Below are 57,671 nucleotides of genomic sequence, written 5' to 3'. Positions count from 1 at the left end.
GCAAGTACGCGCGCCGGGGCCCCTGCAAGGTCGCTGGCGCGGGCAACCTCTGCGCGCTCCCCGGTGACGAGAATGTCGGTGTCGGGAGCCGGGGCGGCCAGCGCTCCGGAATGGGGAAGAAAGAAAGCTGCCGAACCGGCGAGCAGGGTAACGTGTCGCATGGCGTCCCACCTGTTTCAAAAGGAAGCGCCTTCAAGGGATGTTATGTTATAACGTCAACTTTTAAGGGTGTTTTTTCCACGACTACCGTGGCTTGGGATGCCGCCATGCCCGGCGATGGCTCGGATATCGGCGGGTCAGGACGCCCTGGCGACCGGCTGGCGGACACTTCGATCTCCAGCGTCTCACAACTTCAGTCTCTCTCCATGCGGATGCTTGCGCGGCGAATAGTTCGTGTCACGAATTTTTCGCCGCAGTCCCGTCGACCGGACACGAAACCCTGAGCAGTCTCTTCACTGCCCCGGGCGAGCACATGGCGTGCCGCAAGAACGAAAACGGACGGGGCCCGGGTACGCCAATTCACGGTTCAACGGGCTGAGGACTTCGGAGCTTCACGAGGGCTCCGAAAGGCGCCGCATGTGCGTCCGGTTCCTGCATGAGGGCAGGGGCCGGTGCGCTGCGGGTTTGAAGAAAAGAAGCTCTTAGGGGGTAAAGCATGATGTTTAAGCACACGAGCCGGCTGCTCTTGTCGACAGTCGCATTCGCGCCGCTGGTTCTCGGGGGAGCCCAGGCGGCCCATGCCCAGGCTACGGCGCCTGCGGCCCAGCAGGGCCCTGCGCAGTCCGGTCTTGGCGACATTGTCGTGACCGCGCGCAAGCGCAAGGAAAGCGCGCTTGATGTTCCCATCGCGATCAGCGCGCTTTCGGGCGAGGACATCCAGTCGCTCAACGTCCAGACGGTCGAGGATCTGACCGCGGTGACGCCGGGCATGAACCTCAACAACTCGATCACCGGTTCGGGCCGTTCGGATCGCAGCCAGACCGCTCTCATCATCCGCGGCATGGCGCCTTCGCGCGGCAACCGCACCAGCTCGACCTTCATCAACGGTATCCAGGTCTCGGACGGCACCGTGACGGGTGTGTTCGATTTCGAACGCGTCGAGGTGCTGAAAGGCCCGCAGAGCGCCTACTTCGGCCGCCAGACCTTTGCCGGCGCGATCAACATGGTGACCGCCGAGCCGACCGACTACTTCACCGGCTATGTCAGCGGCCTTGCCGGCACGGACGACTACTATGACCTGCGCGGCGCGGTCGGTGGACCGATCATCCAGGACGTCCTGAGCTTCCGCGCCACGGGCCGCTACTTCACGCGGGACGGTTCGTGGAAGAACAACGCCGAGCCGGGCAAGACGCTGGGCGACCAGAGCACCCGCAGCGGCACGCTGCAGCTCAAGTTCACGCCGAGCCACAACTTCACCGTCAACCTGTTCGGCATGGTCGCCAACGACGATGACGGTCCGGGGGCCACCGGCGTGATCCTGGGCTCGCAGTCCAACTGCAACCTGGGCGCCGAAGACCTGCCCTACTTCTGCGGCAAGCTGCCGGGCCTGCTGCCGGGCCAGCCCAGCGCACGCACCGAGGTCAATGCGGGCGTCGCCAACATGCTCGAGAACTACTCGCCGATCATGAACCAGGACGAGCAGATCGACCACTTCGGCATGACGCGGGACAGCAACCACTTCAGCGGCGTTGCCGAATACGTCACCGATGGCGGTACCTCGATCACCAGTCTGACCGGCGTGAACCGCAATTCCTGGACGGTGCTCTATCCGCTCAACGCCTATGCCTCGCCCTACGAGAACACCTTCACCTCGGGCGAGTTCGCGCAGGAGTACACCGACTGGCCGCTGATGATCCAGCACGAGCAGAAGGACTTCTCACAGGAAGTGCGCATTGCCTCCAACCAGGACGGGCGCTTCCGCTGGATGTTCGGGGGCAGCTACCTGTGGGCCAAGGGCTACGAAGGCTACTCGGAGATCTACTACTTCACCGGGATCAACAGCGCCTTCTCGTCCACCAGCGAGAACAAGACCTGGGGCGGGTTCCTGGGGCTGTCCTATGACATCACCGACAAGCTGACCGTCGACTTCGACGCGCGCTACCAGTCGGACAAGGTCATCAGCCGCACCGGCGATACCGACGACATCGTCTACCAGCGCATCTACAACAGCTTCCTGCCGCGCGTCAGCCTGCGCTACAAGCCCGACCTCGACACCATGGTCTACGCCACCTACTCGCGCGGCGTGAACCCGGGGCTGGGCCTCGACCCGCTGGAATCGGCCGATCCTGCCTTTGTCGACGATCTGATCGCGATGGGCGTGACCCGCGGCGTCAGCCCGGAATACCTCGACAACTTCGAAGTCGGCTTCAAGGGACGTTTCTTCAACGACCGGCTGATCGTCTCGGGCGATGTCTACTACGACATCTGGACCGACAAGATCACCGAGCAGACCCTGATCATTCCCAACAACAGCGGCGGCATGCCCGAAATCTCGTGGTTCTTCACGAACATGGGCAAGGTGACGCTGAAGGGTATCGAGCTTGACCTGACGGCACGTCCGATCGACGCCCTCACGCTGACCGCACGCGGGGCGATCAACGACACCAACATCGATGAAGGCCTGTGCTCGACCTGCGCGCAGCTGACGGGTTCGGACGACGTCTCGGGTCAGAGCCTGCCGTTCGTCTCGAAGTACTCGGCACAGGTGAACGCGGAATTCGCGCAGGCCTTCGCGCCGATGCCGGACTACGAATGGTACCTGCGCTCGGAGCTGTCCTACAAGTCGGGCGTCTACGAAAGCGAAGGCAACTTCGCCAAGACCGACGCCTCGACCAAGGTCAACTTCCGCGTGGGCCTGCGTTCGGACAACGTGTGGATCGAGGGCTTTGTCACCAACGCCTTCAACGACAAGACCTACACCAGCGTCCAGCCCAACTGGGACCTGTCGAACCCGAACGCGACCTTCCAGGAAAAGGACGTGATGTACGTGGGCCTTCCGCAGCTGCGGACCTGGGGCGCGCGTATCCGCTACGACTTCTGATACCGATCCGATCTGCAGGGGCCTTCCACCGGTCCCTGCCATCGGTTCCTGCAAATGCCCGGCGTGCCTCGTGCACGCCGGGCATTTCGCGTTGGGCAAAGCGTAGAGTTCGGTGGCGGTGCGAAGATACGAAAACGCCCGCCCTCCCAGGACCGGGAGGGCGGGCGCGGGTATCGTCTGAAATGGGGCGCGGTAAGGCTTAGCGGCCGAGCGAGCGTTGCGTCAGCGTCAGCTCGACCGGGGCGCTGAGGTCCTGCGCGGAATGGCCCACAGCGAACGTGTAGCGCCCAGCGGCCTGGACAAAGGCCCCGTCCTGCCAGTTCGCGAGCAGGCGCGGGTCGAGGGTGATCTCCACCTTGCGGGCTTCGCCCGGCGCCAGGTCCACGCGCTGGAAGCCGACGAGGCGGCGTGTCGCCCCCTTCGGGCCAGAGGTGAGATAGAGCTGGACCACGTCCGCGCCGGCCTTTGCTCCGGTGTTGCGCACCGAGACGGAGGCCGTGGGCGCGCTGCCGGGAGCCGCGTTCACGCGCAGGTCCTCATGGGCAAAGCGGGTGTAGCTCAGGCCATGTCCGAAGGGGAACAGCGGGCTCAGGTCCTTCGCGGCGTACCAGCGGTACCCGACATCCGCGCCTTCGGTGTACTCGACGACAAGGCGCGTGCCTTCGGGTTCGCCAAGGCCCGGGATTTCCGGGCGGACCAGCTGGCTCTCATCGCGCGGGAAGGTGACGGGCAGGTGGCCCGAGGGATTGGCCTTGCCGGTCAGGATGTCGGCGATGGCGGCTCCGCCTTCCTGCCCCGGATACCAGGCCTCGATCACGCCCTTCACCTTGTCCAGCCAGGGCATCTTGATCGGGTTGCCCGACTGGATCACGACCACGGTGTTGGGATTGGCCGCGGCAACCGCCTCGATCAGCGCGTCCTGGCCTTCGGGCAGGGTCAGGCTGCCGTCGAGCGCCTCGCCCGACCAGGCCGTGACGAAGACGATCGCGATCTCCTTGCGCGCCGCGAAGCTGGCGGCGGATTGGTGGTAGTAGCCGCTGTCGAACTCCACCTGCGTGTCGGGCAGGGCCTCTTTCAGGGCCTTGAGCGGGGAGGAGGGGAAGTAGACGGCCTTGGCCCAGCCGCCCCAGCTCTCGCGCCCGCCGATGGGCAGGGTCGCGACCTCGCCTTCAGGGGTGACCTGGCTCGATCCGCCGCCGGTCATGACGCCCATGTCGGCATGGCCGCCGATCACCGCGATCGACTTTGCACTGGCGGCAAGAGGCAGGATATCCTCGGCGTTCTTGAGGAGGACGATGCCCGCAGTCCCGGCCTCGCGCGCGACCTTGGCATGGGCCGCGTAGTCGATGGGAGCGGGCTCGCTGGTGAACGGGGCGTCCGCGCCAACCGCATAGACCGAGCGCAGGATGCGGCGCACAGCCTCGGACACGCGTGCCTCGGGGATGCGTCCTTCGGCGACGGCCTTGCGCAGGGGCGCGCCGACGTAGACATCGGGGTCGAGCTGCGAGCCGGACTGCTGGTCCATCCCGTTGACCACCGACTGGAGGCTATGCACCGCGCCCCAGTCGGACATGACCCAACCCTTGTAGCCCCAGTCCTCCTTGAGCACCGTGTTGAGCAGGAACTCGTTCTCACAGTCGTACTGGCCGTTGACGAGGTTGTAGCCGCACATCACCGCGCCCGGCGCGCTCTGTTCGATGGCGATCTGGAAGGCGAGGAGGTCGCTCTCGCGAAGCGCAGGCTCGGCAATGTGGGCATCGAGCGTCATGCGCAGCGTCTCCTGCGCGTTGAGAGCCATGTGCTTGATCGTGGAGACGACCTTCTGGCTCTGGATGCCGCGGATCGATCCGGCGGCCATGAGCCCTGTAAGCAGCGGGTCTTCGCTCAGATACTCGAAATTGCGGCCATTGCGCGGTTCGCGGATGAGGTTGCTGCCCCCGCCGAGCACGATGTTGAAACCCTTGGCGCGGGCTTCCTGGCCGACCACGGCGCCGCCGCGCTCGGCCAGCTCGGGCGAGAAGGTCGATGCCAGCGAAATGCTGGCGGGCAGAGCCGTCGACCAGTCGCCCTTGCGGACCTCGGAAGGGTTGGTGACGCCAAGGCTGGCGTCGGTCTCGTAGAGGGCGGGCAGGCCAAGGCGCGGGATTGGCGGGACATAGCCAACCGCCGGATGCGCGCCCTCAGGGACCTGCGCAAGGCCGGGGAGGTCCAGCGCCATGGGGCTGTCGAGGTAGCGGTAGCGCTCCTCCTCGGTCATGGCCTTCTCGGTTGCCCGGGCCCGCGCATCGGGATTGTTCGTGCCCGCCGAGGCCGGGCCGGAGATATCCTGCGCGCGCTGGGCCTGTGCTAGCGCGGTCGAGGAGAGGCTTGCGGACAGGAGAAGAAGTGCGGCGTTGAGGCCGGACCGGGGTGTCATGGGGCAGATGGATCCTTGCTCGATTGGGGGGCGACGCGACGATGCGCGCTATCGAGCACCAGCCTCCCCCGGCAGGACGCAGCAAGGCAAATGGCGGCTCGCCTCTGTCCATGAAGCGAACATTGCGCCGCGTTCAAGGCGCTTGCGGGCTGTCCTTTTCCATCAGGCGCCGGGCGGGGTGCCGGCGTCCTGGTCCTGGGGAAGGTCGATGGGGGTGGCCTGGCAGATCGTGCGCAGCGCGTTCTTGAGACCTTCCTCGATGGTGGGGTGGTAGAAGGGGAGGGAGAGAAGCTCGCTTGCCGTGCGGCCCTCCTGGATCGCCCAGGCCAGCATGTGCGCGAGGTGCTCGCCTGCGGGTGCGACCATGTCGGCGCCGATCAGCCGCCCGTCAGGCGCTGCGGCGTGGAGGGTGAGCAGCCCTGCGTTGCGGCCCTCGACACGGGCGCGCCCCTGGTCGTCGAAGTTGGCGGTGCCGGTGACGGCGCCTTCGTCCTCAGGCGCGCCGATGGTCGCGACCGTGGGCTCTGTAAAGATCATGCTGAAGGGGACATGGCGCTCGGCCGCTACCGGGGCCGGGTAGGCGGCCGCATTGCGCCCGGCGATGGCACCATCATGCGAGGCTTCGTGCAGGAGGGGGAGGTCGGAGGCGACGTCTCCTGCGAGGAACACCGCGCTGTCGCCGCAGCGCATGGTGCGCCGGTCGTGAAAGGGGACGCCCTTGTCATCGCAGGCTATCCCGGCTGCCTCGAGATCAAGGTCGTCCAGCTGCGGGGAGCGGCCCATCGCGGCAAGCACGAGATCGTACTGCGCTTCGCCGGCGTCGCCTTCACCATGGGACCATTCGATCCGCGCGCCGTTGTCCTCGGCGTGGGGTGTCACCTCGACGCCGAGCTTGAGGTTGAGATCGGCGGCGATGATCGCGTGCAGGCGTTCGTGAACCCGCGCGCAGCGCAGGCCGCCCATGCGCGTCGCGCGGTCGAACAGTGTAGTCTCGACGCCCAGGTGCGCGAAGGCCTGCGCGAGTTCCAGACCAATGGCGCCCGATCCGACAACCGCCAAGCGGCGCGGCAGATCGCGCATCTCGAAGATGCCATCGCTGGTGAGCACCCTGTCCCCCAGTGTCGCGAAGGCGGGGGGCAGGACCGGGGCGGAGCCGGTGGCGATGACGACCCGGTCCGCCGCGACACAGCGCCCGTCGTCAAGCGCCAGACGCCCCGGCGCGGTGAAGCGGGCGCGGGCCTTGACCGCGATACCGGCGGGCAGGTCCTCGAAGGACTGGCGGGTCAGGCGGGCAAAGCGGTCGCGCTCGGCACGCACCCGCTGCAGGACGGCGGGGCCGTCGATCGCGATATCGCCAACCTCGATACCGAAGGGCCCTGCCGTCCTCACCGCGCGGGCCCTGTGGGCCGCGGCGATGAGGAGCTTGGAGGGCATGCAGCCGACGGTCGCGCAGGTCGTCCCGTTGAAGGCCGGATCGATCAGCAGGGTCGAGGCGCCATTGGCGCGCGCGGCGCGTTCGGCTGCGAGGCCGGCGGTACCGGCCCCGATCACCGCGACGTCGCAATGGAGCGTCTCGCCCATATCAGCGGGCGATCTTGATCGACTTGATGTTGACGAACTCCTTGAGGCCCTCGGGCCCATGCTCGCGGCCATAGCCCGAGCTCTTCACCCCGCCGAAGGGCAGGTTGGGCGTGGCGATATCGAAGGTGTTGATGAACACCATGCCGGTGTCGAAGTGGGTCTTGGCCAACTCGCGCGCGCGCTCGACATCGCGGCTGAAGATACCCCCGCCAAGGCCGTAGCGGCTGGAATTGGCGATGCGCATGGCCTCGCCATCGTCCTTGGCCTTGATGATCGCGGCGGCCGGGCCGAACAGTTCGTCCTCATAGGCGGGCTGGCCCGGGGCGACATCGGCGAGCACGGTGGCAGGGTAGAACCAGCCCTTGCGCTCGGGCACTTCGCCGCCGACGACAAGGCGCGCCCCCTTTTCGACACTCTTGCTGACCTGCTCGTGCAACTGGTCGCGCTGGCTGCGGCTTACAAGCGGGCCGAGCTGCGTGTTCTCGTCGGTCGGATCGCCCAGCACGATGGCGCCGAACTTCTGGGCGTAACGCTGCACGAAGGCGTCGTAGTTCTTCTCGGTGACAATGAAGCGCTTGGCGTTCACACAGGTCTGGCCGTTGTTGTAGAGTCGGCCCTGCACGCAGGTGTCAACCGCCAGATCAAGGTCGGCATCGTCGAGCACGAGATAGGCATCGTTCGAGCCCAGTTCGAGCACGGTCTTCTTGACCTGCTCGCCCGCCTTGGCCGCGATATGGCGCCCGGCCTTGTCGCTGCCGGTCATCGTCACGCCGCGCACCAGGTCGTTCTCGATGATCGCGTCGGACTGCTCGTGCGTGATGCACAGGACCCCGAAGAGCCCTTCAGGAAGGCCCGCCTGCTCGTAGATCTCGCGCAGCAGGAGCCCGCTGCCGGTGCAGTTTTCGGCGTGCTTGAGGAGAACACCATTGCCCGCCATCAGGCTGGCGATCGAATAGCGCACGGCCTGATAGGCCGGGAAGTTCCAGGGCTGGATCCCATAGACGACACCGATGGGCGCATGGGTGACGATGGCCGTGGCACCATCGACCTCGCGCTCTTCATCGGCAAGCGCCCTTGGGCCTTCGTCCGCGCTGTAGTCGCAGATTGCCGCGCACAGATCTACCTCGTCGCGGCTGTCGCCGATCAGCTTGCCGGTCTCGCGCGTCATCAGCGTGGCCAGCTCATCCTTGCGTTCGCGCAGGGCCGTGCCGATGGCGCGGATCACCTCGGCGCGCGCCTCCAGGCTCTGCAGGCGCCAGTCGAGGAAGGCCTGATGGCAGTCTTCGACGACCTTGGTCGCCTGCGCGTCGCTCATGTAGGCGTAAGTATCCAGCACCTCTTCGGTGAGGGGATTGACGGTCTTGATGCGTTGTTCGCTCATGGCGTTTCTCTCGTATCTTGAGGGATGGGCACCCGCGGAAGGTCATCCGTGGCGGGCGCGGTGCTTGGCGAGGGTCTTCTCGGCGGCCTCGAGGGCGTGGAGCACCTCTTCATGCCAACCTGTCTCCGGGAGTCCGCGCACCGCCGAATGGGCCGCGCACACATAGGGTGTGCCCGACCATTCCCCGGCGATCTGCCGTGCCCAGCGGGCGAAGGCATCCGCCGCGCCCGCCCGGTGCTGCAGGGCTTTGCCCAGCATCGGGTGGAAGCGCAGCCGCCCCTGCGGCAGGACCTTGCCCAGCACGCCCGGCGCCTCGAGGACACTGAGCGTGTCGTCGACGTGGACGATGCCGCTGCGCAAATGGCGCACCAGCACCGAGCCGGCGTGGACCGACGAATCCGGCGTCACCAGGTCGACCCCCTCAGGCACCGAGAAGGCGAGGTCCTCGGCGAACTCGGCCTGCGTGGCGGCATCCTCGATCACCCCGTCCTGCCAGCGCAAGTGCGGGGCCTGTTCGCGGTGCCGCCGCGTCCCCACCAGCCGCGCCTCGGGAAACAGCTTGTGGACCGTCTCGCAGTGCAGGGTGTGGAAGGGATGGACGTTGAGAATTGCGTCGATCGCTGCACCATTGTCGGTGAGCGCCTGCAACTTCGCACGGTCCTCGGGCGTCAGGTCATAGGAGTCGAGGACAAGGAAACGGCCATTGGCCCTTTGAACCAGCGACATCTGCGTGCCGACATCGAGAACCCCTGCGATCTTGAAAGACCCGCGGAAGTTCCAGAACCCGTCGGACAGCTGACGCATGGCTTGCCTCCTTGCTGGCAGGATCGGCCCGGTGCCGACCCTCGCTCTTGGTGGGGGAACGGAAGAGGCGGCCTTCGAGTTCCATTTTGGCCTATTAAATTGTGCGCAATATAAATTGCGCAAACCTTTGAGCGGGCGGGGCCATGCGCTATCGTTGCGCGCGATGCGAACGTCCCTGAATGCCCCTGACCCGCGTGAGGACCCTTTGCGCCTCGATCACCAGCTATGCTTCCAGTTCTACGCGGCGAGCAACCTGATCGGGCGGCTCTACGCCCCGGTGCTCGCGCGGCTGAACCTTACCTACCCGCAATACCTTGTCATGCTGGTGCTGTGGGAAGAGGACGCACAGAGCGTAGGTGCCATCGGCAAGCGGCTGCATCTCGATACCGGCACGCTGACGCCGCTCCTTAAACGCATGGAAGCCCTGGGGCACCTTTCGCGCCAGCGCGACCGGGAGGACGAACGCCGCGTGCGCGTCTCGCTGACCGCAAGCGGGAAGGCGCTGCGCGAAGAGGCGCTCCACGTCCCGGAGATCATGACCCGGGGGCAGGACCTGGAGGAACTCGACGCCCTGCGCCGCACGCTTGCCGGTGTCGTCGAAGCGCTCTGTGGCGGGAAGGCTCAGGCCTGATCTTCGGCGCTGAGCGCCGAGTTCTCGAGCTTCAGAAACCGGCCTCGATGGCGATGCGGATGGCTTCGGCCACCGTGCGGACATCCAGCGCGCGCAGCACGGCGGCGCGGTGCATCTTGACCGTGCGTTCGGTCACGCCAAGCTCGAAGGCGATCTGCTTGTTGAGCTGCCCCTGCGCCAGTGCGCGCAGGATCTGGCGCTGGCGCCGGGACAGCCCCTCGATCCGGGTGCGGGCCTGTTGGTGGCGGCTGGCTTCGGTGTCATCGATGGCCATCTGCGAGCCGAGGAAGAACTGCACGTCGCCCTCCTCGTCGAACAGGGGCGCCACCATCACCGCGTTGCGAAAGGCGCTGCCGTCCTTGCGGTAGTTGATGAGCTCGACCATTGCGGGCCGGGTTTCGGCGACGGCCTCGCGCAGCATCGCGGCCTGTTCGGGTTCGGTGCCGCGCCCGCGCAGGAAACGGCAGTTGCGCCCTATGACCTCTTCGCGCGTGTAGCCCGTCAGCTCAAGAAAGGCCTCATTGCAGGCGACGATCGGATTGTCGGCCCGCCGCGGGTCGCTGACAACGGCCGCGACGCGGCTGCTCGCAATCAGGGAATCGGGATCCATCGGGCTCGGTACGGCTGCTTTCTTCACGTTTGGCCATATCGCAGAGCTTGGCGCGGACGCCTAGAACCTTTCCGGAAGAAAGCCACCTGCGCCGGGTCGGCGGCAAACCGGACGAGAGATATCATGAACATCATGGATGCAGCCTTCCTCGCGGATCATGCCTGTGACGAGGAGTTCGAAGACACCCGCGAGACGGTGCCCGATGACGTCCAGGACGCGGTGCGCACGCTGCTGCGTTGGGCGGGGGAGGACCCTGATCGCGAGGGGCTTCTCGACACGCCCGCGCGCGTTGGGCGGGCCTGGAAGGAATACGGCAAGGGATACGAGGAAGACCCGGCCGTCCATCTGGGGCGTACCTTCGACGAGGTGGGCGGCTATGACGAAGTCGTGCTTCTGCGCGACATTCCCTTCCATTCGCACTGCGAGCATCACCTTGCGCCGATCACGGGCACGGCCTCGATTGCCTATCTGCCGCGTAATCGCGTGGTCGGCATTTCCAAGCTGGCGCGCGTCCTGCACGGGTTTGCGCATCGCCTCCAGATCCAGGAGCGCCTGACCGCGCAGATCGCCGAATGCATCCGGGACAACCTGGACCCGCTGGGCGTGGCGGTCGTCATCAAGGCCAGCCATGGCTGCATGACGGGCCGCGGCGTGCGCACGCATGGCGTGGACATGGTGACGAGCAAGATGCTGGGCTGCTTCCGCGAGGATGCGGGCCGTCGCCGCGAAGTCCTGGCCCTCATCGGCGGGGGCAAGGGCTGACCATGCGCATTGCCATCGTGGGAGCGGGCATCGCCGGGCTCGCCTGCGCCGGGCGCTTGTCCGGGCTTGCCGAGATCGTCCTGTTCGACAAGGGCCGCCGTCCCGGAGGGCGCCTGACCTCGGTCGTGACGGACATTTCTTCGTGGGATCTGGGAGCGCCGTTCTTCACCGCGCATGACCCCGATTTCCAGGCCGAAGTGGCGCGCTGGCAGGAAGCCGGCTGCGCGGCGCGCTGGCCCGGCGGCCCGCGCGGGGCCATGGTCGGCGTCCCTTCCATGGCCACCCTTGTCGCCGAGCAGAGCAAACGCTTCGACGTGCGGTTCGGTGCGCGGGTCCAGGCTCTGGTTCAGGGCGAGGACGGCTGGAGGATCGAAGGGGAGGGCCTGGACGCAGAACCCTTCGACAGCGTCGTCGTCGCCGTCCCGGCCGAGCAGGCCGCGCCGCTCCTGTCCCTGCACGATCTCGATGCCGGGCTGGAGGCCGCCTCGGTGCGCTCCACGCCCTGCTGGTCGGTCATGGTCGCGTTTCCCTGGGATATCCCTGCGCCCCGTGCCTTCATGGAGGATCTGGGCATTTTCTCCGCGCTCGCGTGCAACGCCTCCAAGCCCGAGCGGGGGGCCTCGCAGGGGTGGGTGCTTCATGCCAACGCGGCGTGGTCGCGCGCGAACCTGGAATGCGAGGCTGAGGATGTGGCGGAGCGGATGCTCGCCGCGTTTGCGCAGGCGCTCGGCACGGAACTGCCCGCGCCGACCTTCCTGAAGGCGCACCGCTGGCGCTTTGCGCAGCCTTACGGGCAGTCGGGCCGGGTCCTGTGGAACCTGGACCAGCGCCTTGGCGCCTGTGGCGACTGGTGCCGCGCGCCCACGGTGGAAGGGGCCTGGCTTTCCGGTGTGCGGCTTGCCGATCAGATGCGCGCGAGCCTGCCGGAGCTGATCACCCAGGTGGCGGCCCTGCACGAGGCGGGTTAGCCATGGCCGCGATGCGCAAGAAAGCCGACCTGCCGAGCAAGATCTGCCTTGCGTGCGGGCGCCCTTTCACCTGGCGGCGCAAGTGGGCGCGCGTCTGGGATGAGGTGAAGTACTGCTCGGACCGCTGCCGCCAGAACCGCAAGGCGCCCTAGCCGCACGGCCGTCAGGAACGCCGCATCCCTCAGGAAATCCCGATGACAACACTTGTGCCCGTGCTGGGCGACCAGCTCTCTCTCGACCTGTCCTCGCTTGCGGGGATGGAGGCCAGGGACTTCGTGGTGCTGATGATGGAGGTCGCGGACGAGACGACCTACGTGCGCCACCACAAGAAGAAGATCGCCTATATCCTTTCGGCGATGCGCCATCACGCGCAGGCGCTGGTCGAGGCAGGCTATACAGTCGATTACGTACGCCTCGACGATCCCGAGGCCAGCGACAGCTTCACAGGCGAGATTGCCCGCGCCATTGCCCGCCATGACCCAGAGCGCATCGTCGTGACCGAGCCGGGCGAATGGCGCGTGGCGGCCATGATCGAAAGCTGGCAGACCCTGTTCGGCCTGCCCGTCGAGATCCGCGCGGATACGCGGTTCCTGTGCTCGCATCGCGAATTCGAGGACTGGGCGGCGGGCCGCCGCGCCCTGACGATGGAATTCTTCTACCGCGAGATGCGCCGCAAGACAGGGCTCCTGCTCGACGAGGGCAAGCCTGCGGGCGGGCAGTGGAATTTCGACAAGGACAACCGCCAACCGGCCGACGCCGACCTCTTCATGCCCCGGCCCCTGCGTTTCGAGCCCGATGCCATCACCCGCGAGGTGCTGGCCCTCGTTGCCGAGAGGTTTGCCGACCATCCCGGATCGCTCGAAGATTTCGACTACGCGGTCACGGCCGCCGATGCGGAGCGGCAGGCGGCGAGCTTCTTCGCCAACGCCCTGCCCGATTTTGGCCGTTACGAGGACGCCATGCTTCGGGGCCAGCCGTTCCTGTGGCACTCCATCCTCTCGCCCTACCTCAATTCGGGGTTGCTGGACCCGCTCGACCTGTGCCGCCGCGCGGAGGCCGAGTACCGCGCGGGCCGGGCGCCTATCAATTCGGTCGAAGGCTATATCCGGCAGATCCTGGGCTGGCGCGAATACGTCCGTGGGATTTACTGGCGTGAGGGGCCTGAGTACGTCGAGCGGAATTTCCTCGACCACCGTAGGGACTTGCCCGCCTGGTTCTGGACGGGCGAGACGGACATGCAGTGCCTGCGCGAGGCGATCGGCCAGACCCTCGCGACAGGGCACGCGCATCACATCCAGCGGCTCATGGTGATCGGCAATTTCGCGCTTCTCGCGGGCTGCGATCCCAAGCAGGTCCACGAATGGTACCTGCAGGTCTATGTCGATGCCTACGAATGGGTCGAACTGCCCAACACGCTGGGCATGAGCCAGTTCGGCGATGGTGGTCTGCTCGGTTCCAAACCCTATGTCGCCTCGGGGGCCTACATCAACCGCATGTCGGATTACTGCGGGACCTGCGCCTACAACGTGAAGGAACGGGTGGGCCCGGCGGCATGCCCCTTCAACGCGCTGTACTGGCATTTCCTCGACCGTCACCGCGACAAGCTGGGCGACAATCACCGCATGGCGCTGACCTACCGCAACTGGGACCGGCAGGACGAGGACATCCGGGAGGGTATCCTCGCGCAGGCACGCGCGTTCCTTGCGGGCTGCGCATGAGCGCCTGCGCTAGCCATGCCCGTATCGCCAGGCGATGAAGGCGATGATCGCGACGACCGTGGCGATGTAGAGGATCGAGCCCGCCTTCGCGAGCCGTGCGGCATCCTCCGGGCGATCCTTGATCATCAGCGCGTCGTGCGAGATGCCCACCAGCATCGCACCCAGGCAGACCGCGAAGAAGGCATAGAAGATATATTCGATGGCGACCGTGTAGCCCACGGCGGGCAACTGGCTGTTGAGCGAGAGCAGAAGCACCGCACTGGTCAGGATTGCGGTGATCGGTATGTTGATACGCTCTCGGAACAGGTTGGTGGGAAGGATCAGCGTGGCAAAGACCACCAGCACGAGCAGCAGTAGCGGCGTTAGCGTCTTGAGGATGTAGATGGCGTAGTCCCGTTCCAGGAGGATCGCGGCGTTGAACCCGGCGTAGGTGATCGCCGCGTTGTCCTGGAAGCGTAGGGGATTGCCGAGGGTGGAGGTGGTCGAGCGCGAATCCACGAAATAGCGCATCCCCTTCTGCGACCATTGCTCGAGGCCGCCATAGGGATCGAGCCGCGCCGGTGCGATGGTGTCGACCTTGGCAAGGCGCAGGCCCGCCGTGTCGATGACATAAGTGACGAGATCGCTGCGCTGGCGGTTGTTCTGGAACCGTATGAGTAGTTCCTGGCGGTCGAACGGGTAGTCGTGGAGATTGAAATCGAACCGGAAATCGCCCGAGATGCGGAACAGGCGATAGGTCAGCGTGTCCTCGGGCCCCACGCCCAGAGGCCGCGCAAATCCGGGTGGCAGCTTGTAGGCGCTCGTTTCCCTGGGGTCGGACGCGTCAAACAGATCGGGATCGGCCAGCGCGGGAAACTCGATCTGGGTCGGAGTATCGTCGCCGACGAAGCGCATCCACAGATTGAGATCGGCGGTGAACGTGCCGTTTCGGATATCCACGCGATCAATGGTGTTGAGATCGATCCCGGTATAGACGACTCGCTGGCGCCAGTAGTGGCGTGCTCCGATCCGCACGACATCGCCCCGCTCAATCAGGTCACCGATGTCGAGCAGGTCGGGCCGTTCGATCGGGATCATCTGCTGGGGTGAGGTGGCGAAGCGGCCGAAGACGAACGTGCCCATGCGCGTCGGACCGGGAATGTTGCGCTGGGGATCGAAATAGAGCGGGCGGGTCAGACCCTCGACGCCGGTTGCGGGGCTGATCATCTTGGCGAGTGCCTGGCGGACCCGTGCCCGGTCGGCCTGCAAGGTGTCGGTGCGGCTGGCGATCCCGGCCCGGCGGATCGCCTCGATCATCATCCTCGTCGCATCGTAGGAGCCCGCCGCCACCCAACTGGGTACGCGGCCTGTCTCCTCCCGATAGCGCCTCGAAAGCGCCTGCGCCTGTTCTCCGGCGCTGTCGAAGATCAGGGGCGAGGCGGCGGACAGATTGCGGCTGAAATAGCCCGGCTCGCGCCGCTCTTCGGGCTCATCCTTGAACCGTTCGAGAAACTCCGGACCTCCGGCCCCGCCTGCGGCGATCACCATGTTCGTGATGCCGTTGCGCCGCAGCGCCATCAGCATGTCGGCCATATGGTCGGCCCCGGTTCCGATCACGATCATCCCGGCATCGCCGCGGCGCGCGATCCGCTGTGCCAGGGCATGGCTTGAAGAGGCGCGCAGTCCCGGTATCGTGTCGAAGGTCCAGAGCCTGTAGTTCGCGGCCTCGTAGGCACCGGTAAAGCCCTGCTGGAAACTCTGGCCGAAACTGTCGCTGGACGTGACCAGCTCGACAGGGGCCCTGGCCTGGAAGACGGCGAGATACTCGGCGATGGATCGCCCTTGCCCGGAGGCCGTTGTCTGGGCGCGGAAATACCATGCGTTGTCCCTCGTCAGCTCATCGACGAACGAGGTCCCGGTAAGGGCCGGTATTCTTGCCGCGCGATAGCCAGGCCCCGCCGCGAGGGAGGCGGTGGAGAGATAGTGCCCCAGAACCCCCACGCAGTCGCTCGCGGCGATTTCGCGTACGACGCCGCGTGCGCCTTTTGCGGTGCTGGTATCGTCGAACAGCTTCAGTTCGATCCGGCGCCCTGCCACACCTCCGGCCGCATTGGCCTGCGCCAGGGCGATGCGTGCCGCCGAAAGGCTCTCCTGTCCGGCCGAAGACGAGGGACCCGTCAGCGAATTGGCAAGCGCGATGCAAACGGGCGCAGGCCGTCCGAACAGGAACGCGGCAATCCCTGCCACGCCCGTGAGAAGAAGCAGGACGAGGGCAAGCAAGATCGCCCGCTTCGTCTGGAGCCAATGTCGCACCATAGACATGCGCGGAGAGGAGGCTGGCCGCCTCCACCCACGGGGAGAGGAGCGCAGCCTACCACATCGGACCCGTTCGGTCACCGCACGCCGATCCCGTGAGGGTTTTATGGATATGCCTGGGCGGCTATTGCGGCTGAGGCATCAGACTCGTGGGTAGGTCTATGTAGCGATGGCCCCTGGCCATCAGGCGCCGGGGATAGCCCCGCCATCGACCGGGATCGCCACTCCGGAGATGGCCGAACTGCGATCTCCGGCCAGGAAAAGCACGGCGTCTGCGATGTCCTTTGCATGGGCGAGTTTGCCCAGGGCGCTGAAACTTTCCATGCGGGAAAGGAAGCCGTCCTTGTCGTCATCGCCGGTCATGTTGCCCATAAGCATGCTCGTCTCGACCGCTCCGGGCAGAACCGCGTTGATGCGGATGCCGTACTGGCCGGCGGCGCGGGCCGCGGTCCTGGTCGTCATCAGCACGGCGGCCTTCGAGCCGCAATAGGCCGCCCCCGTGGGGCTGGCCGAGATCGACATTCCCGAGCCGATGTTGACGACCGCGCCCTGGCAGCCGCGTGCCTTCATGCGGCGGATCGCATGCTTGCAGCCCAGAAACGTGCCGTCGGCGTTGACGGCGAAGTGCTCCCGCCAGGTTGCCAGTTCCATGTCCTCGAAGGGGATGTTCGGCCGGTAGATCCCCGCGTTGTTGACCAGCACATCGAGCCCGCCGAACTGCGCATCGACAATGTCCATGAGCGCGATCCAGGAGCGTTCGCAGCTGACGTCCAGTTGATGCCGCACGATGCGGCCTTTGCTGTCGCTGTCAGGCACCTCCCCGGCGGTCGCGGCGCTGTCCTTGAGATCGGCCGCGATCACCGTGGCACCGCCTTGGGCAAAGGCCTCGACGATGGCCGAGCCGATGCCCCCTGCGCTCCCCGTCACGATGACGGTGCGACCTGCGAAAACCTGCTCAGCCATGATGCTCCATCCTCCAGAAAACCGATCCAGCTCGTTGCCTGCCGCACGTGCCTTCAAAACCCGAGTACCGCCGAACGCCACCCACAAACTATCCGGTAGGCGAGAACATATTTACAAAACAATGACTTGCATGAGCAACTTCAAGAGCACTCCGCATCTGTCCGTGATGCACCGAGGGATGCAATCGATGTCCTGCGCATCCGTCCGGGCGTTTATAAAAATGCGAAAAAGGTTCAGGAAACTATGAAGGTATCTCTCGGCAAGCTGCTGCTTGCGGCCTCGGCGCTCACCGCTATCCCCCAGCTGGCCATCGCGCAGGAAAGCGAGCAGGAGGACGGCTTCAACGAGATCGTCGTGACGTCGCAGCGCACCGAGCAGCGCCTGCAGGACGTCCCCCTCAGTGTCACCGCGATTTCGCCCGAAGAGATCGCCACCCGGCAGATCCTGGCACCGACCGATGTTGCGCGCCTGGTGCCCAACCTCAAGCTTGATGGCGTGACGGGCGGCTCCGCCGGTCTCAAGGCCTATATCCGTGGCGGTGGCGGCACCGACGGTGGCTATGTGATGTCCGAGGCCGAAGTCGCGCTCTACGTCAACGATGTCTACAACGCACGTATGCAGGGCGCGCTGATGGACTTCGCCGAGATCGAGCGGATCGAGGTCCTGCGCGGCCCCCAGGGCGTGCTCTACGGCCGCAATGCGTCGGCGGGCGCCATCAACATCATCACCAAGCAGCCCGCCGACGTGCTGACCGGCACCGCGCAAGTGGGCTACGGCACCTGGAACGAGCGCCGCGTCAAGGGCTACCTGTCGGTTCCGCTCAGCGCGGACGGGGAATGGGCCGCGTCTGTCAACGGCATCGCGCGCAAGCGCGACGGGGGGCGTCAGTACAACCCGACGCTCGGCAGGAAGGTGGGCGCCGAAGACTTCCAGGGCGGCATGTTCGACCTTGCCTACAAGGGCAGCGACGTCACCGCGCGTCTGAACGTGTACTACATGGACCTTGATTCCGACGGCCAGTGGTCGGTCAACACGGTCACGGACGGCGAGGGCAACATCACCCCGCTCTCGGGCTCCTACCGCACCGTGCTCTCGCCTGTGGAATCCTATACCGCGGTGACCCAGAAGGGCGCCTCGCTCAAGCTGACGGCGAACTACCCCGGAGGCACGCTGACCTCGATCACCGCCTATTCCGAGCTTGACGATGCGTGGCGCCAGGACTTCTCGGGCGGCGTCTACCCTGCCATGCTCGGCATGGACGGGGATACCCCGCTTGCGCTCATGGACCGCGAGAGCATCTCGCAGCAGTGGCAGTTCAGCCAGGAAACCAACGCGACCGGCTCGCTGGCCGATGACCTCATCGACTACGTGATCGGCGTCTATTATTTCCACGAGAACGGCGACCAGGTGATCGACACCACGACGTTCTTCGTGCCCTCCACCACCAACTTCCATGCCAAGACGGACGCCTGGGCGGGCTATGGCCAGTTCACTCTCAACGTAAGCGACGAGCTCGCCTTCATTGCAGGTGGCCGCTACACGCTCGAAGACAAGGAGTTGAACGCCGACATCGACGGTCTTCCGGCGATCAGCCGCGATCACTACGAGAAGTTCACCCCGAAGCTGGGCGTCAATTTCACGCCGCTTCCCGACCTTCTGGTCTATGGCTCCTACTCGGTCGGCTTCAAGTCGGGCGGTTACAACGGCCTGGCCTCGACCGCGGCCCAGCTTGCCGCGGCCTTCCGTCCGCAGACGACCGACGCCTTCGAAGTGGGCCTCAAGACGGACCTTGGCCGGACGCTGCGCCTGGCCGTCTCGGGCTTCGTCAACAAGGTCCAGGATCGCCAGGAATCGGTCAGCCTGGGCGATGGCGGGTTCCTGATCGAGAACTACGATCTCACGATCAAGGGCATCGAGGCGGAGATTGCCTGGAAGCCGGTGCTGGGTCTGCAGATCTGGGGTAACGGCTCGCTCAACGACGGCAAGTACCGCAACGTACCCGAGGGCGCGTCGCTCACGGGCAATGTTCCGCCGTTCCTGCCCGACTATCAGGCGACGATCGGCTTCGATTACAACTTCGATCTGGGCGAGGGCACGGTGAAGTTCGGCGCGGACGCGAATTTCCGCGATGCCTACTTCTCGACCGCCGATAACCTGGGCATCGGGGCGGTCGATTCCACCCAGATCGTCAACGGTTATGTGGGGTACGATATCGGGCCCTGGAAATTCCAGGTGGCAGGCAAAAACCTGTTCAACCAGATCAACTGGCAGACCGGCTTCGGCTTCTCGGTCGTCAACCCGCGCTTCATGACCGATCCGCGCACGGTCCTTGGCACGGTCCGCTACAGCTTCTGACGCCCGCCGAGCACGGGCGCACGACAGTCGGGGTCGGCGATGGGGTGGACCATCGCCGGCCCTGCGATTGTGGGGCTTGGATGTCGGGCTTCCATTCTTGTCGTATCGGGTGCGATACGGAACGTCTTTCGAGCTTTGCAGTCCCTCATTGCGCTATGGCGGGCGATACAGGTACCTCGGCCTTGCCGTAGCCCTCGGCCAAGTCGGAAGGTGTCGGCCCGAGTAGCGCCTACAATGCCGACCTGGGACACGAGAATGACCGCCGTCAGACAGGGGGCAGGGAATCGTCAGACCCTTTTTTGGACAAATGAATAACCCTTGCCTCACAGGCGTGCTCATGGGCCCCTGTCGCTGCCACCGTACTCGTCTGGTTCCGATCAACAAATCCTGAGCCTAGGGAGAGCGGCGAAGTCATCAAGCCAGTCCTGCGCATGTAGCATGGTCATCGCCTGTGTCGGCGCAGCAGGCGTGTTCCTGGGCAATGGGGGAGGATTGCCGTCAAGGCGCAAAGCTCCTTTCCGGAAGGCGCCCAGGTTCCAGGCGATCTTCCGTCGAGGCTGTGCGATGTCTCAGACGCGCAGGGGCACCGGCTGCTTTTTGGCGGTCCGGCCGACATAGATGACAGCGGCGGCGCTCATCAGGGTCAGGCCTGCCAACGGCATCAGGGCAAGCATATAACTTCCCGTTGCCTCGTGGATGAAGCCGTAGGCATTGACCATCAGGCCCCCGCCGATGAGGTTGGACGTCGCATTGATGGCCGCAATGCCCGCGGCCGCGGTGCTGCCCGAAAGCCAGGTCGATGCCATGCTCCAGAACGGTCCCTTGAAGCAGTAGGCCCCGACCAGCACGAATGTGAGCAGCATCACTGTCGGGACGAGCCCTGTCACGACGAACGTGCCAACCGCCCCGAGTGTAATGAGCATGAGCGGCAGGGCGGTGTGCCAGCGCCGTTCGTTGGTGCGGTCCGAGTTGCGCCCCCACAGGATCATCGCAACCGAGGCGATGCCGTAAGGGATCGAATTGACGAGGCCGGTCTGCAGATCCGTCAGGCCAAAGGATTTCAGGAGCTGCGGCTGCCACACGCTCAGCATGCTACCGGCCGCAGAGGCGCCCGAACAGGCGATCACCATGGCCCAGAATGCCGGCGTCACGGCCAGACGCCAGGCCGAGCCATGAACCAGCGGCTTGCTCGAACCCGTCGCCGCGAGAGCCGAATTGAGCCAGGCTTTCTCTTCGTCGTCGAGCCAGGAGGCGTCGTCCGGCCGGTCGGTCAGCATCTTGAGGCAGGCCACGCCCAGCATGACGGTGGGCAAGCCCTCCAGAATGAACAGCCACTGCCAGCCGCGCAGACCTGCAATGCCATCCATTGCCAGAAGCAGGCCGGAGAGTGGTGAACCGATGAAGCTGGACACCGGAATGGCGAACGCGAAGAGGGCCAGCGTACGGCCGCGATAGCCCGGCGGCATCCAGTAAGTCAGATAGAGGATGATGCCGGGGAAGAAACCGGCTTCGGCAATACCCAGCGCGAAGCGCATGACGTAGAACGATTCCGCGTTCCAGACCAGCGACATCGCGGTGGACACCAGTCCCCAGGAAATCATGATCCGGGCAATCCAGTACCGTGCCCCGACCTTCTGCAGCATCAGGTTGCTGGGGACCTCCATCAGGAAGTAGGCCACGAAGAACAGACTTGCACCAAAGCCAAAGACCGTGCTGCTAAGTCCGATGTCCGCATTCATCTGCAAGGATGCCATGCCCACATTCGTTCGATCTATGAACGCCATGAGGTAACACAGCATCAGGAACGGCAGCAGCCGCCACATTACCTTGCGCATCACTTGCGCTTCGATTGCGCCCTCGGAACCCATGCATCTCTCCATCTTGATTATGTGGCGCCTGCAGGCGCTCTCATTCTCGAAGTCGCGAGGCCGATGACCTCGGCGCTTCCGGTTTTGCTTTGCCGATTAGGGCATGTTCATGGCAACCGCGTTCACGTGATTGCGGGGGGCTATGATGCCCTCCTCGAGGAAATCCGCGATCTGTGCGATGCAGCTCATCCCGACCCGCGTGCGTGCTTCCTGCGTGTTCGCACCGACATGCGGCGTCACCACAAGGTTGGGCAGCTCCCAGAGCGGGTCCGTGGCCGTGGTCGGCTCCTGCGCGAAGGTGTCGAGGCCTGCACCGAAGATCGCTCCGGTCTTCAGGGCCTCCAGCAGTGCGCTCTGGTCGACAAGCCCTCCGCGTGCGGTGTTGATGAGGATGGCCTCGCGCTTCATCATCGCGAAGGCATCGGCATCGAGGAATTGCCGGTTCTCGTCCGTCAGGGGGCAGTGCAGGCTGACAATGTCGCTTTGCCGCAGGAGTTCGGGAATGGAAGCGACGCGCTGGGCACCCTCGGGGACCTGATCCGGTAGCAGATAGGGGTCGTAGATCCGCGCGGTCATGTCAAAGGGGGCAAGCAGGCGCAGGAACTCCCGACCGATCGCGCCCAGTCCGATCAAGCCGATCGATCGGCCCGAGATTTCGATGCCTGCGTGGCGGGACTTGTCCCAATGCCCCTCGCGCACGCGGCGATCGAGCCAGGCCGTGGACCGCGCGACGCTCAGCAGCAGGGCAAGCGCATGCTCGGCCACGGATAACGAATTGGCGCCGCCTGCAACCACGACGATCACGCCGTTTTCGGCGGCCGCCACCGTATCGATGCTGTCATAGCCAACCCCGTGCTTTGCGATGACCTTGAGGGTCGGTATCCGCTCGATGGCCGAACGTGAGATCGAGCCCATGCGCAGCAGGAGCGCTTCTGCGGCAATCGCATTCGCGGCTTCAACGAGTTCGTCTTCGCTGGGATAGGGCTTGCACAGCGCCAGCGCGATTCGCCTCTCCACTGCATAGGCTGCCGCATTCGGCGCAATTTCCCCGCCGATAATGAGGGTGGCGTGCTGTGGCATGATGATCCTCGATCCTCAAAAATTCCTGCGGCCGAACCGCGTTGTTGGGGGGACCATAGCGCGCAAACATTAAAACGCAACGGCGTTTCATAATGATGTTGCAAATAGGCCTGTGGGCGCTACAGTCAAAGGCGATCTGCGCAAGCGCTGAATCCAGGGATAATGCGATGAAATGGGTAGAGGATTGGCCGCCAGGCAGGCGTGCGTTCGAGATGTCGGGCACGGCCTCCCTCGCGCCCTTACGCGGCAATCGATCCGCCCGAACCTTGTCTGGAATAACTGAAAAATTAGGGAGTGTGGCCATGTTTCGGCGCATTGCCGGACTGCGGGGGCGGGCCATGGCCGCAACGCGGCGAGGGGCGCGCTGGATCGGTGTAGTCGGCCCGTGCCCGCCATTGACGCGTGAGGGTGCAGATGGTCAACTTCGCCCGCCGTCAACCTGTCCAAATCACCTGGCAGTGCAATTATGCTGCACTGGCGTTCCAATATGTCAAAGTTATCCCCTCCAGGATCCGCGCCTGGCCTCAGGCAGATCCCATCGAACCCTGAACCCGATCCTGTTCCGGGTGCCGCACAGGGCACCTTCCAGAACTTCAGCGGTCTTCGCCTTTCGACAAGGCCTTGCCGCCTCCCTTTCCGACCTGATCCAAGGAGTACATCATGAGCATCGGCTTTCGAGTCCTACCCGTTGAGCGCCGCGTCCCTGCCGATGTGGTGCAGCGTTTCTCGCAGCTCCCCGTCGCCAATGTCAGCGATGCGATGGGGCGCATCTTTGCAGGCGGGGCGAGTTTGCGTCCGATGCATGCCGGCGGTGTCCTTGCGGGCCCGGCCGTCACGGTCAAGGCGCGCCCGGGCGACAACCTCATGCTGCACAAGGCGCTCGACATCGCGCAGCCAGGCGACGTCGTCGTGGTCGACGGTGCGGGGCACCTGACCAACGCCCTCATCGGTGAGATGATGACCGCCCACGCCGAATCGCGCGGCATTGCCGGCATCGTCATCTGGGGCGCGATCCGCGATGCTGCCGCGATCCGGGCAAGCTCCTTCCCGGTCTTTGCGGCAGGTGTGACCCATCGCGGCCCCTACAAGGATGGCCCTGGCGAAGTGAACGTGCCGATCGCGATCGACGGCATGGTCATCAATCCCGGTGACCTGCTGCTGGGCGACGATGACGGACTGATCTGCGTCGCGATGGACGATGCCGAAGACATCTACACCAAGGCCAGCGCCAAGCATGCCGCTGAGACCGCGCAACTGGAAAAGATCGCGCGCGGTGAAAACCCGCGCGCCTGGGTGGATGAAACACTCAAGCGCCTCGGCTGCGAAGGCGTCTGAGGCCCGCGCACAGGCGCCCGGCCAAGCCTTGCGCCATGGCCGGGCGCGTGTGCGCCCCTGCTCCCATCGCTGCGCAGGGTTGCTGCGTGTGGTGGGACACGCTCTGGATCTGGGGTTCGAGCAAGGCTTCAAGTCCTGCGTGGATTTGCCTGCCGTCCCCCATTCCACCTTGCCCGTGCTCCATGGGCGCATTCATCCACCACGCGAACCTGTACTGCCGCGTACGGTCTATACATTGTTCGCGACCGGCCCTACATCCTGAGTATGAATGCTGACAGCGACACCAAGCAGGCTCCGGGGCGTGCAAGCGCGGACCGTTTCCTCACTATCCTTTCCTGCTTCCAGCGTGGCGACGATGCCCTTTCCCTGGCCGAGATCGCGAAGCGCACGGGGCTTGTAAAGAGCACGGCCCTGCGGCTGTCGGCCTCGCTCATCGACCACAGCTACCTCGTGAAGGATGTCGCCGGCGATTACCGCCTCGGCCCCGAGATCGCGCGCCTCAATCTCATCTACAACGAATCCATGCATGTTGAGCATTACGTCATGCCCATCCTGCAGTCTCTCGTCGACATATCGGGGGAGACGGCTTCGATCTACATCCGGCACGGAAGCTACCGCCTCTGCCAGTACAGGGTGAATTCGCCCCATCAGCTTGGCGTGCACAAGCAACCTGGTGAGATCCGCGCCATGGATCAGGCATCGTCGGCCATCGTGTTGCGCACCTTCGCGGACACCGGTGCCGACCACCGCACACCCGCGCTGCCGATCTACACGACCGGCGCTTCGGACCCCTATGCCGCCTCGCTTGCCGTGCCGGTGTTTCAGAGCGGCGGTTCCTTGCTTGGCGCGCTTGTCCTGGCAGGGCCCTGCAACCGCTTCGATGCGGCGCGGGCGGAAAGCCTTGCCTCGGAAATGCTGTCCGCCGCGCAGGAGTTGAGCCGCCAGCTAGGTGGAGAACAGGCGTTCCTGCAGTCCGTCAAGAACGCGGGCGCATAACGCCTCCTTCGCGGCGAGATCGGGGCGCTATCGCTTCTGGGCAGGCCTGACCATTGCGAATGGTCCTGCGCCTGGTGCCCCTCCCGTCCGGCCTGTTCAAACAAGGTCCCGCGCGGAGGCCACTGCCAAGAAGGGTGGGGTTTGCGTTGGCGCTTGGTCATTAAAATAAAACGCCATTGCAAATTTGACATATTCCGCTCTGTCTGACATCTGTTTCAGCGCGATAGGTTCGAAAAAGTCGGAACGATATTTCGTTTAACCGATGGTGCCTTCGCACGAAAATGGGAGTGGAATAATCGTGATCAGGTTTTCAGCGCCGGTGCGGCCCGCACGTCGGCTTTGGAGAGCATTCGGGCTGGCCGCCCTTGCCGGGACCACATTGGGATCGATCTCTCCGCTGCCTCTGGCCGCGCAGGAGCGGGCGCTTTCCGATCGTGTGATCCCGCCTTCCCGCCAGGGCAAGGTCGACAGCTCCAAGGCCGACACCCCCAATGGCGGACGACCGGAAATCCATACGGTCGAGGACATGGCGCAGAGCGCGCTCTACACCGCGCCGGGTGCCAAGGCCTACGCCGCGCTGGCCGCACAGGCGAGCAACGGGATGTGGCCGGTCACGCTTGCCTACCGCTGCAAGTACCCGCGCGGGGGAACCTCGATCAAGGCGCCTGTCCCGCAGCCGATGGAAGTGTTCGACGGGGTCTATTCGATCGGCGATGATGCCAACAACATCTGGGCCATCGACACCGACGAGGGCATCATCCTGCTCGACGCGCTGACCAACGAGGAAGACGCGCGCAACATCATCGTGCGGCACATGGAGCAGGTGGGCCTCGACCCCAGGCGCATCCGCATCATCATCGTGAGCCACAACCATCTCGATCACTTCGGCGGGGCACCGTACCTGAAGTCGATCTCGGGCGCGCGCATCGGCGCCAGCACGGCGGACTGGGACGGCGATTCGATCTACGGCCGCATGCCGCCGCGCGGCGAAGGCGATTTCGACATTTCCGATGGGGAGCAGATCACGCTGGGCGGGCGCACGGTGACTGCCTATCTCACCCCCGGACACACCGCAGGCACGCTCTCGTTCGTCTTTCCGGTGAGCGACAAGGGCACGCCCCATGTTGCCGCGCTGTTCGGAGGGCAGGGCAAGCCGCGCAAGATGGAGGACTACGTGCAGTTTCTCGAGGGGCTGCAGCATTTCTCCGAAGAGACCGACCGCATGCAAGCCGACGTGATCCTGTCCAACCACACGGTGGGCGATGATGGGCTGACGCGGATCGCGCAGCTGGCGGAGCGCAAGGCCGGGGAGCCCAATCCCTATGTAGTGGGTCGCGAGGGCGTGATCCGCTACGATGCCCTGTTCCGCGCGTGCCTCAGCGCCGATATCGACCAGATGGTCTGGGACCAGACGCATCCCGCGCCAGCCAAGTAGTCACCAGGGCTTCCCCGTCCGATCCACCTGCCGCGCGCGCCGGAACAGCAATCTCCGCGCGCGAAGTCCTGAAGGAATTACCGCCATGCGCACCATCCTGGGTACAGCCCTCGTCGTCGCCCTTGCGAGCACAAGCGCCCTTTCGGCTGCGGCCTCCGCGCCGGCCAGCGCCCCTCCCGTCTCGCAAGAGCAGCTGGACACCTGGAAGGAGACGCTCTCCAACTGGGGCCGGTGGGGGGCTGAGGACGAGAAGGGCACGCTCAATCTCATCACCCCAGAAGTGCGCGTGGCGGCCGCGCGCGAGGTGCGCGAGGGCATTTCCGTCTCGCTGGAGCGCGAGATCGTGCCGGTTCATGTCGCCCCCGATGCGCAAGGCCCCGAACCGCGCGCTGCGGTTGTCCAGCGCATGCTGTCCGGCCCGCCCGCGCGCATGACCGGCGCGACCGACAGGCTTTCCATCGTTGCGCATGGCTACACCGAGACGCATTTCGATGCCTTCGGCCACCACTTCCACGACGGGAAGATGTACAACGGCTTCTCCGCGCTCGAGAACGTGAAGATGGACAGCGGCCTTGCGCGGGGAGACATCGCGGCCTTTGCGGACGGTGTCTTTACCCGCGGGGTTCTGATCGACATCCCTGCGCTCAAGGGCGTGGAATGGCTGGAACCGGGCACGCCGGTAACGGTCGCCGATCTCGAGGCCTGGGAGAAGCGCAGCGGGGTCACCATCCGCTCCGGGGACGCGGTGTTCGTGCGGACCGGACGCTGGGCGCGCGAGCGCGCAAAGGGGAAGTGGGACATCGCAAAGTCGGCGGCCGGGCTCGACGCCTCGGTCATTCCCTGGATGCATGATCGCAACATTGCCATGCTCGGCAGTGAATCCGCCTTGAGCGTCGTTCCGATCCCCGCAAGTTCCCAGATCACCAACCCCGACGATTACTTGCCCGCGCACAACTTCGCGCTGGTCACGCTCGGCATGCCGCTGCTCGACAACGCCGATCTCGACGCGCTGGCACAGACCGCCGAGCGCCTGAAGCGCACCACGTTCCTGTTCACGGTGGCCCCGATCCGCGTGAAGGCGGGAACCGGTGCGACCGTCAATCCTATCGCCACATTCTGAATGCCCCGAGCAGGTGGCCACCCCCTGTTGGCCTGACCCGGATGGCCTGAGGCAAGATCTTTCCCCTGAACCCACCCTGATGGCGGGACCCGAAGTTTCCCCTGCCGATTGGCAGGCGGCGCTTCGGGTCCCGCCATCCCTTTTAGGGCGAACCTGACGTCAGGATTCGCGGGGCGGGGCCCCGGCGTTCTGTTCGGCCACGACCTTGTCGAGATAGGCCTCGGTGCACAATCGCAGCATTTCCAGGTTTGCCGCGTTGCGGGCGGGCGAAAGCACGAAGCGGTTGGGCAGGCCGGGCGCGAGAATGGAATCGACAAGCCGCGAGATCGTCGCGTCGCCCCAGCCATGGGTGTTGAGGGGAACGTCCGCGCCCAGCCGCTCGGCTTCGGCCCGGAAGGCGTCCAGCGATGCCAGCATCGTGCGCAGATTCTCGGGCGAGGGCCGCATCCCCTTGCCGCCCCAGAATGCGGCCATGTGCGCCTGGCCCTCGGCATGGACCGGGGCAAAGAGCGACAGCGTGCCCGGTGTGTGCCCTGGCGTCGGGAGAAGGACCAACTGGCGCGTTCCGACCTGAAGCTCCTGGCGCGCGCTCACCGCGAGATCGGGCGTGCCCAGGCCATCGGGCATCTGCCCATTCGTCAGCATGGCTGCACTCACCGCGATGCGCGCGCCGGTTGCGGCGCGAAGGACCTGGGCTCCGGCGATGTGGTCGGCGTGTTCGTGGGTCAGGATGATCCAGCGCAGGTCCGAGGGCGCAAAGCCTGCCGAGGCCATCCAGTCGAGGATCCTCTGCCCCTGCGCGGCCGTGCCTCCGCCATCGACCAGCACCAGCCCTTCGGACGTCCGGATCGCATAGACCGCGAGGTTGAGATAGCCCAGGTAATAGACGTCATCGAGAACCGGCGTCCCGTACAGAAAGTCGGTCTCGTCCATCACCGAGGGGCGAAACGGCGCCGCGACGGGATCGACATAGTAGCAGTGGTAGTTGCGCAAGGCCCTGAGGAGGGGATCCGTGCCAGCGATCGCATCGACCTCGGCAAGCCGCGCACGCACGGTCTCGGGCAGGGTGCGGGGCGTCTCCTGAACCGCCTCAGCGCTGCCTTCGCTCGATCCCGCAAGCGCTAGTGCGAGCGCAAGCAGCGAGCCCGCGAGCCGCCTCGCCGCGCGGGGCGTGCGCGGCGCCATCCTGTTTTCCAACCTCATGTCCTGAGCCTTCCTCCTGTTGCCGTGGCCTCGCGCCTCCTGCCTCTGTCGGAAAATGGCTGGAGACGGTCAGCTGAAACCGTAGAGCTGCGCCGGATTGCCGACGAGAATGGCATCGCGCGTGCGTGCATCGCCCGCCCAGCCATCCAGCAGGTCGAGCAGGCGGGCATCGTCGGGCAGATCGTTCTCGTGGCCGCGATGGGGCCAGTCCGAACCCCACACGAGCCGGTCGGGTGCCAGGGCGACAAAGGCTTGGGCTATCGGGGCGAGATCCGCATAGGCGGGTGCACCTTCGCCGCTGGCGATATAGGCCCCGGAGAGCTTCACCCAGGTCCGCCCGTTACCCAGCAAACGCAGGACGGCACCATGGCCTTCGGGCGCCCCTGGCTCTTGCGGAGTGACAAAGCCCAGATGGTCGATCACCAGGGGTACGGGGAGCGCGGCAAGGTGCTGTTCCATCGCGGCGATCTGGCTGGCCCGCGCGAAGATCTGGATGTGCCAGCCCATCTCCTGCGCAAGGCGGGCCGTCGCGTGCAGACGGGCCGTGTCCGTGCGGCCCCAGACCTGCGGGGATACGAAGTTGACGCGCAGCCCGCAGATGCCGGCCTGTGCCATGGCCGCAAGCTCGGCGCGCGCAGGCGCAGCATCGCAGTCGATCACGGCGACCCCGCGCGCCTGACCGCCCATCTGGCGCAGGGCATCAAGCGTGGCGCGATTGTCGGTCCCGTACGTGGAGGGTGTGACGATAACGGTCCGACGCGTGCCGATCCGGTCCTGGAAGCGCCGGTAGGCGGCGACCGTCGCCTCGCCGACAGGCGAGCCCGGCCAGCCCGGCCGGGCGGGAAAACGCGGGTCGAGAATGTGAATATGGCTGTCGCAGGCATCGGCGGGGACGGCAAAGCGCGGCCCCCGCCGCGCCGACGAATAGGGAACGCGCCCGGCATCCTTGGCGCAGCCTGCGAGGAGGGGGCCAGATCCCAGGGCCGCGAGAGACGCGCCCGTGCACAGGCTGCGAAGAAAGCCGCGCCGTTCGCACGAGAGATCGCGCAGGGCGAACCGATCGGACAAGAGGGCGTCTCCCGCGCGTTGGTGAAGGACGAATGGCGGCCTGTGCCCCCAGTGGACTCACAGGCCGCAGGTGTGCCGGAGCGGTCCGCTGCGCGTGGCCTTGGCAGGCCTTGCGCGGCGGACCGCCGCCAGCTTTGCGGATCAGTAACGGACCCGCACGCCGAAGCGGAAGTTGCGGCCGACAAGATCGTAGACCGACGAATTGGTGGCCATCGCGATATTGGCGGCAGCCGGAGCGATCGGCGGATCCTTGTCGAGCAGGTTGCGCACGTCGAGGAACAGCTCCACCCCGCGGTCGAGGACCGGCAGCTTGTAGGAGATCTGGGTGTCCAGATAGAAGATCGGGTCGATCTTCGTCAGGCTGAGATCCGCCGAAGTGCGGGTGTTGTCGTAGGCTCCACCACCGATCAGGCGGCCCTGCATGAAGAAGCCCAGCGTTTCGCTGCTCAGGCGCATCTGCATGTTGCCACCCCAGTGCGGGGTGCCGTTCAGACCTACCTCGCCCGCGCGATCAATCGGTGGCGACCCGGGAACGACGTTCTCCAGCTTGTCGAGATAGCTCGCCAGCGTGCGCACCGAAAGCTGGGTGTCGGGACCGATGAGATCGCCGACGGAGGTGCGGTAGGAGACCTCGAAGTCGAGGCCCCGGGCCTGCTGCGAGGAGAGGTTGATCGGGGTGCCGAAGATCGTGGTGAGATTGCCGCCAGCGTCGCGTTCGGTCAGGTTGCAGGCAAAGTCATTGCCTCCAAAGCACTGGTCGACCACCTGCTGCGGCGTGATCGTCACAATCGCGTTGCGGATCTTGATGTTGTAGAAGTCCACCGACATCGAGAGCCCGGGCACCTGGATCGGCTGAATTACCGCGCCGAGCGTCAGGGTGTTGGCGATCTCGGGCCGCAGGTCGGGGTTGCCGCCCGCGATGTTGGGAATGCCGCGCACCAGCACGTTGTTGTTGAACGGATCGGTCACCGAAGCCGTGAACTGACGGCCGGCGCTGAACAGTTCATTCACGTTCGCGGCCCGGATGTCGCGCGAGCGGGTGCCGCGAATGCGCAGCCCCTCGAAGGGGACCCAGCTGAAACCGGCCTTCCACGACGCGATCGAGCCACTGGTCGAATAGTCGGTCACGCGAACCGCGCCGTTGATGTCGAGTTCCTGTGCGAACGCCACGTCGCGCAGCAGCGGAGCCTGCAGTTCGAGGAAGGCTTCCTTGACCGAATAGCCGCCGCTCCAGGGCTGCGGGTTGCCGAAGATCCAGGCGAAGTTCTGCGAATCGATGTCCGAGGTGACATTGGCTCGCTCCTTGCGGTACTCCGCACCGACGGCGGCCGAGATCGGGCCTGCCCAGCCTTCAAACAGCGTGCCCGAAGCGTTCAGGGCGAAGTTGTCCATCGTCAGCTTGGAGACCGAGTGGCTCGTGCCCAGGACATAGTCGAGCGCGGCTTCGGAAGGGGCGTTTGCGCCGAACGGATTGAACGGGACACAGCCATTCGCGGGATTTGCGAGAGAAGAACGGCACACGATCTGTCCGTTGCTCTCCACCGCGTCGACGGCCTGCAGGAAGCGCGGGACATTCTCCATGTTGAAGATGTCGTTGTCCTGCTTGCTCTGCCCGCGCTGGTAGTAGGCTTCCCAGTGCCATCCCGACACGTCGCCCTCGGCGCCCGCCACGATGCGATAGGTCGTCGCGTTGTTGCGCGTCGTCACCAGCCCGCGGTCGCGCGAATGGCGCAGGAACGTCAGCGAGGTGACGCCGGTATCCAGCATCTGGTCGCGGATCTCGTCCGGGAGGAAGGCGTTGTCGGCCTGGATGGTCAGGGGATTGCCGATCTGGTGGCGGTTGGCGCCGTTGGCATAGGTCGTGCGGCTGCGCCCGAAGAGACCTTCGGCGAAAAGCGTCACCTCCGGCGCAAGTTCGTACTGCGTACGGCCGTAGAAGTTCAGGCGCGACATCGGACGCGCCAGCGCCTGGTAAAGCTCGGTGTTCACACCATCGCCGCCGATCTGCTGGCTACCGGCGCGGTAGCTGCCGAAATCGTAGGGGGCCATCGAACCATCGGGCAGGAACTGGATGCCGCCCAGCGCCGCGTTGGCGTCTGCGGTTCCGCCGTTGCCGTTGAGGATCATGCCGCCCACGGTGCCCACCGAGAGAACGTCCGAAGAAATTATGCGGGTCGGTCCGCCTGCCGGGCCGTTGATGAAGGTGTTGCCCTGGCGTGACCACTTGCGGTCGATCGGCTCCACGCCCTTGGTGTCGTAGTACTCGCCCGCCACTTCGAAGTGCCCGCGCCCGTCGGCGAAGGACGTGCCGTAGGCGCCCGTGGCCTTGAATTCCTTGTTGTCGCCGTGTTCGGTGAGGCCGTAGTGCGCGTCGAGCTTGACCCCTTCGAAGCGCTTGTCGACCACGAAGTTCACCACGCCCGCGACGGCGTCCGAACCATAGGCGGCCGAAGCGCCGCCGGTCACGATGTCCACCCGCTGGATCAGGGCCGAGGGAATCAGGTTGGCATCGACACTGCCGGTCAGGGCGCTGGGCACCATGCGGCGACCGTCGAGCAGCGTCAGCGTCCGCTCACGGCCGAGCGAACGCAGGTTGAGGAAGCTCTGGCCCCCGTTGGTCGTGCCCGAATTGCTCTGGGGGCCCGAGGTGTTGGTGAGGGCTGGCAATGTGCGCAGCGCGTCCGCCATCGTCGAGGGGGCGGCCTCGATGAGCTGCTCCTGATCGAGCGCGGTGATCGGGGTGGGGGCGCTGAACCCGCTCGCCGCGATGCGCGAGCCGGTCACGATGATGGCCTCGCCAGCTGGTTCGTTGCCTACGGACTGGGGCAGGGTCTCATCCGGGGTCCCGCTCTGTGCGAACGCGGTGGAACTGATTGAAAGCGCGGCTGCGCCCAGCATGGCGCGCCGGAGCGTAATCCCCAGACGCGGGAATTTGCGGGTATCCATAGACATCCTCCTCAATTGGTATCGTCCACATTAAGTGGAACGCTTTTGCTGTTTTGTGGGAGCTGATTAGGACAAGGATGCGCGTTCAGCAAGACAAAATGCAACGTCGTTGCATATTTTGATGGGGGGCTGGAGTGGAGCGGAACAGGGGCGGCTCCGCACGCGCCCGGCCTTTGGGTCTGAAGCGCGATACTTCCATGCCTTCCCAAGGAGATGGCGCTGGATATCCCCGCCAGGAAGGCGGATGGGCAGGGCAGATCTACGGTTCGGGGACGCAGAGGGATCGCCTTTTGCGCCTGTCGAAGCGGGTTCCTCGTCTCGACGTAGCGCCGAATGAGGTACCCGCTTCGCTAGCCAGAATCAGCGGGCAAGTGCCTGCTTTTCATCGAGAATTTGCCCACCTCGGGGAGCCTGCACAAAGCCGCTGCTACCTGTGTGATGCCGTCAGGACCTAAGCCTGAGGGCGATCCTCACCAATGCACGCTGAGCCGGATTGGCCCCCGGAACGAGAGACTCGAGGGGTACGCGAATGTCTGCGAGGGATCGAGTTTCATGCCGGGCATGCGCGCGACCAGTTGTTCGAGGAACACCTTCAGTTCGAGCCGGGCCAGCCCTGCGCCCACGCACAGATGGACACCGTGGCCGAAGGCGAAGTGTCGGGACGCGTTGGCGCGGCACAGATCGACTTTCTCGGGCTCCGGAAATTGGGTGGGGTCGTGGTTCGCGGCCGCGATCATGAGAAGGATGCGAGCTCCTTCCGGGATCGTGTGTCCGTCCAGTTGCGTTTCGCGCGTTGCCACCCGTCGCCAGCTGATCACCGAGGGTCTGTAGCGCAGCATTTCCTCGACCGCCTGCGGAATGATCGACGGATCGGCGACAAGGCGCTCCCACAGGTGCCTGTCCTGCAGCAGGGTGAGCAAGGCGCTGGCCATCACGTTCGAGGTCGTTTCGTGCCCGGCCACGATCATCGTGAACAGCATGCTCTCGATCTCGTTGATTGTCAGGTCCTGCGGGTTGGCGCGGTGGCAGCTAACGAGATGGCCCAGAAAGCTGTCCTCGTCCTTCTCCATCATCGCCGCGACGTGGTCCTCGCAGAACTTCCACATCGCGATGAGACCTTCGACTTCGTCGAGCTGCTCCTCTTCGGTGCAGCGCCCCCAGGTCAAGCTCACGCGGTTCGCGGTCCAGGCCTTGACGTCGGGCACGCGATCATCCGGGATGCCGACAAAACGCATGCCGACGTGCGCGGGCAGATCGTAGGCGAACTCGCTGACCATGTCGGCGTGGCGATGCCCGTCCGGATCGACTGGCTTGGCCAGCAGCCTGTCGATGAAATCGTCCGCGAGGCGGCGTATCCAGGGCTCTGCAGCGGCGACACGCTTGGTGCTGAAGGCATTGGTCGCATGTTTGCGGATACGGGCGTGCTGCGGCGGATCGAGATTGGTGAGAACGGGATTCATGCGAAACCCGCTTTCGCGAAGCCGTTGCAGGACCTGCGGGGACATCGGGGTTACCGCGCTGAGCGTAATCGCGGCGCTCCATGTTGCCGGATCGCGGAATATGTCGCGCACATCCTCGTAACGCGTTACCACCCAGTAGTCGATTTCGGGGCTGTAGAAGACCGGCTCTTCCTTCTGCACACGCGCGAAGAAGGGGTAGGGGTCATCGATGAAGGGTCGGTCGAACGGGGTATATTCGGCGGCCGCTCCTGAAACCGGACATCCCGCCATGGCCGCTGCGCTGCGCTTGATGTCGAACTGCGCGGCGGCGCCATCCTCCAGAGCTGATGATCCAGCCATGTCTGCACTCTCCCATGTTGCCGCGTGGGAATCGACGTTCCCTTGTCGGCGTTACATACAGACCTGTATGTGTTCGAATGCAGACCATGTAAATGGATAAATTGCGATGCGGAAAAGGGGGGGCTGAGCCGCGCCATGCGACACGCGGGGAAGGCGTGCCGTGCGAGCTCGGATATCGGGCGGATGTGCAGCGAAAAGTGGCCTGTGCCCTCTAGGGTGTCGTAAGCGGACGCGTCAGGCAGGCCAGGGCGGCATCCAGGTCTTCGAGCCCGCGGCTGTCCGGAAAGGACGGGGCCACCCGCATGAAACTGTTGGCAAGAGCGGAACGGATACGTGCTTCTTCGGGGGAGAAATCCATCTCCTCGAACAACTTCGTAAAGTATCCCAGGCGCAGCCTGTCGACCTCTTCCAGCGCCTTGCGCGCCCTTGGATCGGTGCGCCCCCATTGCCGGATCGCGAGCTCGGTGGTCAGGGTGCGATCTTCCTCTGTGCGCTCGAACGCAATCCTCAGAAGCGCGCGCAGACGGACATGCGGTGACGAACCGGTCGTCTCGAGGCGGGCGATGATCGCCAGTGTCGAGGACGATCGCCAATCGTCGAGAAGACGCGCCAGCAGGGCGTCGCGACTGGGAAAATGCCAGTAGAAGCTGCCTCGGCTGATGCCCAGTTGCTTGGCGAGACGTTCGACGCGAACCGCCTCGATGCCCCGGCGTGCAAGCGCGTCACCGGCAACACGAACCCAGTCGTGATCGTCAACCTTGCTGCGCGCCGACAATTTGCCTCCAGGTCGTTCCTCGGCCAAACCCTTTGCCTTTTCCCGTTTACGAACGCAGGCTGCGCCCTTGGGTGAAGCCTAATGCCGAACATCTGCCGATGTCACAGCATTTGGCAAAACATATTGAACAACCTTTGAATGTTCGACCACTTCGGGGCTTTTCGCGCAAATCGTTTGATGATCCGCCGTCGACGATGGGAGGTGTCGGGTGGCGTACGGGGCACGGGAATTGGCTTGCCTTGCCCCTGCCCTGCGAGGAATGCTGCATCCATTCCCTGAGAAGGGCGAAGGCGTCCATCATCTGCCCGGCCACGGACAATTTCCGGGCGGGCCAGATCGTCGTCATGGAGCAAGGATACGCGGGCATGGCGAATGCGCCGCTAGAGCTATCCGCTTTCATTTTTTTGACACAGCGAAATTATATCGCGGCGGCCATCGCGAACGTCATCACCCGCACCGGCAGCGCCACCCCCGAAGGCGAGGCGCAAGTGACGCTGGGCACTACCGGCCTCTACCGCCTCGACGCTTTCCAGTCCGGTCCCCTGAGTGAAGACACCTACTATGCCATCGGCGGTTCCCTGCGCCAGAACGAAGGCTACCGTGACAGCGGCTTCCCCGCCGACAAGGGCGGCCAGGTGCGCGCGAACATCGTGCATGACTTCGACAACGGTTCGATCAAGGTCTCGGGCCAGTACACCAACGACCACAACATCTTCTATCTCTCGATCCCGACGGCGGATCCGAACGATCCGGCGCGCAGCCTCGACCGCTACCTCGACTACTTCACCGGCACGCTCGACACCGATCAGTTGCGCGCGGTGAACATTCGCTACCGTGACGGAGCCGGGCAGACGCAAGTCCAGACGGGTGACCTCGCGAACGGACGCCACATCCGCTTTGGCAATATCGGCGTCGACTACGAAGGTGATCTCGGCGAATGGCACGTCTCGGCCAAGGCCGGGTACACGCAAGGCAAGAACCACTTCGACGCGCTCTACTCGACCTCGAACCCGGTGGACGCCAATGCGTTTGCAAGCCGCTATCTGGATGCAGCGCAAGGCGCGTTTGGCGCCGGCGTGACCGGACTGGGCTACGCGCTTGCAGGGACCGGCGGCCAGACGACCTACGACCCGTATGCAGATTCCGGGCTCGTCGTCTCGGCCCAGTACCGCTCGATCGTCTCGAAGTTCTACTCGGGCCAGGGCGACCTCAGCGTCACGCGCCCGTTCGACACATCCATCGGCCGTCACGACGTAAAGCTCGGCGCCTATGGCGCGCTCTATGGGGCCTCGACGTTCGCGGCTTACCAGAACTACCTGCTGCAGGTCGCGGGCAACCCCAACGTGCTTGACCTTGCGGCCTATGGTGCGGGCGGCTCGGTGCAGGGCTACGTGACGAACAATGGCGCCCTTCAGGAAGCGGCCTCGCTGAACGGGGGCAACTACGACGGGCAGGTGGTCGCCCTTTACGCCAGCGACAGCTGGGACCTCACCGACCGCTTGCGCATCGACATGGGCCTGCGCCACGAATGGTACAGTTACGATGGCTACTACCGTGTCACACAGGTCGCCGACCTCGGCGATGCGACGACGCTGGCCGACGATGCCACCCGGGCCTTTACCGGCGCCATCGTCACCTCCAGTCCCAAGGTCCGGGCGACCAACTGGACGGTGGGCGTGAATTACGACCTGACCGACAATTTCGGCGTCTACGGCCGCGCCTCGCAGCTTGAAGTCCCGGCCAATGCCTCGGTGACGACCAACGCCAGCGGTTCGCTCGCCAGCACCAAGGCGCGCCTCTTCGAGGCGGGAATCAAGGCGGGATTTGGTCGTTCCTACCTCTACGTCACCGGCTTCTACACCAAGTTCGATCCGCTCAACGCCAGCTTCACCGCGTTCTATCCGACGACGGGGCGTAGCGACCAGACCGTCTCCTTCGTCGGCACGGCCGAGAACAAGGGGATCGAGGCCGACGGCGCACTGCACGTGGCGGGCCCCTTCTCGGTGTCCGGTTCGCTTACCGTGCAAGACCCGAAATACCTCGACTTTGCGAACACCGCAGGCGCGGATGCGACCGCGATGCCCTGCGCGCGCCGGACAAGGTGTGGGGGCATCTGGAACGTCAGGGCGTGTCGATGCTCCTGACCGATGAACCTGAAGCGATGCTGGCCATGCGGGATACATCGGCGCGATAGGAAGGTGCTTCAGCCTGACCTCTGCAGGGCAAGGACAGGCTGAGGTCGTTCGCCTGCACTATCAGATGGGCACATCCTCGCGGTCGGGGACATCGAAGCCATAGGTGCGAAAGGCGGCCTGCACGTCCTCTCCGGTAATGGTAATTTCGCAGTAACCCTCAGGCGTGCCGAGGAACGAGCCTCGCCAGTCCGCGCCCGCCACGGCGCCCGGCGAAATGAAATGCAGGCCGTTCAGCGTAATCTGCTCGAAGACATGGCTGTGGCCCTGGAGAACGGCGATTACGTTGTAGTCCTGCAGGACGCGCAGGACCTCGCGGCCATTGACGACGAAAGTCCAGTTGTGCGGTGTGTTCAGCCACGCGATTGGTTCGTAGCATCCCAGCGCCGTCACCAGCGGGATATGCGTGACCACGATGATGCGCTGGCCCCGGGGCTGCTGCGCCAGATCGGCCTGCAACCAGGCGAGCTGGTCCTCATCGATACGACCTTCGTAGTTGCGGTCGTTGGTCAGACCAATCGAATCGAGCACCACGAAATGGACGCCCTTGTGGTCGAAGGCATAGTACCTCGGGCCAAAGTGCGCGGCATAGAAGGCTTTGCCGTAGTCCGGCGCGTCGGGCGAAATGCTGCTCTCGGTAAAGACACCGAGGCAATCGTGGTTGCCGATGGCATGGTGGACCGTCTTGCGCAGGTGCTCGCGTTCGGTCCGCCGGTAGAGGTCCATCAGCATCGTGGCGCGTTCGCGGTCCACGCCAAGCGCGTCCTCGATATGATCACCGCCATGGATCGCAAAGTCGCAGTCGCTGGCCGAGATCTGTTCAAAGCACATCGCACAGGCCCGGTCCGCGCCCCCTTCGGGCCGGATATGGGTGTCGCTGAGGAAGGCAAAGCGAAAGGCATCCTCGCGCCCGTGCGCTTGGCCAAGGGCAGGTGTGAGTAGGCCGGTGAGCGACAGAGCGGGCGCGCCCAGGGCGGCGTGCAAGAGGTTGCGGCGGTTCATGACGGAAGCTCCTGGCTGGAACGAAAACGACGAGGCCGACGCCGCGGTGCGCGCGCGTCGGCCCCGAAGCTCCTGGGGGGAGATCAGAAGTGGAGGCGTACGGTGCCGAAGACCTGGCGCGGCGCGGCGGGCTGCAGCGTCGTGTAGGTCCCGCCCGGGTCCGAGGTGACGAAGCCTGCGGTGCCGGTCGAGGCGATGTAGCGCTTGTCGAAAAGGTTGTTCACGTTGACCTGCACTTCGATGCCGCCGGCAAAGCGATAGCCCGCCGAAGCGTTGACGTTGACCGCGCCGGGCAGCTTCGCATCGTTGAGGTAGCTGTAGTAGCGCGCGCTGCGGTAGTGCGCGGACACCTGGCCCCAGAGGTGACCATCGTCGTAATCGAGGTCGATGTTGCCGACATTCTTCGGCGAGGCGACGACCTGCTTGCCCTTGGTCGGCACGATGTCGCCGCCAAGCGGCTGCACGTCATCGTCGTAGCTGGCATCGTTGTAGGCCCAGCTTCCGTAGACCGACCAGTTGGGAGCAAACTTCCAGTTCGCGGCCGCCTCGACACCGCGCGAGGTCACGCTACCCACGTTCTGGAGCACGTTCTGATTGCCTACGATCGTGGCGCTGATCGAGGAGGCCAGCAGGCGATTGGTGAACTTGACGTAGTAGCCGGTGAGCGAGAACTGGACGTCACGCCCGTGGAAGCGGTAGCCACCCTCGAAGGTGTTGGTCATCTCGGGCTTCAGGTCGTCGCGGATGTAGTCGAAGCCAGCCTGCGAACTGCTCGAGAAGGGACCGCTTGAGGCCGAGGCGACGAAGGCGGCCATGTTGCGGGTGTAGTCGGCAAAGATCTCGTGCTGGCCATCGAAATCGTAGAGCATGCCAACCGTGGGCAGGAACCAGTTCTGCGCCCTGATCGAGCCATCCATCGGCTTGTTCGCGGTAATCGTCCGGGCCGAACTCTTGGAGACAACGCCTTTGACGCCTGCGTTGAGACGCAGGCTGTCGGTGGCCTGCCAGGTGTCGCCGATGTCGAGCTGGAGCGTATCGGTGTTGAACACGTAGTGCCAGTTGGTGACGAACGGATCGGAGTAGAACTGCTGGAAATTGGGCGGGGTGACGCCCTCTTCCAGGCCGTAGAGGTGCGAGGCCTGCTCGAAGCGGTTGTGTTCGTACCACACGCCGCCTTCGATGGTGTGGTTGCCCGCCTCGAACGAAAGGCGCGAGATAACGCCCTTGCGGTTCACGTCGTAGCGCAGCGCCGAGACCGAGACCGGCGAGCCGCCGTAGGCTTCGGGCGTGGGGTCGTAGGGGTTGGCCCAGGTGCCGATGCCGTGGTCGAGATGGATGTAGCCGATGGTCGAGCCCGACAGGCGCGAGCCGATGTCGTAATCAAGGCGCTCGTAGGCCAGCAGGTCACGTCGCACGCCGCCGCCGTTGTAGACGGCATCGTCGGCGTTGACGTAGGGGGCAGGCACGGTGCCACCGTTCTGGACCACGCGGGCGAGGTCCTCGGCTAGCGCGAAGGTCGGCACGTTGTCGAAATGCCAGCCGTACTGGTCGATCTTGGCGAGCGAGAGGTCGTTGTAGTCGTCCTCGCGGCGGTCGATCAGGTTGAGAAAGGTGGTCGAGGTCACGTTCTCGCCCAAGGGCTGGACATACTTGGCGTTGAGCTGGTCCTGCTCCTGCTTGCCCCAGCCGCGCCACTTGCCCTGCTTGTCGTGCGCGTAGGCGACCATCAGGCGCCCACCCCAGGGCAGTTCGCCCGAGTTCACCCGCGCGAAGCTGTGCCAGGAATTTTCGCTGCCGTAGCTCTGCGCAAGGTCGATGCCGAAGTCCGAGGTCGGCTCGATCGAGGTGAAGTCGATGGTGCCGCCGATGTTGCTGGTGGAGGCCGTTCCCAGCGCACCGCTGCCCTGCGAAAGCGTTGCCCCGCCGTTGTTCTCGCTGAGAAGGGCGCGGTTGATCGAGAGGCCGTTGTTGTTGCGGTACTGCATGTTGCCGAGCGGCACGCCGTCGAGCGTGTAGCCCATCTGGTCGGTGATGAAGCCGCGGATCGAGATCTGCGTGGCGGCCTCATAAGTGCCGTTGGCATCGGAGGAATCGAAGTTCACGCCGGGCAGGCGATTGAGCGAACGCAGCGGCGAGGCGCCCGCCGTGCTCTTGCTCATGGCCTTGGGGGTGACGGTCTGCACCTGGCGCGACTGGCCATAGCCCAGGACGACGATTTCTTCTTCCTGCGCAGCGGCCGCAATGGGCGTTTCCGGAGCCGAGGATGCCGTCGAAGCGGCCTTGAGCGCGATCAGCGTGGCGCTCTGGCTGGCCACGACCAGACCCTGGTCCGCGATCAGGCGGCCAAGCGCCTCGTCACGGGTGTAACGACCGCGCAGGGCCGCAACGCGGCGACCTTGCACCGCGTCGTAGGGAAACGAGAGATGCACCCCGGCCTGCCGTGCGAACGTGTTCAACGCGCTCGCCGTATCCGAGGCCGCGATATCGAAGGAGAACGCGCGCGCCGTATCCTGCGCATGGGCAGCCGCGGGCAGCACGGCTGCCAGCATGGCAGTCGTCGTCAGGTACTTGAACATGAAATTGGACCCCACAAAGTGCTATTGTCGGGGCAGGGATGAATGGCGCGAAGGAAACCGCCACTCGCGCTCGAAAAAAGTTCAGCTGCGCGTGAGAACGATGCTGCCGGTGTCGTCGCGGCGGGTGCGGATGGCAAAGGAGGTCCGCAGCGCCTGCAGGAATTCGGCCGGGTTCGAGGTCGCAAAGGTCCCGCCGACGCGCAGGCGAGAGAGGCCGGGATCGCCGATCACGATCTTGTCCACGAGGTAACGGTTCATCTCCGAGAGGGCATAGTCCAGGCTCTCGCCGTTCAGGACCAGCGTACCGCTGCGCCAGGCGGTGACACGGGCCAGGTCCTCTCCATCATCGCGAACACTGGCCTTACCCGCAGTGGCAAGCGCAGTCTCTCCCGTGCGCAGGCCATGACCGTCCGCGCCGAATGTCCCGCCCCCTTCAAGGACGGTGAGCTCGCAGCTCGCCTCTCGGATGCGGGCGTTGTAGACGCCGGGCACCAGGTGGAAGGTTCCGCCCTGGGTGAGGAGGGAAAGCCTGTGCGCCGCGGTGAGACGAATGGCGATCTCGCCGCGTTCCAGCCAGAGCTTGAGCGGGTCTCCGTCCTTCCAGAAAATGCGGCTGTCGGTGTTGAGATCGACGGTCATTGCCGAGCCGCTCGTCACTCTGGCATTTTCCCCGACGCCGGTACGTGCGCTCTCGCGGGCGGCCGCGCGGTAGGTCAGGCCTGCGGCGCCAAGCGCAAGCGCGCCGACGGCGAGCCCGGCGCGAAGAACCTTACGGCGGCTGCCGCGTATCGTGGGCGAATGGTCTGCGGCCTCGTCCATGCTCTCCTGAGGGGAGCCTGCATCGGACGGTGGTGCGGATGGAACGTCTTCAAGAAGGCGCATGTCACCCATGTCGCTCCACGCGCCTGCAACCTCGGCAAACGCGGCTGCATGGCGTGGGTCAGCATCGCGCCAGGCTTCGAAGGCGCGCACGTCCGCGGTGCCGGCATCGAGGCCGACAAGCCATCCTGACGCGATCTCGATCAAGTCGATACGCGTCGTGTCGGGGCTGGAATTCTCGGGCACTCTACCTCCGGTCGTGCATTATCGTCACGCCGTGCCCGCGTTACAAGGGCAAGACCCTTGGCCAGATGCTTTTCGACCGTGGAAAGCGAAATGGAGAGCGCCTCGGCAATCTGTCCGGGCGCCATCCCCTGGATCTTGCGCATGTGCAGGACCCGCCCGCACTGGGGGGGCAGGCTCTCCATGATGCGAGCAAGCTGGCGCAGTTCCGAGCGGCCGGACGAGACCATGAAGGCATCGGGCGCCGGGTCCGCTACGTCGAGCGCTTCGAGCGAGGCCAGGTAATCGATGCGCACGACGTTCGCCCGGCGCAACCGTTCCAGGGCAAGGTTGCGCACGATCGTGAGGACGAAGCCGCGCGGGGACTGGATCGCGCGGAAATCCTGCGTATCCAGGACCCGCGCATAGGCCTCCTGGACGAGGTCGTCGGCTTCGTCCCGGCCGCAAAAATGCGCGGCACGCGCCCTGTACGCCGCAGCATGGGGCAGCACTTCGGATAGGAACCATCGGTCGATGTCGCGTAGCCAGCCCAAGGCGCACTCCTGTTTGCTGGGCGGCGCTTAGGTGTTCTTTTTGACAGCTTCGGGACATCGAGATTGCACGTTGATGATGGGGCGGCGTCCGTCGGCATCGGCGACGGTGTGGAGCTTGGCGCTGCGATGTACGACTTGCCGTTCGTTACACGGTAGCGGAGGCGGGGTGGTTTGCTCCTCGCTCTCCCTCCCCAACTTGGCGGCCTCAATCCATGAACGGGCTCCGTCGCCTGAGCATGCAACAAAGCCGCGTGATCCTGCGGATCACTTCTGTGCGGTTGCTGTGTTGGCCGGCTACGAGGGTGGGCCCGTTACCGGCTGTGGTTTGGGTCTACAACCAAGCCCAAAGCGGCGGCGGCGCCGGTGGCGACGGCGCAGCACCGGGTGGCGCGCCGTGCCTTCGAACGAAGGTCCGTTCACGAACGCGACGACTCCTCCGCTCTGGGAAGTCTCGGCGACAGGCGGGAGCGCACAGGCATCGAAACCTCCTGCGCCCGAAAGGAGGAGCAAGGCCAGAGGGGGCGAATGGATGAGATCGGCCAGGTCGCGGGGACGCCTGTGAGAAAGTTCATGGCGAGAGCCTTGTCGGGAACGTGCGCGTTGGGGTGGGGGGGGGGGGGGCGTGCCGCAGAGGGAGGTCAGGCGCGCAGCACCGGCGGGCGGGCCTGTGCGATCCAGGCGCTCGCCTTCTCGTAGGCGTGCCCCAGTTGCAGGACGGCCAGATCGGCGTTGCGCGGTCCGATCAGCTGGATGCCGATGGGGAGCTTCGCCGCGCCGCCAAACCCTGCCGGAATGGCGAGAACCGGCAAGGCGGCCATGGTGGCGGGCAAGGTGACTTCCATCCAGCGGTGGTAGGAATCCATGCGCCGTCCGGCGATCTCGTGGGGCCAGTGCTGGTCGACATCGAAGGGGAAGACCTGCGCGGTCGGGAGCGCCAGGAAATCGTGGCGCGTGAAAGCCTCCTGGAACGCCTTGGCGATGCGGGTGCGGCCTTCGCTTGCGGCGACCAGCTGCGGGGCTGTCTGGCGCTTGTAGCCTTCGACTTCCCAGATCGCCTCGGGCTTCATCAGGCGGCGCGTTTCGGGATCGTCGTAGAAGCCCTGAAGGTCGGCGCCGACCGACCAGTGGCGCAGCGTGACGGCGGTCTGCCACATCGCCTCGGCGTCTTCGGACAAGCTCGCCTCGCCCACTTCCATGCCCAGGGATGCGAAGGCACCCAGCGCCTTCTCGCAGGTCTCCAGCACGCCCGCTTCCATGGGCAGGGCTCCGCCCAGATCGCCCAGCCATCCGATGCGCGCGCCCTTCCAGTCGCGCGCGAGCGGCTGCGCGAAGAGGGCCGGGTCGTCGTCCTGCGCAAAGGGGGCGCGTGGATCGGGGCCGGACTGGACCGACATCAGCAACGCCACGTCCTCGACATGGCGCCCCATCGGTCCTGACGTTGCGAAGTTCTGCCAGAACAGGTCGGTGTTGGGGAGCGAGGGAACCCGGCCCCAGGACGGGCGGAAGCCGAACACGTTGTTCCATCCGGCCGGGTTGCGCAGCGATCCGCCGAAGTCGCTGCCATCGGCCAGCGGCACCATGCGCAGCGCCAGCGCCACCGAGCCGCCCCCGGTGCTGCCCCCGGCCGACTTGCGCGGATCGTAGGCGTTGCGCGTGATCCCGAAGACAGGGTTGTAGGAATGCGAGCCCAGTGCGAATTCGGGCACGTTGCTCTTGCCCACGAAGATCGCTCCGGCCGCGCGCATGCGGGCGACGACGAGCGAATCTGCGTCGGGGATGTTGTCCTTCAGGATCGGCGAGCCTTGCGTGCTGGCGATGCCGCGGGTGGAGGCGGTGTCCTTGACCGCGTGAGGGAAGCCATGGAGAGGTCCGTGAAAGCGGCCCTTGGCTGCGTCCTCGTCCAGCCTGCGGGCCTGGGCCAGCGCGGCATCGCCATCGATCCGCGAAACGATGGCGTTGAATCGGGGGTTGAGGGCATCGACCCGTTCGAGATGCGCGGACATCACTTCGCGCGCGGAGAGTTCCTTGCTTCGCAAGGCCTGGGCGAGCGAGACCGCGCTCATGTCGAGGATGTCATTCACAGGCGCATTCTCCCTGGAAGCGGCCAGCACGGCCGGGGCGGTGAGGGCAGAGCCCAGAGCGGGGGCCAGCGCGGCGGAGCGGGTCAGCACGTCGCGTCGGCGCAGGCCCGCAGGGGTGGTTGCTTGTGTCATGCCGAAGTCTCCTTGTCACAGGGGTACAGGGTCACAGGTGCGCATCGAACCAGGCGAGCACGCGCTCCTGGATGTCGCGTTGATGATCGGCGCCGCCGATCCGGTGCGGCTCGCCCGGATAGCTGACCATGCTGGCCGGCTTCCCGAGCAGGCGCAGGCCGCGATAGAAGGCGAGCCCTTGCGCAAGGGGGACGCGCACATCCTCTTCGCCATGAAGGACGAGCACCGGCACCTCGACCTTGTCGAGCGCGCGCAAGGGGGCGGACCGGTCCATCCGGGCGATCGCTTCGGGCGGAAGGCCGAAATAGGCCGTCACGAAGTCGGGCGTGTCGGTGGCGAGCGCGAGCGTCAGCGGATCGGTGGGCGCCGCGCCGATCACCGCAGTGCGAAAGCGGCGGTCGTGGGTCACCGCCCAGGCCGAGAGAAAGCCGCCATAACTCCAGCCTCCGATACCCAGATGTGCCGGGTCGGCGATGCCGCGTGCCACCAGCATGTCCACGCCGTCGGTCAGGTCCTGGTAGTCCCGCGTGCCCCATCCTGAGATGACCCCGCGCGCATAGGCGTTGCCCTGACCTGCCGAACCGCGCGGATTGGGCAGGACGACTGCATAGCCGTGGCTGGCGAGAAGCTGCGCCCAGTCGATCCAGCTGCCCTGCCAGGCCGTGGCCCAGGCTTCGTGCGGGCCACCGTGCGCGAGGACGACCGTCTTGCGCGGGCTGCCCGGCACGTGGTCCGGGGGGAGCACCAGCACGCCATAGATCGTCTGCCCGTCACGCTGGCTGGTCCATTGCACCTCCTCGACGGTGCCGAGCGCAATCCCGCGGACCTGGGGGTTGAGATCGGTGAGCGCGGCAAGCCTGGCGTCCGCGTGTATCCAGATATCGGCAGGACGCTCGGGCGTACTCGCCGCGAGGGCAATCTGGCCGTCTGCCGCCACCGAAAAGTCCGTGATGCGTCCCTCAAAGGGCAGGTGCGGGCTGGCCCGTCCGGTCCTGGCGTCGATGCGGACGATCTGCTGGCGGGTATGGACGACAGCGCGGGCGAGGAGCGTGTCGGCCTCGCCCGACCATACGATCTGCCGGATCGTGCCGTCGAGTTCGGCACCGACCTTGCGCACTCTGCCCGAGGCGACATCGGCAACGAAGGCGTCGATTCCAATGGTCCCTTGGGCCGGCGCGGTGAAGGCGACCTTGCGGCTGTCCGGCGACCAGCTGGCCCCGCTGTAGGCGCTCTCGCGCAGGGTGCGCAGGCTCGCGCCGCTGGCAACATCCAGCACGCGCAGTTCGGAATGGTAGAAACGGTCGTTGAGGCCCGAGGTCGCGGCTGCGCGGACCGCGATGCGCGTCCCATCGGGCGACCAGCTGACATCGGACAGCGTGCGCCCCTTGACCGCGATGCGCCGCACAGCGCCCGAGGCCAGGTCCTGGATCCACAGGTCGACCGGGACGCCCGGCGCATCGACCTCCTGGATCGGGTGGGCGGTGTCCTCGCGCGGTGCGCGCGCCAGCACCGCGAGGCTCTGGCCGTCTGGGGCCCAGGCAAAGCTGCGCACGCCATCTGCGAAGCGCGTGAGGGGACGAGGTTCCTCGCGGCCGGGGCGCACGATCCAGACCTGGCGCGTGGCGGTGCCGCTCGGGTCGTCCGATGCCTTGCGGTTCGAGATATAGGCGATGGCCGTGCCATCGGGCGACCAGCGCGGGCTCCCCTCCTTCCACGTGCCCTGCGTCAGGCGCACCGGGGGCGAGGCGCGGTCGTGCGCCGCGATCCAGATTTCCGAGTGCTCCGGCGCGCCCGTCGCCAGGCGGGGCTGGGTGACGTAGAGAACCCGCGTGCCATCGGGCGCTATCTGCGGGTCGTGGACCCCGGTCAGGCCCATGATGTCATTCGGTGTGATGCGGCGTTCGACCTGCCCCATCGGTGCAGGGGCGGCCGTATCATGAGGCGCGGCGGTCTGGCCGGAGGTGGCAGAGCCGAGACTGGCGGCCAATGCGCCTGCCAGCAGAATCGGCCGGAGTTGCGCGGTTGCCGCGCGCGAAAGGTCCTTCACCTGCGATGCCCTCTTGCGATTGACGGGATGTTCAAGGCGCGAAAAAGGACTGCGGGGCAGGTACGCGTGCCCCGCAGTCCGGTCGGGACCCGATCAGAACTCGAGGCGTACGCCGATCGTCATGTACCGACCGATCACGTCGTAGTACGGCGTGAAGGTGGAGTAGATCGGCGGATCCTTGTCGAACAGATTGGCGACGTTACCGTAGATTTCCAGCGACTTGCCGCCGGCAACCGCAACTTTCTGGCTGAGGTTGAGGTCGAAATACATGAAGGCGGCGTAGTCGTTGTTGGTCAGCGTGGGCCGCGTGCGGTCCCAGTACCCGGCCGAAATGAACCGCCCGCGCACGAGACCGCTGAACCCGTCGCTGGCATAGCCGAGCGAGAGGTTGGCGCGCAGGCGCGGGGTGCCGTCGCTGAAGGCATAGCCCTGCGTACCGACGTACTCGATCTTGGTGATGTCATCGTCGCGGGTGAAGCTGTTCACCCAGGTCCCGATGAGACGCACGTCGATCCGGCCGTTCGCCGAATTGTTGAGCGGCAGGCTATAGGCCACCTCGGCGTCGATCCCGTCGGTCTTGAACTGCGCGAGGTTTACCTGCGAGGACGTGATGCTGGTGATCCGGCCCGCGCTGTCACGGTTGATGTAGCCGCACAGGTTCGTGTTGCCCGCCTCGCAGCGGTCGACGATGTTTTGTCCGCCCAATGTCGAGATGACATCGTTGATCGCGATGTTGAAGTAGTCGATCGAGGCGGTCAGGCCGGGAAGGGGCGCCATCGTCAGGCCCGCCGTCCAGGTGTTTGCCAGCTCGGGCTGCAGCTGCGGGTTGCCCCCGCCGTAGATCAGGGTGCTGGTCGTCCCGGCATCCGGATTGCGCGGATCGACGATGCCGCCGTAGCTCATCGTCGGGGTGGTGTAGAGCTCGGTAAGATTGGGCGCGCGAATGTCGCGCGAACGGGTCACGCGGCCGATGACGCCCGGAAAGAACTCGTTGGTCAGGCCCAGCTTCCAGGACCAGATCGTGCCGCTCGTGCTGTAGTCGGAGGCGCGCACCGCGCCGTTCAGTTGCAGATTGCGCAGCAGCGGGGTGTCGTGGACGAGCGGCAGGACGACTTCGGCGAAGGCTTCCTTCACGTTGTAGCTGCCCGAAAAGCCGCTGAAGTTGAAGGTCCGGAAGGCGCCGGCTGCGTCCATCTCGCTGATGTTAGCGCGGGTGGAGAGACGGCGCCCCTCGACACCCAGGGCAATCGAGACGGGGCCTGCGGGAAGGTCCACCGGCTCGCCGCGCAGGGAGGCGCCATAGGTGTCGAGCTTGTCGAGCCCGTTGAAACGCGGCGTTCCGGTCGTGTACTCGATGGCGGCCTGGCTGGGCGCGCCCTCGCCGAAGAGGTCGAGCGGCACGCAGCCGCTGACGCCCTGGGTCAGCTCGACACGGCAGACCGGCGCGCCGGTGGCCGGGTCGATGACGGCGTCGACCGCGTTGGCGAAGTTTTCGGCGATGAGGAAGCCCGGCGTGCGCAGCTTGTTGCGGTATTCGCCGTGGCTGTAATAGGCGCCATAGCGCCAGCGTCCGTCGCCGAAGCTGCCATCAAGGGCGATCGTGCCCTGGATGTTGCGGCGGTCGACGTCGATGTCCGCGAAGGCAAGATCGCCGTTGAAGCGCGACAGCGTGAAGCTGCCCTGCCCGGCCGCGGCCAGTGCCTGGCGGATATCGTTGTTGAGAAAGGCGTTGTCGGCCTGGATCGTCCAGTTGTCGATGTGGCTGCCGAACCAGGCATAGGAATTGTAGAAGCGCGAATAGCGAAGGTCCGCGCTGATCTGCAGCGTGTCGGTCAGCTCATAGGACGCCTTTCCCATGATCGCGTAGCGGCGCTGGGGCGTGACGAGCACGCTGTAGTCATCGTTCGAAGGGCCTTCACCGCCGATCATGCTGCTGCCGACGACCGCGCCGATGTCGGGGGTGCGCAAGGTGCCGTCCGGGTTGAAGCCTTGCCCCTGCAGCACGCCCGAGGTGATGTAGCCTCCCTTGAGGCGCGTGGCATAGCCGATGTTCGGGGTCAGCGTGGTGTTGCCAAGGCTCGACCAGCGGCCGGTATTGGCCCGGTCGGTACGCCGGGGAATGCCCTTGTTGTCGACGTATTCCCCGCCGATCACGAAATGCCCCCGACCATCGGCGAAGCGCGTCCCGAACTTGCCCGAGATGCCGTACTCCTGCGCGTCCCCGCGCGAGGAAATGCCGCTGTGGGCGCCCAGACGTACGCCTTCGTAGTCGCTGTCGACGATGAGGTTGACGACGCCTGCGACCGCGTCCGAACCCCAGGCGGCCGAAGCGCCGCCCGTGACCACATCGACGTTGGCGATCATGATCGAGGGAACCGAGTTCAGGTCCCCGTCGACCAGCCGGCGGCCATCCATGAGCAGGAGCGAGCGCTGCGCGCCAAGGCCACGGATGTTGATCGGAAAGCGCCCCGCGCCGGTGTTCGTGCTCGACGTCACCGGGGATTCGGCGGCCTTGAACTGGGGCAGGTCGGCGAAGGCGGCGCCCAGGTTCGGACGGCTCACGACCTGCAGGTCGGCCTGCGTCATGCGCAGGAGCGGAGTGGGCGATTCGTAGCCCGGAAGATCAATGCGCGAGCCCGTCACGACAATGCCTTCACCCGAAGATCCCGGCGTGGCGGCGGCGTCCTGGCGGGTCGCGGATGGCGCACTGTCGGCGCGTTCGATGCGATACCCTCCGCGCGCATTGGCCACCGCGCGAAGGCCGCTTCCCCGCAGCAGGCGGGCGATGGCATCCTCGCTGGCATAGCGACCGCGCAGCGCAGGCGCCGTCCGGCCCGCGGCAAGATCGGGCGCGACGACGACCATGATGTCGGACTGGCGCGAGAACTCCAGCAGGCTGGAGGCCAGCGCCTGGGCCGGAATATCGAACTGACGCACCTGCGTCTGCGCCATGACCGGCGTGGCCGTGGCGAGTGCCGACACCGAAACCCCGAGCGCCGAGGCCAGCACCAGACGCGATTTGAATAGGCTCAACATTTGCATTTCCCCCTGATCCGTCCCTGAACGGTGGCGCTGCCCGGTGCCGCGACGCAGTGTCCGCATGCACCGACCAACACCCCGATGACGCACGCGGAGAGGCGATCGTCAGGGGGTAGGTGAAATTTTTTTGTCACAAGGGAGCCGCACGCGATGCAATATGTCGGGAGGGCGGGGTCGCGAGGTTCTCAGCGACGGGCGCGGTCAAGGCGGAAGGCGCCGTCCGGGGTCTCCTGCGCCGTGACCGGAATGACCCCGTCAAGCGCGCTGACGAAGGCGGGGATCTCGCTGACCTTGAAGGCGGCCGTGACGCGCAGGTCTCCGATGGCCGGATCGCGCATCGTCACCCCCGGCGCGTAGTAGCGGTTCACGTCGGAGACGAGATCGGCAAGTCGCACGTTGTCATAGACGAGGCGCCCCTCGCGCCAGGCCCCGGGGGAGGGGGCAGGCGATGGTGGGGCTGGACGCGATGCTCCGGTGGGCATTTCGCCAGATGGGCCCGGTGCTGCCAGGCCTGGTGCGGCAGTGGTAAACTGGACCTCGGTGCGCTCCCCGGCGCGAAGACGGGTGGCGCGCAAAGGCGCTCCATCGCCTCCGGGATGGGCCACTTCGACCTTACCCTGGAGCACCGCGACGCGCACCGACTGGTTGGTGAAGTTGACGTCGAACTTGGTGCCCAGCACGCGCACGCGTGACGGCCCGGCCTCGACAGTGAAGGGCCGACTGGCGTCATGGACAACCTCGAAGAACGCTTCGCCGCGGGTCAGCGCAACGCGGCGCTGCGCATCGGCAAAGCGCACCTCGAGCGTCGAGGCCGGCGCGAGCGTCACCTGCGAGCCATCGGGCAGCGTGATGAGCCGCGTCTCGGCAAGGCGGGTCTCGTAGCGTTCCGGGGCAAGCGGGCGCAGCAGCAGCGAGATGGCCACGACGGCGACAAGCACGGCGGCTATCGCGGCCCATGCCATCGGGTGCCGTCCGAAACGGGTAAGGAATGAGCGCATAGGCACGCCGTCCGCCTCTGCTTCGGGCGGTGGCGGGGCCAGATCGGCGAGGCCTTCCAAGGCGGCGATATCGCCCCAGGTGCGCGAAAGCTCCTGCCAGGTGCGTTCGTGGCGCGGGTCGGCCGCGCGCCAGGCATCGCGTTCGCGCCGTTCCTCCGCGCCAAGCTCGCGTTCACTGGCCAGCACGACCCAGTAGCTCGCCTGCTCGTCGATACGGTCCCTGTCTTCGCGGGCGGCCTGCGACGTCATGTTTCTTCCTCCGCCTCCCTCAGCGCGCGCTCGCATTGCACGAGGGCCTGGGCCGCGTGCATCTTCACCAGGGTCGGCGAGCATTTGAGTTGGCGCGCTATCTCTGCGTAGCTTACGCCGTGAATGCGGTTCATAATCAAGACCTGTTGCCGGCGGGGATCCATCGCGCGAATTGTCCGCTCGAGGATCTGCCATCGTTGCTTTGCCGATAAGACGCGCTCGGCATCGCAGTCGTCATGCAGCGCGCCCAGAATCTTTTCGCCCTCGGCATGGTCGCTGCGCACTTTCTGGCGGCGGCGCTGGTCGAGGACGTAGTTGCGCGCCGAACGGGCCAGGAAAGCCTCCGGGCTCTCGATGGCATGACGGTCCTCGCGCACCGCAAATTTCTCGAAGGCGATCTGGACGACGTCTTCCGGATCAGGTGGACCGGGGCCGAAGTTCGCCGCGACATAACGGCGCAGCCGGTCCCGGTAGCCGCGATAGAGCCGATCGAGCTCCTCGCCCGAACCGGTCGGGGCGGGCGTGACGACGTCCTTCGATGTGGATTTGGAACTCATTGAAGACGCCGCTTCCCTTCACGCGCGAGGGGACCAAATCCCGGACCGGGATGCAAGTGGACTTTTTACATTGCCACGATCCGGGAGATGGGGGCCTCAGGAGGCGGGACGCGGCGCGAGGTGGACGCCCGCCAGCATGCAGCGAACCGAGCCTCCGGCCATTTCGATGGTCGGCACGTCCAGCGGGACAAGGCGGGCGGCCCGCTCCAGCCGGGCGATCTGCCGGGCATCGAACGCGCGCAGAGCGCGCGACGACAGCGCGATGACCGGCCCGGAACGCCCGTCCAGCTCGATCAGGTTGCCGCAGAATTCGCCGACCTGCTGCTGATCGATGGCGATCAGCTCGCGCCCGTTGCCGGTCAGACGGGCGTAGAGTTCATCGCGGCGGCGTGCATCGCGCAACGTGTCGAGACCCGCGACGCACAGCTTGGTGCCAATGCTGAGCATGACGTTGGTATGGTAGATCGCCATCCCGTCTGCGTCCATTGCCTCGAACATCATCGGCTCGAAGGCAAAGCGGGTGCAGAACCGCTCGAGCAGGACCTCGCTGGCGCGGTTGGAACGGGCCGCATAGGCCACCCGCTCGCAGTGGTCGAGCACGATGGCGCCCGTGCCTTCGAGGTAGAGCCCATCATGTTCCAGCCCCGACCAGTCGGTCACTTCCTGGACACGGTAGGCCCGCTTGAGGAAGGTGACGATGTCCTCGCGGCGTTCGGAACGGCGGTTGGGCGTGAAGAGCGGGAAGATCGCCAGATGCCCGCCCGAATGGGTCGAGAACCAGTTGTTGGGAAAGACCGAGTCGGGTGTCGCCGCCTCGCTGTCCTCGAACAGGTGGACCCGGATCCCCGCCGCCTCCAGTCGGTCCGCCGCGCACGAAACTTCGGCATGGGCGGCCTCGGCCAGCGCCGCGCGGGCATCGGCCCGGATCGCTGCCGTGCTCTGGAAGGCGTTGTCACATCGGGTTTGCGGGTTGGGCGCGAAGAAATGGGGGCGGATCATCACGACCGCCCCGGGCGCCTGGACCGAGGGCATCAGGCGTGTGCGGGCTGGCGGGGCGAGAGCAGGCCGAACAGGTCGCGCGGGTCCTGCGGCTGGGCAATGAGATCGAGCTCGGTGTGCGGCGCGTGCTTGGGCAAGAGGTCGTAGAGATAGCGCAGCGCGGAGAAGTCCTCGATGCCGAAGCCCACCGAATCGAAGATCGTGATCTCCTCGTCGCTCGTGCGCCCGGACGCCTTGCCCGAGAAGACCGACCACAGCTCGGTGACCTCGAAATCGTCCGGCATCTGCTGGATTTCGCCTTCGATGCGGGTTTGCGGGGTATACTCCACGAAAACCCGGCCGCGCTGGAGGATCTCGGGGGCAAGTTCGGTCTTGCCCGGGCAGTCCCCGCCCACCGCGTTGATGTGCAGCCCTGCGCCGGTCATGTTGGCGCTTAGGATGCGCGCGTTCACCTTGTCGGCGGTGACGGTGGTGACGATGTCCGCGCCGATCACCGCCTCGTCGGCGGACGGGGCGATCACGACCTCAATGCCGCTGTCGGCGAGGTTCCGGGCGAACTTGCGCGAAGCGGCCGGATCGATGTCCCAGGCCTGCACGCGGGTGATGCCCAGCAGGGCCTTGAACGCGGTCGCCTGGAATTCGGACTGCGCGCCCTGTCCGATCATGGCCAGCACACGCGAGGCGGGCCGGGCGAGATAGCGCGCGGCAAGCGCCGACATCGCGGCCGTGCGCAGCGCGGTCAGCAAGGTCATCTCGCTGACCATGACCGGGTAGCCGGTATCGACGCGGGTGAGCACGCCCAGCGCCGCGACCGTCTGAAGGCCCGCCGCGGTGTTCCCGGGATGGCCGTTCACCTGCTTGAAGGCGAAATATTCACGATCGGCCGCGGGCATGAGTTCGATCACGCCGCCGGGCACGTGGCTGGCGTAGCGCGGGGACTTGTCGAATTCCTCCCAGCGCTCGAAATCGGCCTCGATCCGCTCGGCGAGGCCGCGCAGGAAGGCCTCGAGGCCGACCGCTTCGACGATCTCGGCAAGATCTGCAACGCCAATGAAAGGTACCATGCTGTGTCTCCTGATTTTCGCTCAGGATAGGCAGGCAGGTTTCATGGTGAATGTCGAAAATGGCTACATTTGTGCTGGATATTAGGCTATTTGCATGGCCGTGATGGGCAATTTGACATGATATCTCTCGACAAGCTGGACCAGAGCCTGATCGGCATCCTGCGCACCGATGGCCGCGCGCCCGTGTCCAAGATCGCGCAGATCCTGGGCGTGTCGCGCGCGACGGTCCAGACCCGGCTCGACCGTCTGGTGCAGAGCGGCGCGATCCTGGGCTTCACCATCCGCGCGCAGGAGGAAGCGCCTACAGGGGCGATCCGGGCGATCATGCTGGTCGAGGTCGCCGGCCGTTCGACCGATGCGGTGATCCGCCTCCTGCGCGGGATCCGTGAGATCCATGCCCTGCACACCACCAACGGCGCCTGGGACCTTGTCGCCGAGATCGTCAGCCCGACGCTTCCCGACTTCGACCGGGTCCTGCGCGAGGTGCGGATGATCGAAGGTGTCCTCAACAGTGAGACAAGCATTCTGCTGCGATCGCTGGCATGACGCTGGCATGACGCTGGCAGGGCCCGGCCATCTTGCCTTTGTCCCTGAAAGTGAAATTTGCCGCTAGCTGGCAGCTCACACGGTAGGGGAGGGCAAGCTGTCGGCCTGCTTCCCACGGACGAAAATCGGCGGCCACATGGAGTTCGGTTCCTTGCTTGGTAACAAGCCCTAGCCTCGCAGGCTGGCTGCAGCTTCGGCAACCCGCGCACCCCCATATGATCGTTCCAAACCCCTTCCTGTCCGTTCGCAGGTGTTCCGGTGATTCAGTAGCGATCCTCCATGCCTGGAAACTGCGGGAGTGCCGGATCGATGTAGTCCCAGGCGAGCTTGTCCTTGACGTAGATGGCGGCCGTTGGAGTGACCGAGTTGGGATCATCGAGCGTGCCGGACTGGAAGATCGTCAAGGGGCCGGGAAGATCGCCCGTCGTGAACAGCCGGCTCGCGCACGTCGGGCAGAAATGCCGCGAAACCCGGCCGCCGGTGTCACCTGTCGTCGTGTAGTTTGCGATTGGCCCGGAAACCGTCACGCGGTCCTTGTGGAACCCGGCAATCGTGGTGTGCCCGGTCCCTGTGGCCAACTGGCAATCGCGGCAATAGCATTGCCAGACCCACTCCGGCTCTCCCTCCAGTTCATAGCGGACAGCCTGGCACATGCAGCCCCCGGTTCGGGGCGAAGGGGACGGTTCTACGCGATCAAGCGGCGCGCTCATGCGTCCTCTTCCTCCGATACGGCTTCCTCGCGGATCAGCCGCTCCATCATCTTGCGCATCAGGAAGGGGCCCTTGTCCTGCGGCAGGAAGAGCTTCTCGACTTCGGGATCGGTCCGGTCCCAGATCTTCTGTTGCTCCTCGATCATCTCGCGATCTTCCTCGAAGGTCGCCATCACGACATCCATCCGCTCGGCCAGCTTGCGCGTCATCTCGGGCGTGTTGCCGATGAGGCCTGTGGCGTAGTGATAGGCGGTGTGCGTGGCGTCGATCGGGGTCACGGCCTGCTGTTCGATGTTGCGGCTGACAGGCTCGATACCGACCGGCTCCTTCATCCCGCACTCCATTGCGGTTCCTGCCGGGTAGCGGGCGCCGCGCAGGACGAAGATGCCCGGGACGTGAAAGTCGTAGCTGATCCAGGTGTCGACCGTCTCGCCGTTCTGCGCGCCGGGCAGATCGGCATCGACGAACCAGCGCTCGAAGCGGACCGAGCGGTCCTGCGTGGTGATGCGCGGCGCGCTCTGCGCCCACCAGGCCCCTGTTGCGATGCGCAGCGTCGTTTCATGCACGAAGTCGACATGCGACAGATCGCACAGGTTGTCGTGCACAAGCTGGTAGTGGGCATCGTATTCGATGCTGTTGGCCCGCATCGGCTGTTCGGGATTGTCGATCCCATGGGCATCAGGGATCAGCGCCTCGTCGGCCCTGTCGGCATCGCCCATCCAGACCCAGATCCAGCTGTCCTTCTCGACGACGGGATAGGTGCGGATCGCGACCTTGGGAGGTGTCTCCAGTAGCGGAACATGGGCGCAGCGCCCGTCCGGCCCGAACTTCATGCCATGGTACATGCAGCGGATCGCATCGCCTTCCACCCGGCCCATCGAGAGGGGCGCATGGCGATGTGGGCAGCGGTCTTCGGCCGCGTGCAGCCGGCCCGTCGTTTCGTCGCGCCAGACTACGACAGGGTCGCCGATGATGACACGGCCAAGCGGTTTGCCCGGCGCAAGGTCGCGCGTCCAGCCAAGCACGTACCAGGAATTGCGAAGGAACATGAGCCTCTCCAGTGTTGTCTTGTTTGAGCGTATGTATGACATACGCATGAGATTTTGCTAGTCCTTTTGCGTGACCGTTTCTGCACCCTCGAAATTCCGCTCCATTCCCGACGTGGAGCGCATCGCCCGGTTCCGTGATCGCCCCGCCGTCTGGCTGAGCTATGGCGGCGCGGCGGTCCTTGGCACCTATCGGGAACGCCTGGAGCCACTGGGCCTGCGCCCAAGCTGGGTGACCGCACTTGCCATCGTCGAGGAAAAGGAGGGCATCACGCAAAGCGGCCTGGCGCGCGAACTGCGGATCAACCGCGCGTCGGCCATGGCGATCAGCCAGCGCATGGACGAGGAAGGGTTGGTGCTGCGCGAGGCTCTGCCCGGACGCAACCGCACCGGATTGACCCTGACCGCAAGAGGCAAGGAGCGCCTCGCGCAGGCTTGCGCCATCGAGCGGCGCATGGTCGAGGACTGGATGGGCGACATTGGCGAGGAGGACTTCGAGGTCTTCCTGCGCGTTCTCAAAACTCTGGTCGCGCGGGCAGCCTGTTCACAGCACTGCGACTGAGACCTTGCTCACAGCCAGGCCGAGAACTCCAGACGCGGCAAGTCCAAGGCTGGGCGCAGAGCACTGCCCTAAGCGGAAAGGTGATGCTGGCAGGCCTCTTGGGGGGCGCATGTACAAGCTGATTTTGTCGTATGTGGGGAGGGATGCAATGGCGGGGCTGGGTTGAGCGATGTCAAAGCTCCACTAAGCGGAGCGATAATGCATTGGAAGGTGGTATTCCAAAGCACACTCCGAGATTCGAGCATCGTTCGTCGAACCGACAATCGGATTGGGCCACCCATTCAGCTAGGTCGCGTTGACAAAAGGGATTCCCAGTCCGGCGAAATTCTGATTCAAGCCTGCCTTTTGGAAGGACAGGCATGGATTGTGGTGACCTGAGCGACGCAGAATGGGATTTGATTGGGCCACTGCTTCCCCCCCCGAGCGAGGCGGGCATGCCCGTCCTGCAGGAAATAATCGACGCTATCTCAACGGAATGCTGCCCGTTCTCCGGGTTGGCTGCCCCTGGCGGGATATGCATGAGCGTTATGGGAAGTGGAATTCAGTCTACGTCCGCTTCCGCCGCTGGGCTGAGCAGGGCGTCTGGGATGCCATATTACAAGCGCTGGTCGATCTCCGCGTGACCGACGACTGGCAACACATGATCGACAGCATCACGATCCGGGGCCACGTATCGGCCGCGGGCGCTAAAGGGGGGCTTGTAAGGAGGCTTTTGGGCGATCACGCGGCGGCTTTACGTGCAAAGTCCATGCCCGCTGCGACAATCAAGGCCTCCCTCTCGGCTTCCACATGACCGGCGGGCAAGTATCCGATTACGGCGGCGTCCATCACCTGATGGCCATGCCAGTGCCCAAGCCCACCGCCTTGCTTGCGGGCAAAGGCTATGACGGCGACCGCTTTCGTGAGGAACTGGTTCTGAGCAATATCCTACCCGTTGTCCCGCCGCGCTCGAACCGCAAGGCTCCAGAACATCCCGACTATCGTCGCTACCGCGACCGCGACCGCAATCGCATCGAGCGCATGTTCGGCTTCCTCAACCTCGCCGCCGCCAGGCTGTGGCTGAAACATTTTGTCAACGCGACCTAGGGTTTGTGGGGATTCATCGTGATGCGGTGATTGCCGCGTCG

The 57,671-nt window shown here is 65.3% G+C and carries 42 protein-coding genes and 1 pseudogene (1 of these 43 running past the window's edge); 15 read left to right on the top strand and 28 right to left on the bottom strand.

Annotation, left to right across the window (positions count from 1 at the left end; translation table 11 throughout):
- Nucleotides 1-161, bottom strand: the beginning of a protein-coding gene (locus tag MTR65_RS12115) for a TonB-dependent receptor (protein WP_243800503.1). Its footprint begins 2,095 nt before the window's first position; the window shows 161 of its 2,256 coding nt (coding positions 1-161); the start codon lies at nucleotides 159-161; the stop codon falls past the left edge of the window.
- Nucleotides 162-655: 494 nt separating this feature from the next.
- Here MTR65_RS12115 and MTR65_RS12110 point away from each other — a divergent pair, with 494 nt between their 5' ends.
- Entirely contained in the window at nucleotides 656-3,040 is a 2,385-nt protein-coding gene (locus MTR65_RS12110) for a TonB-dependent receptor (protein ID WP_243800500.1), read from the top strand.
- 199 nt (nucleotides 3,041-3,239) lie between these two features.
- Here the strand turns inward: MTR65_RS12110 and MTR65_RS12105 are convergent, their stop codons facing one another.
- The 4 genes from MTR65_RS12105 to MTR65_RS12090 all read right to left on the bottom strand — a co-directional run bounded on the left by MTR65_RS12105 (nucleotide 3,240) and on the right by MTR65_RS12090 (nucleotide 9,222).
- Nucleotides 3,240-5,456: a beta-glucosidase family protein gene (locus tag MTR65_RS12105; protein WP_243800498.1), complete on the bottom strand. Its 2,217-nt coding sequence runs from the start codon at nucleotides 5,454-5,456 to the stop codon at nucleotides 3,240-3,242.
- A gap of 162 nt (nucleotides 5,457-5,618) precedes the next feature.
- Entirely contained in the window at nucleotides 5,619-7,037 is a 1,419-nt protein-coding gene (locus tag MTR65_RS12100; RefSeq protein WP_243800496.1) for a dihydrolipoyl dehydrogenase, read from the bottom strand.
- A gap of 1 nt (nucleotide 7,038) precedes the next feature.
- Nucleotides 7,039-8,418, bottom strand: coding sequence for an NAD-dependent succinate-semialdehyde dehydrogenase (locus MTR65_RS12095; RefSeq protein WP_243800493.1), 1,380 nt, complete (start codon nucleotides 8,416-8,418; stop codon nucleotides 7,039-7,041).
- Between the two features lie 42 nt (nucleotides 8,419-8,460).
- Entirely contained in the window at nucleotides 8,461-9,222 is a 762-nt protein-coding gene (locus MTR65_RS12090; protein WP_243800491.1) for a hypothetical protein, read from the bottom strand.
- Between the two features lie 163 nt (nucleotides 9,223-9,385).
- On the opposite strand from MTR65_RS12090, the gene MTR65_RS12085 reads away from it, so the two are divergent.
- On the top strand, nucleotides 9,386-9,853 hold the full coding sequence (locus MTR65_RS12085; RefSeq protein ID WP_243800489.1) for a MarR family winged helix-turn-helix transcriptional regulator: 468 nt from the start codon (nucleotides 9,386-9,388) through the stop codon (nucleotides 9,851-9,853).
- A gap of 31 nt (nucleotides 9,854-9,884) precedes the next feature.
- Here MTR65_RS12085 and MTR65_RS12080 read toward each other — a convergent pair whose 3' ends face one another.
- On the bottom strand, nucleotides 9,885-10,463 hold the full coding sequence (locus tag MTR65_RS12080) for a PAS domain-containing protein (RefSeq protein ID WP_243800487.1): 579 nt from the start codon (nucleotides 10,461-10,463) through the stop codon (nucleotides 9,885-9,887).
- Between the two features lie 132 nt (nucleotides 10,464-10,595).
- On the opposite strand from MTR65_RS12080, the gene folE reads away from it, so the two are divergent.
- Genes folE through MTR65_RS12060 form a run of 4 tightly spaced genes read left to right on the top strand, consistent with a single transcriptional unit; the run spans nucleotide 10,596 to nucleotide 13,911 of the window.
- Complete coding sequence (folE, locus tag MTR65_RS12075; RefSeq protein WP_243800540.1) at nucleotides 10,596-11,225, top strand: GTP cyclohydrolase I FolE; 630 nt, start codon at nucleotides 10,596-10,598, stop codon at nucleotides 11,223-11,225.
- A 2-nt stretch (nucleotides 11,226-11,227) separates the two neighbouring features.
- Nucleotides 11,228-12,193 carry an NAD(P)/FAD-dependent oxidoreductase gene (locus tag MTR65_RS12070; protein WP_243800485.1) on the top strand — a complete coding sequence of 322 codons (966 nt, stop codon included), beginning with the start codon at nucleotides 11,228-11,230 and terminating at the stop codon, nucleotides 12,191-12,193.
- A gap of 2 nt (nucleotides 12,194-12,195) precedes the next feature.
- Nucleotides 12,196-12,345 (top strand): DUF2256 domain-containing protein, encoded by a 150-nt coding sequence (locus tag MTR65_RS12065; protein ID WP_243800483.1) that lies wholly within the window; start codon nucleotides 12,196-12,198, stop codon nucleotides 12,343-12,345.
- Nucleotides 12,346-12,387: 42 nt separating this feature from the next.
- Nucleotides 12,388-13,911 carry a cryptochrome/photolyase family protein gene (locus MTR65_RS12060; RefSeq protein ID WP_243800480.1) on the top strand — a complete coding sequence of 508 codons (1,524 nt, stop codon included), beginning with the start codon at nucleotides 12,388-12,390 and terminating at the stop codon, nucleotides 13,909-13,911.
- A gap of 9 nt (nucleotides 13,912-13,920) precedes the next feature.
- Here the strand turns inward: MTR65_RS12060 and MTR65_RS12055 are convergent, their stop codons facing one another.
- Complete coding sequence (locus MTR65_RS12055) at nucleotides 13,921-16,170, bottom strand: ABC transporter substrate-binding protein (RefSeq protein ID WP_243800478.1); 2,250 nt, start codon at nucleotides 16,168-16,170, stop codon at nucleotides 13,921-13,923.
- 219 nt (nucleotides 16,171-16,389) lie between these two features.
- Nucleotides 16,390-17,169, bottom strand: a complete 780-nt coding sequence (locus MTR65_RS12050; RefSeq protein WP_243800476.1) for an SDR family NAD(P)-dependent oxidoreductase — start codon at nucleotides 17,167-17,169, stop codon at nucleotides 16,390-16,392.
- Nucleotides 17,170-17,412: 243 nt separating this feature from the next.
- Here MTR65_RS12050 and MTR65_RS12045 point away from each other — a divergent pair, with 243 nt between their 5' ends.
- Complete coding sequence (locus tag MTR65_RS12045) at nucleotides 17,413-19,524, top strand: TonB-dependent receptor (RefSeq protein WP_243800474.1); 2,112 nt, start codon at nucleotides 17,413-17,415, stop codon at nucleotides 19,522-19,524.
- 569 nt (nucleotides 19,525-20,093) lie between these two features.
- On the opposite strand, the gene MTR65_RS12040 is transcribed toward MTR65_RS12045, so the two are convergent.
- Nucleotides 20,094-21,392, bottom strand: coding sequence for an MFS transporter (locus MTR65_RS12040; protein ID WP_243800472.1), 1,299 nt, complete (start codon nucleotides 21,390-21,392; stop codon nucleotides 20,094-20,096).
- Nucleotides 21,393-21,488: 96 nt separating this feature from the next.
- Entirely contained in the window at nucleotides 21,489-22,472 is a 984-nt protein-coding gene (locus tag MTR65_RS12035) for a hydroxyacid dehydrogenase (protein ID WP_243800470.1), read from the bottom strand.
- 660 nt (nucleotides 22,473-23,132) lie between these two features.
- On the opposite strand from MTR65_RS12035, the gene MTR65_RS12030 reads away from it, so the two are divergent.
- The 4 genes from MTR65_RS12030 to MTR65_RS12015 all read left to right on the top strand — a co-directional run bounded on the left by MTR65_RS12030 (nucleotide 23,133) and on the right by MTR65_RS12015 (nucleotide 27,358).
- Nucleotides 23,133-23,807, top strand: a complete 675-nt coding sequence (locus MTR65_RS12030) for an RraA family protein (RefSeq protein WP_243800467.1) — start codon at nucleotides 23,133-23,135, stop codon at nucleotides 23,805-23,807.
- A 264-nt stretch (nucleotides 23,808-24,071) separates the two neighbouring features.
- Nucleotides 24,072-24,803: an IclR family transcriptional regulator gene (locus MTR65_RS12025; RefSeq protein ID WP_243800464.1), complete on the top strand. Its 732-nt coding sequence runs from the start codon at nucleotides 24,072-24,074 to the stop codon at nucleotides 24,801-24,803.
- Nucleotides 24,804-25,101: 298 nt separating this feature from the next.
- Nucleotides 25,102-26,238, top strand: a complete 1,137-nt coding sequence (locus MTR65_RS12020; protein WP_243800462.1) for an MBL fold metallo-hydrolase — start codon at nucleotides 25,102-25,104, stop codon at nucleotides 26,236-26,238.
- A gap of 85 nt (nucleotides 26,239-26,323) precedes the next feature.
- Nucleotides 26,324-27,358: a cyclase family protein gene (locus MTR65_RS12015; RefSeq protein ID WP_243800460.1), complete on the top strand. Its 1,035-nt coding sequence runs from the start codon at nucleotides 26,324-26,326 to the stop codon at nucleotides 27,356-27,358.
- A gap of 159 nt (nucleotides 27,359-27,517) precedes the next feature.
- Here MTR65_RS12015 and MTR65_RS12010 read toward each other — a convergent pair whose 3' ends face one another.
- The 5 genes from MTR65_RS12010 to MTR65_RS11990 all read right to left on the bottom strand — a co-directional run bounded on the left by MTR65_RS12010 (nucleotide 27,518) and on the right by MTR65_RS11990 (nucleotide 35,176).
- Complete coding sequence (locus MTR65_RS12010; protein WP_243800456.1) at nucleotides 27,518-28,561, bottom strand: MBL fold metallo-hydrolase; 1,044 nt, start codon at nucleotides 28,559-28,561, stop codon at nucleotides 27,518-27,520.
- A 69-nt stretch (nucleotides 28,562-28,630) separates the two neighbouring features.
- On the bottom strand, nucleotides 28,631-29,629 hold the full coding sequence (locus MTR65_RS12005; protein ID WP_243800454.1) for an amidohydrolase family protein: 999 nt from the start codon (nucleotides 29,627-29,629) through the stop codon (nucleotides 28,631-28,633).
- Between the two features lie 141 nt (nucleotides 29,630-29,770).
- On the bottom strand, nucleotides 29,771-32,575 hold the full coding sequence (locus tag MTR65_RS12000; protein ID WP_243800452.1) for a TonB-dependent receptor domain-containing protein: 2,805 nt from the start codon (nucleotides 32,573-32,575) through the stop codon (nucleotides 29,771-29,773).
- A gap of 470 nt (nucleotides 32,576-33,045) precedes the next feature.
- Entirely contained in the window at nucleotides 33,046-34,374 is a 1,329-nt protein-coding gene (locus MTR65_RS11995; RefSeq protein WP_243800450.1) for a cytochrome P450, read from the bottom strand.
- A 211-nt stretch (nucleotides 34,375-34,585) separates the two neighbouring features.
- Nucleotides 34,586-35,176, bottom strand: a complete 591-nt coding sequence (locus MTR65_RS11990; protein WP_243800447.1) for a TetR/AcrR family transcriptional regulator — start codon at nucleotides 35,174-35,176, stop codon at nucleotides 34,586-34,588.
- Between the two features lie 377 nt (nucleotides 35,177-35,553).
- Here MTR65_RS11990 and MTR65_RS11985 point away from each other — a divergent pair, with 377 nt between their 5' ends.
- Entirely contained in the window at nucleotides 35,554-37,293 is a 1,740-nt protein-coding gene (locus MTR65_RS11985) for a TonB-dependent receptor domain-containing protein (RefSeq protein ID WP_243800445.1), read from the top strand.
- Between the two features lie 111 nt (nucleotides 37,294-37,404).
- Here the strand turns inward: MTR65_RS11985 and MTR65_RS11980 are convergent, their stop codons facing one another.
- From MTR65_RS11980 to MTR65_RS11930, 11 genes are all read right to left on the bottom strand, one after another.
- The gene (locus tag MTR65_RS11980) at nucleotides 37,405-38,343 is read right to left on the bottom strand and encodes a metallophosphoesterase family protein (protein WP_243800442.1); all 939 of its coding nucleotides are present in this window, start codon (nucleotides 38,341-38,343) and stop codon (nucleotides 37,405-37,407) included.
- Between the two features lie 83 nt (nucleotides 38,344-38,426).
- Nucleotides 38,427-40,919, bottom strand: a complete 2,493-nt coding sequence (locus MTR65_RS11975) for a TonB-dependent receptor (RefSeq protein WP_243800439.1) — start codon at nucleotides 40,917-40,919, stop codon at nucleotides 38,427-38,429.
- An 81-nt stretch (nucleotides 40,920-41,000) separates the two neighbouring features.
- Nucleotides 41,001-41,984, bottom strand: a complete 984-nt coding sequence (locus tag MTR65_RS11970) for a FecR family protein (RefSeq protein ID WP_243800437.1) — start codon at nucleotides 41,982-41,984, stop codon at nucleotides 41,001-41,003.
- Nucleotides 41,942-42,514, bottom strand: coding sequence for an RNA polymerase sigma factor (locus MTR65_RS11965; protein ID WP_243800434.1), 573 nt, complete (start codon nucleotides 42,512-42,514; stop codon nucleotides 41,942-41,944). Before MTR65_RS11965 ends, MTR65_RS11970 begins: the two co-directional genes overlap by 43 nt.
- Before the next feature lie 638 nt (nucleotides 42,515-43,152).
- Nucleotides 43,153-44,727 (bottom strand): amidase, encoded by a 1,575-nt coding sequence (locus MTR65_RS11960; RefSeq protein ID WP_243800432.1) that lies wholly within the window; start codon nucleotides 44,725-44,727, stop codon nucleotides 43,153-43,155.
- Between the two features lie 31 nt (nucleotides 44,728-44,758).
- On the bottom strand, nucleotides 44,759-46,774 hold the full coding sequence (locus MTR65_RS11955) for a S9 family peptidase (RefSeq protein WP_243800430.1): 2,016 nt from the start codon (nucleotides 46,772-46,774) through the stop codon (nucleotides 44,759-44,761).
- A 93-nt stretch (nucleotides 46,775-46,867) separates the two neighbouring features.
- A complete protein-coding gene (locus MTR65_RS11950; protein ID WP_243800428.1) occupies nucleotides 46,868-49,810 on the bottom strand; it encodes a TonB-dependent receptor in 2,943 nt (980 codons plus the stop codon).
- A gap of 188 nt (nucleotides 49,811-49,998) precedes the next feature.
- Nucleotides 49,999-51,060 (bottom strand): FecR family protein, encoded by a 1,062-nt coding sequence (locus MTR65_RS11945; protein ID WP_243800426.1) that lies wholly within the window; start codon nucleotides 51,058-51,060, stop codon nucleotides 49,999-50,001.
- Nucleotides 51,057-51,617: an RNA polymerase sigma factor gene (locus MTR65_RS11940; protein WP_226637827.1), complete on the bottom strand. Its 561-nt coding sequence runs from the start codon at nucleotides 51,615-51,617 to the stop codon at nucleotides 51,057-51,059. Before MTR65_RS11940 ends, MTR65_RS11945 begins: the two co-directional genes overlap by 4 nt.
- Nucleotides 51,618-51,713: 96 nt before the next feature.
- Nucleotides 51,714-52,616 (bottom strand): citrulline utilization hydrolase CtlX, encoded by a 903-nt coding sequence (gene ctlX, locus MTR65_RS11935; protein ID WP_243800424.1) that lies wholly within the window; start codon nucleotides 52,614-52,616, stop codon nucleotides 51,714-51,716.
- Nucleotides 52,617-52,648: 32 nt separating this feature from the next.
- Complete coding sequence (locus MTR65_RS11930; protein ID WP_243800422.1) at nucleotides 52,649-53,680, bottom strand: ornithine cyclodeaminase; 1,032 nt, start codon at nucleotides 53,678-53,680, stop codon at nucleotides 52,649-52,651.
- A gap of 117 nt (nucleotides 53,681-53,797) precedes the next feature.
- Between MTR65_RS11930 and MTR65_RS11925 the strand changes: the two genes are divergently transcribed.
- A complete protein-coding gene (locus MTR65_RS11925; protein ID WP_039390495.1) occupies nucleotides 53,798-54,226 on the top strand; it encodes an Lrp/AsnC family transcriptional regulator in 429 nt (142 codons plus the stop codon).
- Between the two features lie 263 nt (nucleotides 54,227-54,489).
- Here MTR65_RS11925 and MTR65_RS11920 read toward each other — a convergent pair whose 3' ends face one another.
- Complete coding sequence (locus MTR65_RS11920; RefSeq protein ID WP_472977679.1) at nucleotides 54,490-54,936, bottom strand: GFA family protein; 447 nt, start codon at nucleotides 54,934-54,936, stop codon at nucleotides 54,490-54,492.
- Nucleotides 54,933-55,985: an aromatic ring-hydroxylating oxygenase subunit alpha gene (locus MTR65_RS11915; RefSeq protein ID WP_243800417.1), complete on the bottom strand. Its 1,053-nt coding sequence runs from the start codon at nucleotides 55,983-55,985 to the stop codon at nucleotides 54,933-54,935. Before MTR65_RS11915 ends, MTR65_RS11920 begins: the two co-directional genes overlap by 4 nt.
- Before the next feature lie 70 nt (nucleotides 55,986-56,055).
- On the opposite strand from MTR65_RS11915, the gene MTR65_RS11910 reads away from it, so the two are divergent.
- Nucleotides 56,056-56,544 (top strand): MarR family winged helix-turn-helix transcriptional regulator, encoded by a 489-nt coding sequence (locus MTR65_RS11910; protein WP_243800414.1) that lies wholly within the window; start codon nucleotides 56,056-56,058, stop codon nucleotides 56,542-56,544.
- A 359-nt stretch (nucleotides 56,545-56,903) separates the two neighbouring features.
- Nucleotides 56,904-57,630 (top strand): annotated as a pseudogene (locus MTR65_RS20305) (IS5 family transposase).
- Nucleotides 57,631-57,671: the final 41 nt, after the last annotated feature.

The organism is Novosphingobium mangrovi (assembly GCF_022818885.1).
GTDB classification, from domain to species: Bacteria; Pseudomonadota; Alphaproteobacteria; order Sphingomonadales; family Sphingomonadaceae; genus Novosphingobium; species Novosphingobium mangrovi.
Note: the sequence above shows the minus strand (reverse complement) of the source record. Positions and strands in the feature narration are given on the sequence as shown.

Coding starts and splice junctions, on each gene's coding strand:
- MTR65_RS12110 (WP_243800500.1), top strand. CDS start 656: ATGATGTTTAAGCACACGAGCCGGCTGCTCTTGTCGACAGTCGCATTC.
- MTR65_RS12105 (WP_243800498.1), bottom strand. CDS start 5,456: ATGACACCCCGGTCCGGCCTCAACGCCGCACTTCTTCTCCTGTCCGCA.
- MTR65_RS12100 (WP_243800496.1), bottom strand. CDS start 7,037: ATGGGCGAGACGCTCCATTGCGACGTCGCGGTGATCGGGGCCGGTACC.
- MTR65_RS12095 (WP_243800493.1), bottom strand. CDS start 8,418: ATGAGCGAACAACGCATCAAGACCGTCAATCCCCTCACCGAAGAGGTG.
- MTR65_RS12090 (WP_243800491.1), bottom strand. CDS start 9,222: ATGCGTCAGCTGTCCGACGGGTTCTGGAACTTCCGCGGGTCTTTCAAG.
- MTR65_RS12085 (WP_243800489.1), top strand. CDS start 9,386: ATGCGAACGTCCCTGAATGCCCCTGACCCGCGTGAGGACCCTTTGCGC.
- MTR65_RS12080 (WP_243800487.1), bottom strand. CDS start 10,463: ATGGATCCCGATTCCCTGATTGCGAGCAGCCGCGTCGCGGCCGTTGTC.
- folE (WP_243800540.1), top strand. CDS start 10,596: ATGGATGCAGCCTTCCTCGCGGATCATGCCTGTGACGAGGAGTTCGAA.
- MTR65_RS12070 (WP_243800485.1), top strand. CDS start 11,228: ATGCGCATTGCCATCGTGGGAGCGGGCATCGCCGGGCTCGCCTGCGCC.
- MTR65_RS12065 (WP_243800483.1), top strand. CDS start 12,196: ATGGCCGCGATGCGCAAGAAAGCCGACCTGCCGAGCAAGATCTGCCTT.
- MTR65_RS12060 (WP_243800480.1), top strand. CDS start 12,388: ATGACAACACTTGTGCCCGTGCTGGGCGACCAGCTCTCTCTCGACCTG.
- MTR65_RS12050 (WP_243800476.1), bottom strand. CDS start 17,169: ATGGCTGAGCAGGTTTTCGCAGGTCGCACCGTCATCGTGACGGGGAGC.
- MTR65_RS12045 (WP_243800474.1), top strand. CDS start 17,413: ATGAAGGTATCTCTCGGCAAGCTGCTGCTTGCGGCCTCGGCGCTCACC.
- MTR65_RS12040 (WP_243800472.1), bottom strand. CDS start 21,392: ATGGGTTCCGAGGGCGCAATCGAAGCGCAAGTGATGCGCAAGGTAATG.
- MTR65_RS12035 (WP_243800470.1), bottom strand. CDS start 22,472: ATGCCACAGCACGCCACCCTCATTATCGGCGGGGAAATTGCGCCGAAT.
- MTR65_RS12030 (WP_243800467.1), top strand. CDS start 23,133: ATGAGCATCGGCTTTCGAGTCCTACCCGTTGAGCGCCGCGTCCCTGCC.
- MTR65_RS12025 (WP_243800464.1), top strand. CDS start 24,072: ATGAATGCTGACAGCGACACCAAGCAGGCTCCGGGGCGTGCAAGCGCG.
- MTR65_RS12015 (WP_243800460.1), top strand. CDS start 26,324: ATGCGCACCATCCTGGGTACAGCCCTCGTCGTCGCCCTTGCGAGCACA.
- MTR65_RS12010 (WP_243800456.1), bottom strand. CDS start 28,561: ATGAGGTTGGAAAACAGGATGGCGCCGCGCACGCCCCGCGCGGCGAGG.
- MTR65_RS12000 (WP_243800452.1), bottom strand. CDS start 32,575: ATGGATACCCGCAAATTCCCGCGTCTGGGGATTACGCTCCGGCGCGCC.
- MTR65_RS11995 (WP_243800450.1), bottom strand. CDS start 34,374: ATGGCTGGATCATCAGCTCTGGAGGATGGCGCCGCCGCGCAGTTCGAC.
- MTR65_RS11980 (WP_243800442.1), bottom strand. CDS start 38,343: ATGAACCGCCGCAACCTCTTGCACGCCGCCCTGGGCGCGCCCGCTCTG.
- MTR65_RS11975 (WP_243800439.1), bottom strand. CDS start 40,919: ATGTTCAAGTACCTGACGACGACTGCCATGCTGGCAGCCGTGCTGCCC.
- MTR65_RS11960 (WP_243800432.1), bottom strand. CDS start 44,727: ATGACACAAGCAACCACCCCTGCGGGCCTGCGCCGACGCGACGTGCTG.
- MTR65_RS11950 (WP_243800428.1), bottom strand. CDS start 49,810: ATGTTGAGCCTATTCAAATCGCGTCTGGTGCTGGCCTCGGCGCTCGGG.
- MTR65_RS11945 (WP_243800426.1), bottom strand. CDS start 51,060: ATGACGTCGCAGGCCGCCCGCGAAGACAGGGACCGTATCGACGAGCAG.
- MTR65_RS11940 (WP_226637827.1), bottom strand. CDS start 51,617: ATGAGTTCCAAATCCACATCGAAGGACGTCGTCACGCCCGCCCCGACC.
- ctlX (WP_243800424.1), bottom strand. CDS start 52,616: ATGATCCGCCCCCATTTCTTCGCGCCCAACCCGCAAACCCGATGTGAC.
- MTR65_RS11930 (WP_243800422.1), bottom strand. CDS start 53,680: ATGGTACCTTTCATTGGCGTTGCAGATCTTGCCGAGATCGTCGAAGCG.
- MTR65_RS11925 (WP_039390495.1), top strand. CDS start 53,798: ATGATATCTCTCGACAAGCTGGACCAGAGCCTGATCGGCATCCTGCGC.
- MTR65_RS11920 (WP_472977679.1), bottom strand. CDS start 54,936: ATGAGCGCGCCGCTTGATCGCGTAGAACCGTCCCCTTCGCCCCGAACC.
- MTR65_RS11915 (WP_243800417.1), bottom strand. CDS start 55,985: ATGTTCCTTCGCAATTCCTGGTACGTGCTTGGCTGGACGCGCGACCTT.